Source organism: Streptomyces tardus (assembly GCF_018101125.2).
GTDB lineage: Bacteria > Actinomycetota > Actinomycetes > Streptomycetales > Streptomycetaceae > Streptomyces > Streptomyces tardus.
The window spans coordinates 3,861,674-3,919,344 of the sequence record NZ_JAELVF020000001.1 but is presented as its reverse complement, the minus strand read 5'-3'; the positions used below and the strand labels follow the sequence as shown (position 1 = coordinate 3,919,344).

At 70.6% G+C, this 57,671-nt stretch carries 46 protein-coding genes and 1 pseudogene (2 of these 47 running past the window's edge); 13 read left to right on the top strand and 34 right to left on the bottom strand.

Annotated features, from left to right (window positions below; genetic code table 11):
* The 4 genes from JGS22_RS16750 to JGS22_RS16735 all read right to left on the bottom strand — a co-directional run.
* A protein-coding gene (locus JGS22_RS16750) for a hypothetical protein (RefSeq protein WP_211042063.1) crosses the window boundary here: on the bottom strand, nucleotides 1-1,734 show its 5' portion. Its footprint begins 27 nt before the window's first position; only the first 1,734 of its 1,761 coding nucleotides appear in the window; the start codon lies at nucleotides 1,732-1,734; the stop codon falls past the left edge of the window.
* 78 nt (nucleotides 1,735-1,812) lie between these two features.
* Nucleotides 1,813-2,232, bottom strand: coding sequence for a DUF6113 family protein (locus JGS22_RS16745; protein WP_211042062.1), 420 nt, complete (start codon nucleotides 2,230-2,232; stop codon nucleotides 1,813-1,815).
* Nucleotides 2,229-3,101: an N-acetyl-1-D-myo-inositol-2-amino-2-deoxy-alpha-D-glucopyranoside deacetylase gene (mshB, locus tag JGS22_RS16740; RefSeq protein ID WP_211042061.1), complete on the bottom strand. Its 873-nt coding sequence runs from the start codon at nucleotides 3,099-3,101 to the stop codon at nucleotides 2,229-2,231. Before mshB ends, JGS22_RS16745 begins: the two co-directional genes overlap by 4 nt.
* Nucleotides 3,102-3,183: 82 nt before the next feature.
* Nucleotides 3,184-3,378 carry a hypothetical protein gene (locus JGS22_RS16735; RefSeq protein WP_211042060.1) on the bottom strand — a complete coding sequence of 65 codons (195 nt, stop codon included), beginning with the start codon at nucleotides 3,376-3,378 and terminating at the stop codon, nucleotides 3,184-3,186.
* A 280-nt stretch (nucleotides 3,379-3,658) separates the two neighbouring features.
* Here JGS22_RS16735 and JGS22_RS16730 point away from each other — a divergent pair, with 280 nt between their 5' ends.
* The gene (locus JGS22_RS16730) at nucleotides 3,659-5,827 is read left to right on the top strand and encodes a S9 family peptidase (protein WP_216815019.1); all 2,169 of its coding nucleotides are present in this window, start codon (nucleotides 3,659-3,661) and stop codon (nucleotides 5,825-5,827) included.
* Nucleotides 5,828-5,891: 64 nt separating this feature from the next.
* Here the strand turns inward: JGS22_RS16730 and JGS22_RS16725 are convergent, their stop codons facing one another.
* From JGS22_RS16725 to JGS22_RS16620, 22 genes and pseudogenes are all read right to left on the bottom strand, one after another.
* A complete protein-coding gene (locus tag JGS22_RS16725) occupies nucleotides 5,892-6,869 on the bottom strand; it encodes an ABC transporter permease (RefSeq protein WP_211039385.1) in 978 nt (325 codons plus the stop codon).
* Between the two features lie 172 nt (nucleotides 6,870-7,041).
* Nucleotides 7,042-8,847: an ABC transporter substrate-binding protein gene (locus tag JGS22_RS16720; protein ID WP_211039386.1), complete on the bottom strand. Its 1,806-nt coding sequence runs from the start codon at nucleotides 8,845-8,847 to the stop codon at nucleotides 7,042-7,044.
* Between the two features lie 62 nt (nucleotides 8,848-8,909).
* Complete coding sequence (locus JGS22_RS16715) at nucleotides 8,910-9,905, bottom strand: ABC transporter permease (RefSeq protein WP_236073178.1); 996 nt, start codon at nucleotides 9,903-9,905, stop codon at nucleotides 8,910-8,912.
* Between the two features lie 444 nt (nucleotides 9,906-10,349).
* On the bottom strand, nucleotides 10,350-11,462 hold the full coding sequence (locus tag JGS22_RS16710) for an ABC transporter ATP-binding protein (protein ID WP_211039387.1): 1,113 nt from the start codon (nucleotides 11,460-11,462) through the stop codon (nucleotides 10,350-10,352).
* 11 nt (nucleotides 11,463-11,473) lie between these two features.
* The gene (locus JGS22_RS16705; RefSeq protein ID WP_211039388.1) at nucleotides 11,474-12,529 is read right to left on the bottom strand and encodes an ABC transporter ATP-binding protein; all 1,056 of its coding nucleotides are present in this window, start codon (nucleotides 12,527-12,529) and stop codon (nucleotides 11,474-11,476) included.
* Between the two features lie 16 nt (nucleotides 12,530-12,545).
* On the bottom strand, nucleotides 12,546-13,523 hold the full coding sequence (locus tag JGS22_RS16700; RefSeq protein WP_211039389.1) for an ABC transporter permease: 978 nt from the start codon (nucleotides 13,521-13,523) through the stop codon (nucleotides 12,546-12,548).
* Between the two features lie 113 nt (nucleotides 13,524-13,636).
* Nucleotides 13,637-15,439 (bottom strand): ABC transporter substrate-binding protein, encoded by a 1,803-nt coding sequence (locus JGS22_RS16695; RefSeq protein ID WP_211039390.1) that lies wholly within the window; start codon nucleotides 15,437-15,439, stop codon nucleotides 13,637-13,639.
* A 98-nt stretch (nucleotides 15,440-15,537) separates the two neighbouring features.
* Nucleotides 15,538-16,575, bottom strand: coding sequence for an ABC transporter permease (locus tag JGS22_RS16690; RefSeq protein WP_211039391.1), 1,038 nt, complete (start codon nucleotides 16,573-16,575; stop codon nucleotides 15,538-15,540).
* A 578-nt stretch (nucleotides 16,576-17,153) separates the two neighbouring features.
* Nucleotides 17,154-19,019: a translational GTPase TypA gene (gene typA, locus JGS22_RS16685; RefSeq protein ID WP_211039392.1), complete on the bottom strand. Its 1,866-nt coding sequence runs from the start codon at nucleotides 19,017-19,019 to the stop codon at nucleotides 17,154-17,156.
* 169 nt (nucleotides 19,020-19,188) lie between these two features.
* Nucleotides 19,189-21,678: an ABC transporter substrate-binding protein gene (locus JGS22_RS16680; protein ID WP_211039393.1), complete on the bottom strand. Its 2,490-nt coding sequence runs from the start codon at nucleotides 21,676-21,678 to the stop codon at nucleotides 19,189-19,191.
* A 206-nt stretch (nucleotides 21,679-21,884) separates the two neighbouring features.
* Entirely contained in the window at nucleotides 21,885-22,733 is an 849-nt protein-coding gene (locus tag JGS22_RS16675; protein WP_211039394.1) for an ABC transporter permease, read from the bottom strand.
* On the bottom strand, nucleotides 22,730-25,558 hold the full coding sequence (locus JGS22_RS16670; RefSeq protein WP_211039395.1) for an alpha/beta fold hydrolase: 2,829 nt from the start codon (nucleotides 25,556-25,558) through the stop codon (nucleotides 22,730-22,732). Before JGS22_RS16670 ends, JGS22_RS16675 begins: the two co-directional genes overlap by 4 nt.
* A gap of 162 nt (nucleotides 25,559-25,720) precedes the next feature.
* A pseudogene (locus tag JGS22_RS16665) lies at nucleotides 25,721-27,625 on the bottom strand (ATP-binding SpoIIE family protein phosphatase); the annotation flags it as partial.
* Between the two features lie 579 nt (nucleotides 27,626-28,204).
* Nucleotides 28,205-30,670, bottom strand: coding sequence for a SpoIIE family protein phosphatase (locus JGS22_RS16660; RefSeq protein ID WP_308405710.1), 2,466 nt, complete (start codon nucleotides 30,668-30,670; stop codon nucleotides 28,205-28,207).
* A gap of 107 nt (nucleotides 30,671-30,777) precedes the next feature.
* A complete protein-coding gene (locus JGS22_RS27420; protein WP_372454267.1) occupies nucleotides 30,778-31,077 on the bottom strand; it encodes a hypothetical protein in 300 nt (99 codons plus the stop codon).
* A 339-nt stretch (nucleotides 31,078-31,416) separates the two neighbouring features.
* Nucleotides 31,417-32,169: a GntR family transcriptional regulator gene (locus JGS22_RS16650; protein ID WP_211039397.1), complete on the bottom strand. Its 753-nt coding sequence runs from the start codon at nucleotides 32,167-32,169 to the stop codon at nucleotides 31,417-31,419.
* A 396-nt stretch (nucleotides 32,170-32,565) separates the two neighbouring features.
* Nucleotides 32,566-34,137, bottom strand: a complete 1,572-nt coding sequence (locus JGS22_RS16645; RefSeq protein ID WP_211039398.1) for a S8 family peptidase — start codon at nucleotides 34,135-34,137, stop codon at nucleotides 32,566-32,568.
* Between the two features lie 227 nt (nucleotides 34,138-34,364).
* Nucleotides 34,365-35,177 carry a hypothetical protein gene (locus tag JGS22_RS16640; RefSeq protein ID WP_211039399.1) on the bottom strand — a complete coding sequence of 271 codons (813 nt, stop codon included), beginning with the start codon at nucleotides 35,175-35,177 and terminating at the stop codon, nucleotides 34,365-34,367.
* Nucleotide 35,178: 1 nt separating this feature from the next.
* Complete coding sequence (locus JGS22_RS26845) at nucleotides 35,179-35,907, bottom strand: DUF6286 domain-containing protein (protein ID WP_211039400.1); 729 nt, start codon at nucleotides 35,905-35,907, stop codon at nucleotides 35,179-35,181.
* Between the two features lie 5 nt (nucleotides 35,908-35,912).
* Nucleotides 35,913-36,464: an Asp23/Gls24 family envelope stress response protein gene (locus tag JGS22_RS16630; protein ID WP_211039401.1), complete on the bottom strand. Its 552-nt coding sequence runs from the start codon at nucleotides 36,462-36,464 to the stop codon at nucleotides 35,913-35,915.
* Nucleotides 36,461-36,646, bottom strand: coding sequence for a hypothetical protein (locus JGS22_RS16625; RefSeq protein ID WP_211039402.1), 186 nt, complete (start codon nucleotides 36,644-36,646; stop codon nucleotides 36,461-36,463). The genes JGS22_RS16630 and JGS22_RS16625 overlap by 4 nt, the downstream gene beginning before the upstream one ends.
* 89 nt (nucleotides 36,647-36,735) lie before the next feature.
* On the bottom strand, nucleotides 36,736-37,248 hold the full coding sequence (locus tag JGS22_RS16620; protein ID WP_211039403.1) for an Asp23/Gls24 family envelope stress response protein: 513 nt from the start codon (nucleotides 37,246-37,248) through the stop codon (nucleotides 36,736-36,738).
* Nucleotides 37,249-37,573: 325 nt separating this feature from the next.
* Here JGS22_RS16620 and JGS22_RS16615 point away from each other — a divergent pair, with 325 nt between their 5' ends.
* The 5 genes from JGS22_RS16615 (at nucleotide 37,574) to JGS22_RS16595 (ending at nucleotide 41,518) form a co-directional block, all read left to right on the top strand.
* Nucleotides 37,574-38,158 (top strand): RNA polymerase sigma factor, encoded by a 585-nt coding sequence (locus JGS22_RS16615; RefSeq protein WP_308405824.1) that lies wholly within the window; start codon nucleotides 37,574-37,576, stop codon nucleotides 38,156-38,158.
* Nucleotides 38,155-39,120, top strand: coding sequence for a hypothetical protein (locus JGS22_RS16610; protein WP_211039404.1), 966 nt, complete (start codon nucleotides 38,155-38,157; stop codon nucleotides 39,118-39,120). Before JGS22_RS16615 ends, JGS22_RS16610 begins: the two co-directional genes overlap by 4 nt.
* Complete coding sequence (locus JGS22_RS16605) at nucleotides 39,117-39,485, top strand: Asp23/Gls24 family envelope stress response protein (protein ID WP_308405709.1); 369 nt, start codon at nucleotides 39,117-39,119, stop codon at nucleotides 39,483-39,485. Before JGS22_RS16610 ends, JGS22_RS16605 begins: the two co-directional genes overlap by 4 nt.
* A 180-nt stretch (nucleotides 39,486-39,665) precedes the next feature.
* The gene (locus JGS22_RS16600) at nucleotides 39,666-40,391 is read left to right on the top strand and encodes an MOSC domain-containing protein (RefSeq protein ID WP_211039405.1); all 726 of its coding nucleotides are present in this window, start codon (nucleotides 39,666-39,668) and stop codon (nucleotides 40,389-40,391) included.
* A 365-nt stretch (nucleotides 40,392-40,756) separates the two neighbouring features.
* Complete coding sequence (locus tag JGS22_RS16595) at nucleotides 40,757-41,518, top strand: rRNA methyltransferase (RefSeq protein ID WP_308405708.1); 762 nt, start codon at nucleotides 40,757-40,759, stop codon at nucleotides 41,516-41,518.
* Between the two features lie 195 nt (nucleotides 41,519-41,713).
* Here JGS22_RS16595 and JGS22_RS16590 read toward each other — a convergent pair whose 3' ends face one another.
* Both JGS22_RS16590 and JGS22_RS16585 read right to left on the bottom strand, forming a co-directional pair.
* Nucleotides 41,714-42,541, bottom strand: coding sequence for an RNA methyltransferase (locus JGS22_RS16590; protein WP_211039407.1), 828 nt, complete (start codon nucleotides 42,539-42,541; stop codon nucleotides 41,714-41,716).
* A 34-nt stretch (nucleotides 42,542-42,575) separates the two neighbouring features.
* Nucleotides 42,576-43,145: a TetR/AcrR family transcriptional regulator C-terminal domain-containing protein gene (locus tag JGS22_RS16585; RefSeq protein ID WP_211039408.1), complete on the bottom strand. Its 570-nt coding sequence runs from the start codon at nucleotides 43,143-43,145 to the stop codon at nucleotides 42,576-42,578.
* A gap of 517 nt (nucleotides 43,146-43,662) precedes the next feature.
* Here JGS22_RS16585 and JGS22_RS16580 point away from each other — a divergent pair.
* Together JGS22_RS16580 and JGS22_RS16575 are read left to right on the top strand one after the other, a co-directional pair.
* The gene (locus tag JGS22_RS16580) at nucleotides 43,663-43,884 is read left to right on the top strand and encodes a hypothetical protein (protein WP_211039409.1); all 222 of its coding nucleotides are present in this window, start codon (nucleotides 43,663-43,665) and stop codon (nucleotides 43,882-43,884) included.
* Between the two features lie 86 nt (nucleotides 43,885-43,970).
* Complete coding sequence (locus tag JGS22_RS16575) at nucleotides 43,971-44,945, top strand: sporulation protein (RefSeq protein ID WP_211039410.1); 975 nt, start codon at nucleotides 43,971-43,973, stop codon at nucleotides 44,943-44,945.
* Between the two features lie 354 nt (nucleotides 44,946-45,299).
* Here the strand turns inward: JGS22_RS16575 and JGS22_RS16570 are convergent, their stop codons facing one another.
* The 5 genes from JGS22_RS16570 to JGS22_RS16550 form a co-directional block, all read right to left on the bottom strand.
* A complete protein-coding gene (locus JGS22_RS16570; RefSeq protein ID WP_211039411.1) occupies nucleotides 45,300-46,232 on the bottom strand; it encodes a M56 family metallopeptidase in 933 nt (310 codons plus the stop codon).
* Nucleotides 46,233-46,235: 3 nt separating this feature from the next.
* Nucleotides 46,236-46,631 (bottom strand): BlaI/MecI/CopY family transcriptional regulator, encoded by a 396-nt coding sequence (locus JGS22_RS16565; RefSeq protein WP_308405707.1) that lies wholly within the window; start codon nucleotides 46,629-46,631, stop codon nucleotides 46,236-46,238.
* Between the two features lie 280 nt (nucleotides 46,632-46,911).
* Nucleotides 46,912-50,295 carry a DEAD/DEAH box helicase gene (locus JGS22_RS27145; protein ID WP_308405706.1) on the bottom strand — a complete coding sequence of 1,128 codons (3,384 nt, stop codon included), beginning with the start codon at nucleotides 50,293-50,295 and terminating at the stop codon, nucleotides 46,912-46,914.
* A 528-nt stretch (nucleotides 50,296-50,823) separates the two neighbouring features.
* Nucleotides 50,824-51,564: a hypothetical protein gene (locus JGS22_RS16555; RefSeq protein ID WP_124274499.1), complete on the bottom strand. Its 741-nt coding sequence runs from the start codon at nucleotides 51,562-51,564 to the stop codon at nucleotides 50,824-50,826.
* A complete protein-coding gene (locus JGS22_RS16550; RefSeq protein WP_236073176.1) occupies nucleotides 51,561-52,547 on the bottom strand; it encodes a DUF302 domain-containing protein in 987 nt (328 codons plus the stop codon). The genes JGS22_RS16555 and JGS22_RS16550 overlap by 4 nt, the downstream gene beginning before the upstream one ends.
* Nucleotides 52,548-52,820: 273 nt before the next feature.
* Between JGS22_RS16550 and JGS22_RS16545 the strand changes: the two genes are divergently transcribed.
* The 5 genes from JGS22_RS16545 (at nucleotide 52,821) to JGS22_RS16525 (ending at nucleotide 56,498) form a co-directional block, all read left to right on the top strand.
* Nucleotides 52,821-53,423, top strand: coding sequence for a cupredoxin domain-containing protein (locus tag JGS22_RS16545; protein WP_164493626.1), 603 nt, complete (start codon nucleotides 52,821-52,823; stop codon nucleotides 53,421-53,423).
* Nucleotides 53,424-53,478: 55 nt separating this feature from the next.
* Nucleotides 53,479-54,410 (top strand): IS5 family transposase gene (locus JGS22_RS16540; RefSeq protein WP_443742854.1). Its coding sequence is split into 2 segments (ribosomal slippage): nucleotides 53,479-53,914 and nucleotides 53,914-54,410, totalling 933 coding nucleotides; the frame shifts between segments, so codons are not numbered across the junction.
* A 31-nt stretch (nucleotides 54,411-54,441) separates the two neighbouring features.
* Entirely contained in the window at nucleotides 54,442-55,524 is a 1,083-nt protein-coding gene (locus JGS22_RS16535; protein WP_277426260.1) for a multicopper oxidase family protein, read from the top strand.
* Nucleotides 55,521-56,096: a hypothetical protein gene (locus tag JGS22_RS16530; RefSeq protein WP_124274496.1), complete on the top strand. Its 576-nt coding sequence runs from the start codon at nucleotides 55,521-55,523 to the stop codon at nucleotides 56,094-56,096. The genes JGS22_RS16535 and JGS22_RS16530 overlap by 4 nt, the downstream gene beginning before the upstream one ends.
* A gap of 57 nt (nucleotides 56,097-56,153) precedes the next feature.
* A complete protein-coding gene (locus tag JGS22_RS16525; RefSeq protein ID WP_124274495.1) occupies nucleotides 56,154-56,498 on the top strand; it encodes a mycoredoxin in 345 nt (114 codons plus the stop codon).
* Between the two features lie 294 nt (nucleotides 56,499-56,792).
* Here JGS22_RS16525 and JGS22_RS16520 read toward each other — a convergent pair whose 3' ends face one another.
* On the bottom strand, nucleotides 56,793-57,671 hold the 3' portion of the coding sequence (locus JGS22_RS16520; RefSeq protein WP_124274494.1) for a dihydrolipoyl dehydrogenase family protein. It continues 486 nt past the right edge of the window; only the last 879 of its 1,365 coding nucleotides appear in the window; its start codon lies off the right edge, out of view; it ends in the stop codon at nucleotides 56,793-56,795.

Below are 57,671 nucleotides of genomic sequence, written 5' to 3'. Positions count from 1 at the left end.
CTCGGCGACCCGCTTGCCGGGCTCGGCCGGGGCCTTCTGCATCAGGGCCTTGGTGACGGCGGCCCTGGCGTGCTCGGCGGTCATCGGCACCGGTCCGGTGCCGGCATCCACCACGATCCCCTCGAAGGCGCCGCCGTACTTCTGGGCCAACGCCTTGGCGTCCACGTGCGGTTGAAGGCTCGTGCCGCCGGCTCGCAGCGTGAAGAAGTCGCTGATGGACTTCTCGCTGAAGGGCACCTCGACGCCGCCTGCCTTCAGCCACACCCAGCCGGACATCGCGGGCTCGCCGTACTGCTTGACGGCGCGCTGCATCTCCTGCTCGGTGATCTTCGGCTGCTGCTTGCTGACGGGCAGGGTGACGGGCTCGTCCTTCCCGCCCGCCGCACGCTCCTTGTACGCGGCTTCGAGCGCGGCGGCGGACTTCTCGGAGTCGATCGCCATCGCTGCCCGGCCGGGCACCGGTACCGCCTCGCCGTTCTCGAACCTCACCATGCCCTCGGCGGACTTGCCCGAACCGCCGAGCCCTTCGAGGGCCGCGTTCAGCTTGTCCTCGTCGACGGTGTAGGTCGGCTCGACGTCCTGGCTGGTCCCGAGCAGCGAGCCGATGACCGAGATCGGGTTGTAGTCCCGGCCGGTGACGCCCCGCACTGTGGCGTCGGTGTCGATGCCGAGTCCGGCGACGCTCGGCTTGAGGGTCTGCTCCCCGCCCTCGACGGTGATCCTGAGGTCGGCAGTGTCGCGGTCCCCCAGCGCGGAGTTGAGCTTGTCGACCGCCTCCTCGCGGGTGGAGCCGCCGATGTCCACGCCGAGCACCGTGGTGCCGTTGGGCACATCGGAGTGGTTGAGGAGCAGTCCGGCTCCGTAGGCGATGGCGAAGACGGCAGCACCGGCGACGCCCAGCAGCACCAGCACGGAGCGGCCCTTGCGCTTGGCCGGCTTCGGGTCGCTGAAGGCGAACGGCTCGGCCTCGGCCTCGGAGGGCTCGGTCCTCGGGCCGGCCACCGGCTCGGGGCCCTCGGGCCCCGCGGGCGCTCCGGAGGAGGAGAACCCCGCGAACGGGTCGCCCGCCTGCGGCTGTTCACCGGTCCGGTCGTCGTGGGTGGCCACCGGGGGCTTCATCATCTCGGTGATGCCCGGCGGCGGGGTGGGCCCGGGCCGAGTCGGCGGCTCCGCGCCCTGCGCCTGCTGGAACTGCGGCGGCAGCAGCGGCATGTCGCCGCCGGCCGGGCCGCTGGTGGGGCCGGTCGGCGGTGACTGCCGCGAACTTCCCGCGGAGTGCGGCGGGCCACCGTCGAACGCGGACATGCCGTCGAACGCGGAGGGCTCGCCAGCGGGCCCCGCACGTCCGTAGGCGGGTGTGCCCGCGTGCGGGGTGTCCGTACGGAGCGGGACGACCGGCGTGCCGTCGGGAGGAGTCCCGGTGGGGCCCTGGTCGTCGACGGGCGCGCCCATCGGCTGCTTGCGCGGAGCGAACCAGTCGCTGCCGCTTCTGGAGCCCTCCGCGGGGTTCGGCGACTGCGCGGCGGGCTGCTGCCCGGTTCTGGACTGCGCCTGTTCGTCCACGTCCGCGGAGTCGGATGCCTCCGCGGGGTCCACCGTCTTGCGTACCACGACCGGCGGAATCGGCCTGGAGCCCGGGATGTTGATGCGAATCCGGGTCGTCAGCGTCGTCTCGGTCTTGGGTTCGTCCGGCTCGTTTCCCTTCGGAAACGAACTGTCAGTTTCACGGCTCAAGGCAGGTTCTCCCGGTTGGATCTGCCGCACTCGTCGTCTCGCTGGAATTGCCAGTACGGCGCGCCGGCGGGGCCCACCTTACTGGGGGCGTCCGGCGGGGTCTCCAGGAAGGCCGAATCGTGACCGGGTGGAGGGAAGGAGGGTGGCGCAGATCACGACCGCGATGATGCCTCCGTAGAGGAAGAGAGCAGCCGTCAGATCCGTGGCGAGGAAGTCCCCTTCGCCCGTCGTCCAGAACGTCATCGGCAGGACGACCAGCGCCCAGCCGAGTCCGGGGGCGAGCGCACCCGGGCGTCCGCCGGCCAGGTCGGCTCCTGCCACGCACACGCCGACGAGGGCGGCGAGCGCGAGGAGCAGGCCGCCGGGGAACCAGCCCGCGTGCACCAGCAGGCCGGTCGCGCCGACCAGCACCCCCAGCAGCACGAGCAGGACGAGGCCGGCGACGCGCAGGAAGCGGGCACTGGCGGTGGGCACAGTCGCGCCCGGGGCGGAACTCACAGCTCGACTCCCGCGAACAGGTCGGTCAGCGACTCGCGCGCCGGCCGGTCGCCGACCGCGGATCGGTAGCACTCGGTCGTCTGGATCGGCTGCCCCAGCCAGTTGGAGAGCGTGAACCACTCGCCCCTGACCAGGACCTGGGTGACGTGTGCGGCCATCGCCGCCGTCTTGGCGCTCCGCTCGCGCGCGTCGCCCTCGATCCGGACCGCGACCGACTCCTCGTCGACCACGCCCGGTACGTCCTGCTCGGTCACGGCGGCCTCGAACGGATTGTCCGCGAGCGCGACAGACGTCAGCGCGCTGCGGGGTACGCAGTTCCACCAGACCCGGGCGACCCGGTGCGGCTGCCCGAGCTCGGGCCCGAACGTCTCGTCCGCGGCCAACTCGACCGCCCGGGTGGCGACCCGGTGCGCCTGAATGTGGTCCGGGTGGCCGTAGCCGCCCTGCGGGTCGTAGGTGATCAGAACCTGGGGCCGGGTCTCACGGATCGTCTCGGCCAGCAGGGCCGCGGCCTCGTCCAGCGGCGCCTGCCAGAAGGCGTCGGGCCGGTCGTTCTGCGGGGCTCCGCTCATGCCGGAGTCGCGGTAGCGCCCAGGGCCGCCGAGAAAGCGGTGGTCGGTGACGCCCAGCTCCCGCATCGCAGCGGCCAACTCGCCCACGCGGTAGGGGCCGAGCGTGTCCTCGCGGTCGGGTGCGAGCCGGGCGAGGTCGGAGGGGATCACCTCGCCCTCCTCCCCGCGCGTACAGGTGACGAGGGTGACGGCGGCGCCCTCGGCGGCGTACCGGGCCATCGTCACACCGTTGCAGATCGACTCGTCGTCCGGATGTGCGTGGACGAGCAGCAGGCGACGGCGGGGGTGCTCACTCATGGGGCCGAGCCTACGCGGCTCGGCCCTGGGTGTTTTGCTCACCACCGACCGTCCTGACGGCGATCGGTGGCGGTGACGAGCGTCAGAACTTCAGGTTGCTCACCATATTGGCCACACTCGTGGTCAGATCGCTGATGGTCGGGGCGATGGACGAGCTGGCGAGGTAGAAGCCGAAGAGCACACAGACCACGGCGTGCATGGCCTTCAGTCCTGACTTCTTGATCAACAGGAAGACGATGATCGCCAGCAGCACCACCGCCGAAATCGAGAGTGCCACGGCGGCTCACCTCCAAGGACGTACGGTCGCTAAGGGCAGGGCGTATGCCGTCGGGATACCAGGGACTACATACCCACGGTCCGACGGTGCGCAACTGATCATAACTTTCGGTGAGTCAGCACGCGCTGGAGCATTGGAGCAGACGGGGCGCATGTCTCTGTCTTCCGTCGAGCCGGTTCCGGTCAACCGCGCGATACCCCGGGCGGGGGTCTGACGAAACCTCAGCCGAAGTCCGGACGACCACTGCCGGCCGTGAGCGCAGGCCCCGTACGCTCGGCACATGTCGACCGAGCCCGAGAGCTTCCCCCGCCAGCACGCCCGTACGCAGCGCTTCACGCTGGGCGCGCCCCGTTCCTTCACCGTGGCACCCGACGGCGAACGCGTGGTGTTTCTGCGCTCCGCCGCCCCGTCGAGGCCGGCGGGCGCACTGTGGGTGCACGACCTCGCGGCGGACGCGGGGGATGCGGAACGTCTCGCGGCGGACCCCGCCGAACTCCTCGGCGGCGCCGACGAGCAGCTGTCCGCCGAGGAGCGCGCCCGCAGGGAGCGCAGCCGCGAGGGCGGCGCGGGCATCGTCGGCTACGCGACGGACGCGGCCGTGGAGCTCGCCGCCTTCGCGCTCTCCGGCCGGCTCTTCGTGACCGGGCTCGCCGACGGCACCACCCGCGAACTTCCGGTGCCCGCGCCGGTCGTCGATCCGCGCCCCTCCCCCGACGGGCGCTGGATCGCCTACGTCGCCGACCGGACGCTGCGGGTCGCCCGCGCCGACGGTGGCGCCGACACGGCCGTGGCCGTGCCGGAGAACGGCGAAGTCAGCCTGGGCCTCGCGGAGTTCATCGCGGCCGAGGAGATGCAACGGCACCGCGGCCACTGGTGGTCGCCCGACAGCGACCGGCTGCTCGTCGCCAGGGTCGACAACTCACCCGTGCGGCGCTGGTGGATCTCCGACCCCGCGAACCCCCAGTCCCCGCCCTCCGAGATCGCCTACCCGGCCGCCGGCACCCCCAACGCGGACGTGGGCCTGGAGCTGCGGAGCATCGACGGCAGCAGCCGTACGGAGATCCGGTGGGACCGCGAGACCCACCCTTACCTGGTCGCCGCGCACTGGTCGGCCGGCGGGCCGCCGCTGCTGCTGGTGCAGCGGCGCGACCAGCGCGAACAGCGGTATCTCACCGTCGACGTCGAGTCCGGCGAGACGACCACCCTGCACATCGAGCGGGATGATACTTGGCTGGAAATCATCGCCGGCGGCGCGGCCTGGAGCCCGGACGGCCAACTGGTGCGCGTCTCGGACGCGAGCGGTGCCCGTGCCCTGGTCGTCGGCGAACGGACCCTGACCGGGCCGGAGTTGCACCTGCGCGCGGTGCTCGATGTCGGCCCTGACGACGTGCTGGTCAGCGCCGCCCCCGGGCGTGCCGCCACCACCGGCGCCGGCGCGGTCGGCGATGTGGCCGTACACCGGATCCCCTACGCCGCGGGGGCCGCCGCCGAGCGGATCTGCGGCCCCGCACCACTGGTCGCGTCCGCGGTGCGGGGCGGGGACACGACCGTCCTCGTCACCGCCTCGCTGGACCGCTTCGGCGCACGGGCGGAGATCCTGCGCGCGGGCACCACCCGCGAGATCGGCTCGTACGCGGCGACACCGGTCCTCACCCCCGCGCCGCGGCTGCTGCGCGCCGGGGAGACGGACGGCGTCGGCATCCCCACCGCAGTCCTGCTGCCCACCGGTTACTCCTCCGACGACGGGCCGCTGCCCGTGCTGATGGACCCCTACGGCGGGCCGCACGGTCAGCGCGTGGTGGCCGCGCGCAACGCGTACCTCACCTCCCAGTGGTTCGCGGACCAGGGTTTCGCGGTGATCGTCGCGGACGGCCGCGGGGCCCCCGGCGACTGCCCGTCCTGGGAGAAGGCGATCGCGGGGAACCTGGCCGCGCTCAACATCGAGGACCAGATCACCGCACTGCACGCGGTCGCCGCCGAAGTACCGCTGGATCTGCAGAAGGTGGCGATCCGGGGCTGGTCGTACGGGGGTTACCTCTCCGCACTGGCCGTGCTCCGCCGCCCGGACGTCTTCCACGCGGGCGTGGTCGGCGCCCCCGTGACCGACCAGCGGCTCTACGACACCCACTACACCGAGCGCTACCTCGGCGATCCGAACACCTCTCCGCACACCTACGCGGAGAACTCGGTGGTCACCGACGAAGGTCTGCGGAACGCGGCGGACGAGCACCGGCCGATGCTGATCGTGCACGGCCTGGCGGACGACAACGTGGTGGTCGCGCACAGCCTGCGGCTCTCCTCCGCGCTGCTGGCCGCCGGTCGGCCGCACGAAGTGCTGCCGCTCTCCGGGGTCACCCACATGACTCCGCAGGAACAGGTCGCCGAGAACCTGCTCCTGCTCCAGGTCGACTTCCTGCGCCGCTCGTTGGGCCTGACCGCCGCACTCTGACCCCCGCGCCCTGACGCCCGCGCCCCTGCGCCGGCGCGCCCGACCCCGGCGCCGCGCATCCGGTTCAGGTGAGCCGGATGCGCGGGTCGATCAGGGCATACACGGCGTCCACCAGGACGTTGAACAGGATGATCGCCGCCGCGGCGAAGAGCATCACGCCCATCAGCATCGGCAGATCGGTCTGGATCACCGAGTTGACCGCCAGCCTGCCCAGCCCCGGCAGCGCGAAGGTGAACTCGGTGACCATGGCGCCGCCGAAGAGCGAGCCCATGTCGACACCGAGGATCGTCACGATCGGAATCAGCGAACCGCGCCACGCGTGCCGGAAGAGCACCGTGCGCTCCGACATGCCCTTGGCGCGCGCGGTGCGCACATGGTCCTCCTGCATCTGCTCGATCAGCGTCGAGCGGGACATCCTGGTGTACGCGGCGGTGAAGATGATCGACATCACCAGCCACGGCACCAGCAGCCCCCTGAACCAGCCGAGCGGATCCTCCGTCAGCTCCACGTAGCGAGGCGAGGGCAGGATGTCCAGGTGGTAGACGAAGAGTGCGAGGACGAGCGGGCCGACCAGGTAGATCTGCATCGAACTCATCACCAGGGACAGCGAGCTGAGCCCCTTGTCGATCAGCTTGCCCTGGTTGCGTGCGGCGATGACGCCCAGCGTGAGGCCGACCACCAGGAAGATGACGGTGCCGCCGACGGCCAGCGAGGCCGTGGTGGGCATCCGGTCCAGGATCGTCTGGAGCACCGGTGACTCGTCGCGGAAGGAGTACCCGAGGCAGGGCGCCGGACAGTGGCCGGTGGCGAAATCGCGTCCCGTCACGATGCCGGACAGGTACTCCCAGAACTGCGCGGGAACGGGCTTGTCGATTCCGAGGCTGGCTCGGATCATCGCGAGGGACTCCGGGTCGCAGGTCTTGCCGCAGGCGAGTCGCGCCGGGTCCCTGGGGATGCTGTAGAAGAGGAAGAACGTCACGGCGCTGATGATCAGCAGGATGACCACGGCGCCCGCCGCGCGGCGGAGCAGAAATCTGATCATGGTGAGTACGGCTTCCCTGGCGTGATGGCGGTGCCGGCCGAGTGCCGGCAGGCTGCGGCGTACGGGGGCGTGGTCGCCGCGACGTACGAAGGTGTGGTGTTCCGCGGCGGAAGGGCCTGGGCGGAGCCTGTTCGGGTCCGCGGCGCGGGGCCGCGGACCCGGTGGCCCCGTGCTACTTCTTCAGGAAGAGCTTGGTCGGATCGACGCCGCTGTGCTCGTTGTTGAAGACCACACCGCCCACGTTGGACCCCACGATCTGGAGCTGCTTGTAGGCGTAGAGCGGGACGGCGGGCGTGACGTCCTCGAGGATGTACTTGCTCAGCTCGAACCACTCGTCGGCGGCCTTCTCCGGATCCGAGACCTCGGCGATCCGGTCGATCTCGGAGTTGATCTTCTTGTCGTCGACGTGGGCGTAGTTCGCCGCGCCGTCCTCGATCGCCCGACCGTCGTACTGCGGCGGGATCACGGTGCTGGCGCTCGCCCAGTCGTGGCCCCAGTTGCTGCGGTAGATGTCCCAGCCGTTGTCGACCTTGCCGATGCGGTCGTAGTAGTTGTCGGTCGGGATCTCCTTGCGCTGAACGTCGAAGCCGGCCTTCTCCAGCGCACTGGCGACCGCGACCGAGCCCTTCTGGTCCTCGTCCGCGGTGCCATGGGCGTACACCAGCTTGTAGTTCTCGGCGTCGGCCTGCTTGAGCAGCTTGCGCGCGGCCTCGACGTCACCATTGGGCTTGCTCACCTTGTTGAACGGGTCGTACCCGCGGTCCGCTCCGGGGAGCATCGGGTTGAAGTAGTTGCCGGCCAACTCCCCGCCCACGCCCGGCCCGTAGGGAGCCAGCACACCCCGGTTGGGCATCGCGTAGGCGATCGCCCGGCGCACCCGGTGGTCCTTGACCCGATCCATGTTGATCGCCATCTGGGCGACGTAGATCTGGTACCCGTCGACGGTGCGCTCCTTGGCGGCGTCGTCCTTGAGCACCCGCTGGGCGGTGTCGATGTCCACCGACCCGTTCCAGGTGACCGCGTTCGGGTCGGAGTCGGCCAGCAGCTCCCGTGCGCTCTTGGCGTACTCGTGGTTGAAGGTGACGTCGAAGGCGTCGACGTACTGGTGCCGGGAGGAGTCTGTCGCGGGGTCCCACTCCTTGTTCCTGACCAGCTTCATGGACCGGCCGCGCTTGAACTCCTCGATCTTGTACGGCCCCGAGGTCGCAGGCTTGCGGTCGTACTTCTCCTTGGTGTCGCGCTCGGCGGAGACAGCGCCGTAGCCGGTCATGGAGAGCGCGTACGGCAGATCGTTGCGCGGCTGCTCGAACTTGAAGATCACGGTCCTCTCGTCCGGTGTCTCCAGCACGCTGTCCGGCAGGTGGTCACCCTCGTACGGCCCGTCCGGCAGGATCTCGCGCGCCTTGGCGCCGCTCTCGTCCGCCAGCCACTCCTGGACGAACTTCGGCCCCTCGGTGATGAAGGGCGCGTACAGCCGCTCGAAGGTGTGCCGGATGTCCTTGGAGGTGATCGGCGAACCGTCCTCGAAGCGGATGTCGTCCTTCAGCGTGTACTTCCAGGTCCTGCCGTCGTCCTCGGTGGTTCCGGAGTCCGTGGCCAGATCTCCGACGACGCTGTACTCGCCGTCGTTGTCGAGCTTGACGGTCGTCAGTCGGCGATGGATCAGCGAGGCCATGGTGGTCTGCGCGGCGACGTACATCTGCGCCGGGTCGAGGTGCTCGTAGCTGTCGCGTTCCAGCACCGGAATGGTTCCGCCTTTGCGCGCGCCCTCGATCTTCTCCGCCGGGCCGGTGGACTCCTCCTTCCCCTCGAACTCGACCGGCGAGGCGGTCTCCGCCTCCTCCCCGTCGCCGCCGGTTCCACCTCCGCCGCCCGCACTGCAGCCCGTGGCCGTCAGCGCTCCGACGGTCAGTGCGACCAGCGCGGTGCGCAGCCTTCCGGGGGTAGCGCCGCCGCGTCGGTCTCCGGGCCTGCTCATCAGGGTCTTCCTCATCACTGCCACACCTGCCTGTCCTCGCTCGCTCTGCCGCTTCCGGCCGATCACCGCTGGCCCTTGGGGTCGAAGGCGTCCCGCACCGAGTCGCCGAGCAGGTTGAACGCGACGATGAAGAGCACCATCGCCCCCGCGGGAAAGAACATGTAGGTCAGATCGCCCTGGTAGACCTCTGCGCCGCGGGCGAACATCCGTCCCCAGTCGGGGGTCGGCTCCATGATTCCGACGCCGAGGAAGGAGAGGGCGGCAGCGGTGGTCACGAAGTTCGGCAGCATGATTGTGGCCTGCACCAGGATCGGAGTGACGAGGTTGGGCAGCAGCTCCCGGGTGATGATTCGCCAGCGCGAGGCGCCGCTGACCTTCGCGGCCTCGACGAATTCCCGTTCGCGCAGCCCCAGGGTCACTCCGCGCAGAATTCTCGCCAGCGTCATCCACCCGAGGAACCAGAGCACCAGCACCACCGAGACCACTCGGATGTAGGTCGGCGTCTCCTCCGAGGGATCGACGAACAGCGCCGCGACGATCGGCATGAACGCCACAAAGAAGAGCTGGTTCGGAAAGGCCATCAGCAGATCGATCAACCGGTTCAGGAAGTAGTCCGCCTTCCCACCGAGATAACCCGCGGCGATTCCGATGAGAATCGCGGTGACAACGGCGAGCAGCGTGACCGCCACAGCAATCCCCAGCGAGGTCCTGATGCCGAAGAGGAGCTGGGTGAAAACGTCCCGGCCCTGCCCCGGCTCCAGGCCGAACCAGAACTCGCCGTCGATACCGCCGTTGGGCTTGACCGGGTACTCGAACTCGTTGAGCAGACCCTCGCGCTCCTGCCCGTAACGGGTGTACGGATTCTTGCCGTAAAGCCAGGCGATCACCGGCGCGAAGAGCGCGACACCGAAGAAGAACAGCACCACGCAGGCCGATACGACGCCGGAGCGGTCACGTTTGAAGCGCCGCCACATGAGGCTGCCCGGCGAACGCCCCGAGACCTGTTCGGGCTCGGTCGGTTCGGCCGGTTCGACTGGTTTGGCGACGGTCGTGGTCAACGTCCCCCCGGTGCGCACAGAAGTGAGGTTCAGCGCGACCTTGCAACCAGCGGAACGGACGGTCAAGGCTATCCACCGCCGTAGCGCAACGAATCACCGGAATAGCCTGAAATCGGACCAGAACGATACGTCTCTCATCTTGACGCCGACGCGATCTGTGCAACTCGGGGCGCGACCGCCGGCTCAACTCGCCTGCCCCACAGGGGCGTTGGACGTCACGTGCCGGCAATCCGAGCGATCCGACCCCGACACGCGGCCGGGACAGAATCGGTCGACTGCGACCGTGCGGGCGTCGCAGGGGCCGGCCGGGCGGCAGCAGGCCGTGCGGCCGGCCCGGCCGAGGCCTTCATGAACGCTCCCCCTGCCGCCACCACGCAAAGACCGCCGGCCACCGCCCCGTTGGGGTCGGTGGCCGGCGGTCTGCGCGTACGACCGGCGGGCCGATCAGTCGTGCTGGCTCTCCAGCGACTGCAGCGCCGGGTCCATGACGACGTCCTGGGAGGTCGCCTCGGTGGTGCCCTCTTCGGGGAAGTGGCAGGCCGTCAGGTGACCGGCGGCGTTGCCCGAGATCTGCACCAGCGGCGGTTCCTCGCTCGCACAGATGTCCTGGGCCTTCCAGCAGCGGGTGCGGAACCGGCAGCCGGAGGGCGGCGAGATCGGCGAGGGCACGTCGCCGGCGAGGCGGATGCGCTCCTTCTTGCCGTCCTCCCTCGGGCCGGTCGCCTCGGGCACGGCCGAGAGCAGAGCGTGGGTGTACGGGTGGCGGGGACGCAGGTAGATCGAGTCCCGGTCACCGACCTCCACGATCTTGCCCAGGTACATCACCGCGAGACGCTGCGAGAAGTGCCGGACGATGGCGAGGTCGTGGGCGATGAAGACGAAGGCGATGCCCAGCTCGCGCTGCACCTTCTGCATCAGGTTGATGACCTGCGCCTGGATGGAGACGTCCAGTGCCGAGACCGGCTCGTCCGCGACGATCAGCTTCGGCTCCAGCGCCAGCGCCCGGGCCACTCCGATGCGCTGACGCTGTCCGCCCGAGAACTCGTGCGGGAAGCGGTTGTAGTGCTCGGGGTTGAGGCCGACGATCTCCAGCAGCTCCCGCGCCCGCGCCTCGCGGCCACCGGACGGGTTGATGTCGTTGACTTCCATCGGGCTGGTGATGATCCGGCCGACCGTCTGCCGCGGGTTCAGCGCGGAGTACGGGTCCTGGAAGATCATCTGGATCTCGGACCGGATCGGCGCCAGCTGCTTGCGGGTCGCCTTGGTGATGTCGGTCCCCTGGTACTGCAGGGTGCCGCCCGAGGGCTCCAGCAGACGCGTCAGCAGACGTCCGGTGGTGGACTTGCCACAGCCGGACTCACCGACCAGGCCGAAGCTCTCGCCCGGGTAGACGTCCAGGTCGACCTTGTCGACCGCCTGCACTGCACCGACCTTCCGCTTGAACGGAAAGCCCCCGTGGATGGGGAAGTGCATGGTCAGATCCCGTGCCGTCAGCAGGGGTTCACCGGAAGCCGGGACCGCGTCCGTCGGCTTGGTCAGGGTGAGTTCCTCACTCATGTGCGTTCTCCCTAGCCCAGCCGGGGCTTGATGTGCTCGACGAAAAAGGTCTGCTTCTGGTCTGCCGAGAGGTGGCACGCGGCGGCACGGCCCTCGCCGAGGTCGGGGCGCACCTCCCGGCACTTGTTGCCGGCCACCTGGTCCGCGAAGTCGCAGCGGGGGTTGAAGGCGCAACCCGGCGGCGGGTTGAGCAGCGAGGGCGGGGTGCCGCGGATGGCCCGCAGCTCCTCGTTGACGTCACCGCTCAGCCTCGGCATCGAGGACAACAGGCCCCAGGTGTACGGGTGGTCGGGCTCGTACAGCACCTGGGAAACGCTGCCACGCTCGACCGCTCGGCCGCCGTACATCACCATGATGTCGTCGGCCATGTTGGCGATGACACCGAGGTCGTGGGTGATGAAGATGATCGCCGACCCGAACTCCTGCTGGAGCTCCTTGAGCAGGTCGAGGATCTGGGCCTGGACGGTGACGTCCAGCGCGGTCGTCGGCTCGTCCGCGATGATCAGGTCCGGGTCGCAGACCAGGGCCATGGCGATCATCGCGCGCTGGCGCATACCGCCGGAGAACTGGTGCGGGTAGTCGTCCACGCGCCTGTTCGGCTGCGGGATTCCCACCTTCTCCAGCATCTCGATCGCACGCGCGCGGGCGTCCTTCTTGCTGGCCCCGGTGTGCTTGCGGTACGGCTCCATGATCTGGCGGCCGATGGTGTAGAAGGGCGAGAGCGCGGTCAGCGGATCCTGGAAGATCATCGCCATCTTGTTGCCGCGCAGGTGCTCCAGGCGCTTCTCCTTGACGGTGAGCAGATCCTCGCCCTCCATCAGGATCTCGCCCGTCACCTCGGTGGTCTTCGAGTTGTGCAGACCGAGGATGGACAGGTTGGTCACGGACTTGCCGGAACCGGACTCGCCCACGATGCCCAGGGTCTTGCCGCGCTCGAGGTCGAAGGAGAGACCGTCGACGGCCTTGACGATGCCGTCCTCCGTGGAGAACTGCACGCGCAGGTCGTTCACCGAGAGGAACTTGCCGTCGTACTCGGCCGGGGCGGAGGAGTCCGCAGTCTTGGTCATTGTCACTGGTGCTCTCCTAGGACAGTCGCACGCGCGGGTCGATGAAGGCGTACGCGGCGTCCACGAGGATGTTGAACAGGAGGATGAACGTCGCGCCCACGAGCATGACACCCATGGTCAGCGGCAGGTCGACGTTGACCACGGAGTCGACGGCCAGTCGGCCGATGCCCGCGAGACCGAAGGTCATCTCGGTCACCACCGCGCCACCGAGCATGCCTCCGAGGTCCATACCGAGGATGGTGACGATCGGGACCATCGCGCCGCGCCAGGCGTAGCGGAAGAAAACGTACTTGCTGCCCATGCCCTTGGCTCTGGCCGTGCGCACGTGGTCTTCCTGTAGCTGCTCGATCATCATGGCGCGCGTCATACGTGTGTACTGCGCGGTGAAGATCAGCGACATGACCACCCAGGGGATCAACAAGCCGGCTGCCCATGCCATGGGGCCGTCGAAGAACTCGTTGTACTGGGGGGCGTCGAGCCAGCCCGTGCTGTACACCACGGCGCCGAGAACGACCGGGCCGATGAAGTAGATCTGCAGGGAGCTCAGGACCAGCGAGGTGGAGCTCGCCGCCTTGTCGACCATCGTGCCCTTCTTGGCGGCGGCCAGCAGGCCGGCGCCGATGCCCAGGGTCAGGAAGATGATCAGACCGCCCACGGTGAGCGAGACGGTGACCGGCAGGCGGTCGATGATGGTGTCCCACACCATCGTGCGATCGTTGAAGGACACCCCGAGGCAGGGTGCGTCGCAGTGGCCGATCGCGAAGTCCCTGCCGGTGAAGATGCCCGAGAGGAACAGCCAGTACTGGTGGGGTATCGACTTGTCGAGACCGAGGTTCTCGCGAATGATCGTCAGCGCGTCGGGGGTGCAGTTCTTTCCGCATGCCAGCAGCGCGGGGTCACCGGGCGCGGCAAAGAAGAGGAAGAACGTGACAGCACTGATCAACAGGAGGATCACCGAGGCGCCTAGCACCCGGCGAACAAGAAAACGAAGCATGGCAGTCCGCTGCTCTCAAGGGCGGCGAGGGGTGGAGGGTGGAGTCGGGGCGAGCCCCGGGAATGTGCGCTTCGCCGCGCGCGCACTCCCGGGGGCTCACTTGCGTCGTGCTGTTAGCTCTTGAGGTAGAGGCGGGTCAGGTCGATGTAGCTCTTGACCTGGCCGTACCGGGCGCCGCCGACGTTGGAGCCGTACACCTGGAGCTGCTTGGTGTAGTACATCGGAGCGGCGGGGTTGATCTCCTCGACGATGTACTCGTGGATCTTCACCCACTCCTTCTGGGCTTCCTCCGGGTCGGTGATCTCCAGAGCCTTGTCGATCTGCTCGTTGACCTTCTTGTCATCGATGTGCGAGTAGTTCGACTTGCCGTCGGCGATGTTGCCGCCGTGGTAGAGCACCGGCACGACGGTGGTGGCGGACGGCCAGTCCTGGCCCCAGCCGGTCATGTAGATGTCGAGCTTGTTGTCGACCTTGCCGACCGTCTCGTACCAGGCGGAACCCGGGATGTCCTTCTTCTCAACCTTGAAGCCGGCCTTCTCCAGCGCCTTCTCGACGATGACCGCCTGCTCGGTGCGGTGCGGCTCGGCGGCGTGACCGTAGACGAGAGTCATGCCCTCCTTGCCGGCCTCCTTGAGCAGCTCCTTGGCCTTCTCGAGGTCGCCGTTCGGCTTCTTGAGCTTGTCGTAGGGGTCGAAGCTCTTGTCGTAGCCGGGCAGGGTCGGGGCCAGGAGGCCGCCGGCCGGCTCGCCGCCGTAGGCGCCGCCGTCGGGGCGCAGGATGGCCTTCTGCGGGAGGGCGTGGGTGATGGCGTCACGGACCCGCTTGTCCTTGATGCGGTCCATGTTCATGTTCAGCTGCCAGACGTAGGGCTGGTAGCCCTGGATCGTCCGCTTGCTGATCTCCGGGTCCTCGACGACCTTCTTGACCTGCGGGGTGTCGACCGATCCGGAGAGCTGGATCGAGTCCTTGGCCTCGCCGCGGTCGGACATGATCCGCTTGGTCTGGTCGGCCCGGCTGTGGTTGTAGGTGATGTTCCACCCGTCCACGAACTGGTGGCGCATCGGGTCGGTGTCCGCGTCCCAGTGCTCGTTCTTCTCGAGCTGCATGCCCTTGCCGCGCTTGAATTCCTTGATCTTGTACGGGCCGAGCGCGACCGGACCGTTGGTGTACTTCTCCTTGGTGTCCTTCGCCTCGGGCACCACGGCGTAGCCCGGCATCGTCAGGGCCTGCGGCAGGTCCGGACGCGCGGTCTTGAACTTGAAGATGATGGTCTTGTCGTCCGGCGTCTCCAGGACGCTGTCCGGCAGGTGCTTGCCCTCGTACGGACCGTCGGGCAGCGCCTTGCGGTACGTGGTGCCCGAGCCGGAGAGCCATTCCTGGATGAAGGTCGGGCCCTCGGTCTGGAACTTGGCGTAGCGCCGCTCGATGGTGTGGCGGAGGTCCTTCGAGGTGATCTCGTCACCGTCGGAGTCCTTGACGCCGTCCTTGAGCGTGAACTTCCAGCTCTTGCCGTCGTCCTCGGTGGTGCCCGAGTCGGTGGCGAGGTCGCCGACGACGGTCAGGCCGCCCTCGTCGTCCTGCTTGTAGGTGGTCAGACCGCGGTGGATCAGCGAGGAGAGCTGACCGGCGTCCGAGACGTAGATCTGGCCCGGGTCGAGGTGGGTGAAGTCCGACTCCTGGTAGACCCGGATGGTGCCGCCCTTCTTGGCACCCTTGATCGGCTCGGCCGGGCCCTTGGAGGCCTCGGCGTCGCCGAACTCGACCGGCTTGGACTGCGCCGCGGCGTCGTCCTGGGTGTTGGAGTTGTCCTTGCCGTCACCGCCGCCGTTGTTGCCGCCGCATGCGGTCAGGACGAGCGACCCGGCCGCGAGGGCGACCACGATGGCGCGAGCTTTGCGCGTAGATGAGAGCCTCATCTTGATGAGCACCTGCCTGTCGTTGTAGTTCGAAACGCTGCCTGACGGCTCCGGAAACCCGGTGCAGGGTGGCAGCCCTGGGGGTCAAGGGAGACGCGTCAGCGTCCGGCCTTGGGGTCAATGGCATCTCGGACGGAATCGCCGAAGAGGTTGAACGCCAGGATGAAGATCACCATCGCCACGCCCGGGAAGAGCATGTACATCGGGTTGTCTTCGTAGATGCGACCTGCGGTCGCGAACATCCGTCCCCAGTCGGGTGTCGGCTCCTGGAAGCCCACACCGACGAAGGAGGCGAACGCGATCGTGAGAATCGCGGAGGGGAGCATGTAGCTCGCCTGGATCAGGATCGTGGACTGCAGGTTCGGCAGCAGCTCCTTGCGCAGGATGCGCGCGCTGGAGGCTCCGGAGACCCGGGCCGCGTCCACGTACTCGCGTTCTCGGAGGGAGAGGGTCTGGCTGCGCACCAGCCTCGCCATGCCCATCCAACCGAGGACCCACAGGATGCCGACGATCGCGAAGAACCGGATGTGGACCGGCGTCTCCTTCTGCGGGTCGACGAAGATGGCGGTGATGACCGGGGTCATCGAGATGAGGAAGAGCTGGCTGGGGAAAGCCATCACGAAGTCGGTGAACCGGCTGAGCCAGTAGTCGACCTTGCCGCCCATGTAGCCGGCGGTCACTCCGATGATGACGCCGGTCAGCGCCGCGAGCACGGCCACGACCAGCGCGGTGTAGAGGGACGTCCGCATGCCGTACAGCAGCTGCGTGAAGATGTCCCGGCCCATGTTCGGTTCGATGCCGAACCAGAAGTCCGCCGAGATTCCGCCGGCGTTGCCGGTCGGGTACCCGTACTCGTCCAGGAGGCTGTAGTCCTCCTGGCTGTAGAGCGTGTACGGGTTCTTGCCGTACAGCTTGGCAATGACAGGCGCCAGCGCAGCGATCACGAAGAAGAAAATCACTACACAGCCGGCGATCACGCCGGTACGGTCGCGCTTGAAGCGCGTCCACATCAGCTGGCCGGGTGAACGACCCACAAGATCGTCCGAGGAAGTCGACTTCCCCTTCTTGGGAGGATCTGACTCCCCGTCAGTGGTGCCGTTCCCGGCTATGAGGTCAGCCTGGGATGGACTGGTCATCGCGTTGTGCCCCCGCGCTCTGTCTTTGGCGGAACCCGGTCATTCGGTGGCACAGGATGTGCCATGGGATGAGCGGACTCTTGCAACGAACACAGCAGGCCGTCAAGAGATTCCGGGTGGCCAGAATCCCAGGTGAAGCTTCTTGCGCAAAGATTATGCAGATCGGTTCACGCACGTGCTTGACATGTGATGAACCAGGGCGGCATTTCAGACATTGCTCTACTTTCCGCCTTGACCAGTCCGCAATAAAACTGACACTGCGCCGATATGCGGACGGTACATTCTGAAGTGCGTACGAACCCGCGGGGGTCGCTGGACGACCCGGGGCGCGGGAAGCAGCGGCACTGACGCGGCTCGAAAAGCGTCCGCGGGACGTGGTCGACGCGCCCGGCCCGCCTCATCTTCCGCTCTCCGCCCGCCGGTTCACAAGCCGGCCGCCCGAGCGGGCAGCACGCCGTCCCGCGCCGCCCCGGCAGACCCCGGCAGGCCACCGACACGCCCCTGCCGGCCGGGCACGAGGAACGGCGCGGCACCCGGAAGCCGGGTACCGCGCCGTCACGCCTCGGAGGGTGTCCGCGTCAGCGCTTGGAGCGGGAGAGCGTACGGGCGCGCTCGCGCTGGTCGAGGACGACCTTGCGGATGCGCACGGTCTCCGGGGTCACCTCGATGCACTCGTCCTCGCGGCAGAACTCCAGGGACTGCTCCAGCGAGAGCTTCCGCGGCGGCACCAGGTTCTCCGTGGTGTCGGCGCTGGCAGCACGCATGTTGGTGAGCTTCTTCTCCTTGGTGATGTTGACGTCCATGTCGTCGGAGCGGGAGTTCTCGCCGACGAGCATGCCCTCGTACACCTCGGTGCCCGGCTCGATGAAGATCGTGCCGCGCTCCTGGAGGTTCATCATCGCGAACGGCGTCGCCATGCCCGCACGGTCGGCGACCAGCGAGCCGCTGTGCCTGGTGCGCAGCTCGCCGAACCACGGCTCGTGGCCCTCGGAGATCGAGTGCGCGATGCCGGTGCCCCGGGTCTCGGTCAGGAACTCGGTGCGGAAACCGATCAGTCCGCGCGAGGGCACGATGAACTCCATGCGCACCCAGCCCGAACCGTGGTTCGTCATGGTCTCCATACGGCCCTTGCGGCTGGCCATCAGCTGGGTGATGGCGCCCAGGTGCTCCTCGGGAGCGTCGATGGTCATCCGCTCGACCGGCTCGTGCAGCTTGCCGTCGATCTCCTGCGTCACGACCTGCGGCTTGCCCACCGTGAGCTCGAAGCCCTCTCGGCGCATCGTCTCGACCAGGATGGCCAGTGCCAGCTCACCGCGGCCCTGAACCTCCCAGGTGTCCGGACGCTCGGTGGACAGCACGCGCAGCGAGACGTTGCCGATGAGCTCCTTGTCCAAGCGGTCCTTCACCAGGCGTGCGGTGACCTTGTGGCCCTTGCCGCCCTTGCCGACCAGCGGCGAGTTGTTGGTACCGATGGTCATGGAGATCGCCGGCTCGTCGACCTTGATGAGCGGCAGCGCGACCGGGTTCTCGGCGTCGGCGAGGGTCTCGCCGATCATGATGTCGGACATGCCCGCGACGGCGCAGATGTCACCGGGCCCGGCTTCCTCGGCGGGCTTGCGGGTGAGCGCGTCGGTCATCAGCAGCTCGGTGACGCGTACGTTCTGGACGCTGCCGTCGCGCTTCATCCAGGCGACGGTCTGCCCCTTCTTGAGGGTGCCGTTCTTGACGCGGCAGAGCGCGATCCGGCCGAGGAAGTTGTCCGCGTCCAGGTTGGTGACGTGCGCCTGGAGCGGTGCGCCCTCCTCGTAGGAGGGCGCGGGGACGGTCTGCAGCAGCGTGGTGAAGAACGGCTCCAGGCTGTCGCTGTCGGCCGGCACGGTGCCGTCCTCGGGCTTGGTCAGCGAAGCGACGCCGTCCCGGGCGCAGGCGTAGACGATCGGGAACTCGATCTGCTCCTCGTCGGCGTCGAGGTCCAGGAAGAGGTCGTAGGTGTCGTCCACGACCTCGGCGATGCGGGAGTCGGAGCGGTCGGTCTTGTTGATGCACAGGATGACCGGCAGCTTCGCCTGGAGCGCCTTGCGGAGCACGAAACGGGTCTGCGGCAACGGGCCCTCGGAGGCGTCGACCAGCAGCACCACCGCGTCGACCATCGACAGCCCCCGCTCGACCTCGCCGCCGAAGTCGGCGTGGCCGGGGGTGTCGATGATGTTGATCGTGACGGGCGGGGTGCCGTCCTTGGGGTGGTACTTGACCGCGGTGTTCTTCGCGAGAATGGTGATGCCCTTCTCGCGCTCGAGGTCGTTGGAGTCCATCACCCGGTCGTCGACCTGCTGGTGCGCGGCGAAAGCGCCGGCCTGCTTGAGCATTGCGTCGACGAGGGTGGTCTTGCCGTGGTCGACGTGAGCGACGATGGCGACGTTTCGGATGTCGTTGCGCGTGGGCATGCTGGCGGACGCTTCTTCCGGTGTCGTGGTCGGCGTCGCGACCTTGACCGGCCGCGCGCCCGCCGCGCTGATCATGTCGCCGCGGCCTGGATACCCACCCATGGTACGGCCCGGGACCTCACCTCTCGTCCCGGGCCGTGTCCGGCGGTCATCCGCCGTGCGGCAGCGGCTACTTCCGGTAGCCGATGTCCTGGTAGCGGGGGGTTTCGAAGCCGAACGCGCCGGCGTTGACCAGTCTGCGGTCGGCCGCGACCAGTTCGGGTCGCTGGTGCAGCGGGATCGAACCGGCCACCGCCCACACCCGGGCGTCGATCTGCTTGAGCACGTCCGCCCGTGCGGAGTCGTCGAGTTCGGTGACGGCCTGTTCGAAGAGGGAGTCGATCTGGTCCGTGCCGACCCGGGTGTAGTTCTGCTCGACCAGCAGCGAACCGTCCGGGGCGGGCACCGGTTTGGCGAACAGCGGGCGGGCGTCGGTCACCGGATAGGCGCTCACGGGCCAGGAGTAGAGCGCGAGGTCGAAGTCGCCCGAGGCGACGTGGTCCTCGAAGTACGCCTCGTCCTGCACCTCGTGGAGTTCGGCGCGGATGCCGACCTCCTCCAGCATGTAGGCGATCCGCTTGGAGGTGGCGCGCAGCTGCTCGGCCCCGGGACCGGCCGGCACCACCATCCGCAGCTGGAGCTTCTTGCCCTGCTTGGCCCGTACGAGCCCGCCCTCGGCGCTGAGCATGCCGCCGACCCAGCGGCCGAGCGCCCGGTCGGCCTGGTCGGCGCGCTTCATGGACGCCTTGGCGCGCTCGTCCAGCCGCTCGGCGGCCTCGTCCTCGTCCTTCTCCGCCCGCTCGGCGAAGCGGGCGTCCAGATGCGCGTTCTGACGCAGCAGCCCCGCGTGCGCGGTTGCCGCGCCGTGTCGAAGCGTGGCGAGCAGTCCGCGCGAGGCGGCCTTGGCGTTGCGCGATGTGTCGCCCTGCGGTTTGGCGTCCTCCTCGGCGGCCTCGTGAGTGCCGAGCGCCGGACCGCCCTGCCAGCCCGCGGCGGCGAGCTGGGCGGCGGCGGCCTCCCTGCCGCCGTCCCCCATGGCGGAGCTGGAGTCGGTGTATCCGTCCTGGTCGTAACCGCGCAGATGGCTGCCGAGGGGCTCGGCGGGCAGTCCGACCGGCTTCAGTACGGATTCGGCGAGCTTCTCCCGGTCGAGCGCCCGACCGATGGCACGGCGCACCCGCTCGTCCTGGAGCGGCCCGGAGGTGCCGTTGAGGGCGAGCTGGGTGTAGCCGGGCCCGAGTGCGCGGCGGACGGTGAGGGCTGCGAGGTTGCGCCGCTCCTCGGCGGCCTTCCGGCGGGCGGCGGCGGCCTTCTCGGCCGCCTTGCGCGCCTTCTCGGCCGCCTTCCGCTCCTTCTTGGTCAGCTTGTCGCTCTTCTCGTCCTTCTCGTCGGCGTCCTTGTCGTTGTCGTCGTCCTCGTCCTTGGTGTCCTTGGTGTCCTTGGTGTCCTCGGCGCTCTTCTCGTCCTTGTCCTCGGCGTCCGCGCTGCCGCTCGGCTTGGCGCTCGGGCTCTGCTTCTCGGACGTCGCGGAGGCGTCGGACTTCGGGGATTCGCTCGCGCTCGGGCTCGTCGAGGCGTCCGGCTTCTCGCTCTTCCCTGTCGCGCCGGACGACGGCGAGGAGGAGGAAGAGGATTCGTCCGACGCGGTCCCGCTCGAGGCTGACGCCTCGTCGGAGGCTGCGGCTGCGGACTCCTCCTCGGGACGGGCGGCCGGGGGCTTGTTCGAGCTGTCCGGCCGCTCGAAGAGCCGCAGGTCCGTCCGGTCGATCTCCGCGAGGTCGAGCCGGCCGGCGGCGAGCGCCTTGGCGCGCTGGGCGCGCGGGACCGGGGTGAGGACGATGGTGTCGAGCCTGGCGCGCTCGCCCCACCAGCGGGGGTTGCGCTCCAGCGTGACGGTCTTGTCCTTGCGCCCGACCTTGCCGCCCTTGAGCCTGAACGGCCCGCCGGAGACCGGGAGCCGGGTGCGTGCGCTGTCGTTGAAGGAGGAGGGGTCGCCCATCACCGAACGCGGGTAGAGCGGGCTGAAGAGCGACTTCCAGTCGCTGTACGGGCGGGCGAACGTGACCTTCACCTGCCGCGCGTTCTCGCCCCGGGTGACCTTGTGGACCCGCTCGTAGCCGGAGTTGCGGGCGCTCCAGAACGCGCTCTCCCGGCCGCTGAGCGCCTTCCACTGGGCCTGGAAGTCGGCTGCGGTGACCGGCTTCCCGTCGCTCCAGCGCGCCTTGCGGCTGAGCGTGTAGACGACCGTCTGCTGCGGTTCGCGGCTGGTGACCTCGGCGGACTCCAGATAGTCGCGGTTGAGCCGCGGCCGGGCCCGGCTGTCGAGCGGGAAGAGCGTGGGCAGTACGGCTTCGGCGATCCGGTCGGTGGTCTCGTCGGCCTCCGCCTGGAAGGCGTTGAGCGTACGGGGCATCGCGTCGACCGCCCAGCGCAGACTGCCGCCCGCGGCCGTACGGTCGCGGGCGTCGGGGGCGATGTCCCGTGCGGCGCCGCTCTTTCCCTCGGCGGGCTCCTCGCCTCCGGTGCAGCCGGCCAGTACGGGAGGCAGCAGTGCGCCCGCGGCGAGTACGGCCACGCAGCGGCGCCGAACGGCGGAGTCGTTGAACGGCGAGGCTGGCATGGCTGTCTACCTCCGAGAAGCCGGCGCCGCCCGTGCCACCTCGGCGGGATCAGGCGGCTCATCACATGAATGGGCTTCCCATGGAAGAGCGGGGCCCGTAGCGCGGCGGGCAGACACGGCGTTCGACGCCGCAGGCCCACCCGGTTGGCGGGGAGCCGTCGGGTGGGCCTGCGGAGGTGGACGGGCGGAGTTCGTCCACCGGGCTGTCAGGACACGATGTCCTTGCGGCGGAAGCCTCGGAAGGCGAGGGCGAAGAGCACCGTCGCGTAGGAGACCGAAACCGCGGAGCCCTTGAGCATGCCGCCCCACTCCAGCTCCGGCTGGAGTGCGTCGATCCAGGCGAAGTGCCAGTGCGCGGGCAGGAATTCGCGCCAGTGCTCCAGCGCGGTGACCGCATCCAGCACGTTGCCGAGGATGACCAGTCCCACCGCGCCTCCGACCGCTCCGAGCGGCGCGTCGGTGACGGTGGAGAGCCAGAACGCGAAGCCTGCGGTGACCAGTTGGGAGACGTAGACGAAGCAGACCGCGATGGTCATCCGCAGCAGCGCCTCCCCCGCCGGCAACGAGCCGCCGGTCGGCAGGCTCAACGGGCCCCAGCCGTACGCGGCCGTGCCGACGCCGAGTGCCACCAGGGGCAGGAGCAGCAACGCCGCGGCGCTGAAGGCCAGCGCGACGACCAGCTTGCTCAGCAGCAGCCGGGTTCGGGGCACGGGGGCCGCCAGGAGGTAGCGCAGCGAGGACCAGCTCGCCTCCGAGGCGACCGTGTCCCCGCAGAACAGCGCGACCGGGACGACCAGCAGAAATCCCGCGGAGACGAAGAGCGAGACGGCGGCGAAGTTCAGCCCCGAGGTGGTCGCGGTGTCCATCAGGCTCACCCTGCGCCCCGGTTCGTCGTCCCCGACGGCGAACGCGACGACCAGGACGAGCGGGAGGACTGCCAGCATCCCGGCCATCACCAGGGTGCGACGGCGGCGCAGTTGCCGCATCGCCTCCACCCTCAGCGGCAGGGTGCGGCTCGCCCGGTAGCCCGGTGCCTGTTCCAGGAGCTCGGTCATGCCGACTGTCCTCCGATCATGGTGAGGAAGGCGTCCTCCAGCCGACGGTGCGGCCCGAAGCGCTCCACCGGGACGTCCAGACGCAGCAGCTCGGGCAGCAGCTCCTGCGGACCGGCCCCCGACAGCCGCACCAGCAGTCCGTCGTCGGTGCGCACCGCGCCCTCGACACCGGGCAGCGCGGCCACCTTGTCGGCCCAGGCGTCGAGTTGCGCGGCGGAGTGGTCGCCGTGGACGCCCACGAGCAGGCTGTCTCCCTCGCCGGTGATCTCCGCGACCGGGCCCGAACGCACGAGCCTGCCGCGGTCCATCACGACCAGGTGGGTGCAGGACTGCTCCACCTCGGCCAGCAGATGGCTGGAGACGATGACCGTACGACCGCCCTCGGCGTACCGGATCATGACCTCGCGCATCTCTCGGATCTGGGGCGGGTCGAGGCCGTTGGTCGGCTCGTCGAGGATGAGCAGCTCCGGCAGGCCCAACATCGCCTGGGCGATGGCCAGACGCTGCCGCATGCCCTGGGAGTAGGTGCGTACGGCGCGGTCCAGGGCTTCGCCGAGGTCGGCGATCTCCAGAGCCTCCTCCAGATGTGCGTCCTCCGCCGGGCGGCCGGTGGCCTGCCAGTACAGCTCCAGGTTGGCGCGCCCGGTCAGGTGCGGGAGGAAGCCCGCGCCCTCGACGAACGCCCCGACCCGCGAGAGGACCGGTGCTCCGGGGCGGACGGCCTGGCCGAAGAGGCGGATCTCGCCCTCGTCCGGTTTGATCAGCCCCATCAGCATCCGCAGCGTGGTGGTCTTGCCCGCGCCGTTGGGCCCCAGCAGCCCGAGCACCTGCCCGCGTTCGACCCGGAAGTCGAGGTCCCGCACGGCATACCGGTCCACCGCGCCCGCGTAGCGCTTGGAGAGCCCGGTGATGTGGAGCGGCACCTGCGCCAGCTCGGGGTCGGGTGCGACGGGCCTGGTGCGGCGCCGTCCGGTGAGCAGCAGGGCCGTCGCCACTGCGAGGCCGATCAGCGGAAGCCCCCAGACCCACCAGGGCAGGCCCATGCCCTCCGAGTCGACGCGGGGCGCGGTGGGCACCCGGAGCGCGGTGTCGTCCAGGGAGACGGTGTAGTCGGCGGCACGTCCGGGCGAGGCGTAGCCCAGGTCGGTGGCGGCGAGCACCAGTTCCAGACGGTGGCCCGACTTGATCTCGCGGTCGATCGCCGGGAGCCGCAGGGTGACGTCACGGCCCTCGGCGGCGTCCTCGACCCGTGCGGGGCTGACGAGTTGGGAGGGCAGCACCCGGCGGCCGTCGGGCCCGACGTCGTAGAGCTTGCCGAAGAGCACCGCGTCGCGGACCGGACGCTCGTCATCGTCGTTCTCGGCGCTCACCCGCAGTTTGACGGTGGGCGAGCCGGTCACCTGCATGCTCCCGGTCAGCGGGGCGGAGGTGAATCTGGCGTGCTGGCCCGGGAAGTCGACGCTGATGCCCGAACCGACCGCCCCGAGCTGGCTGAGTCCGCTGCCGACGCCGGGCACCGCCGAGATGGAGGGCGGGCCGCCGCCGGGCGGGTTGCGGAAGGTCTGCTCCTCGCCGGTCAGCCGTACGGTGCGTTCGCCGCTGGACAGGCCCGGGTAGGCGGGGCCGGTGGCACCTCGTTGGGTGACGCCGCCGGAGGTGGAGTCCAGGCCGCCGCTGCGGGAGACCCGGAAGGCGGGGCCGGTGTCGGCGCTGTCCTGCTCGGCGAGGTGCTTGTCGAACCAGTCGGTGATCCGCTGCTGCACCCGGTCGGTCTCCATGGCTCCGCCGTCGTGACCGCCCGCGATCCAGTCGACGGAGACGGGCGCGCCGTTGCCCTTGATGGTTTTGGCCATCGTGTCGGCGTGCTCCAGTGGGAAGAGGGAGTCCGTCTTCCCCTGGACGACGAGGGTGGGCACCTTGATGCGGTCGCCGACGGCGGAGGGGCTCCGCTCGCTCAGCAACTCGCGTGCGCTCTCGTCGGGTTGGCCCGACTCGGCCACTCGCTCGTACATCCGGCACAGCTGCTCGACGAACCGTCCGCAGCCCTCCTGGCCCTGGCCGGGTGGCGGGGTGACGGCCGGGCCGTCGCCGGGCTCCTGCGCACCGCCTTCGGGGGCGCCCCCGCCGGGCTCCTCCTCGGAGCCCTGGCCGCCGCCGTTCTCCTCGGCCCCTTCGGCTCCCTCGTCCTCGTTGCCCTGCGCCATCACCGAGCCGGTGGTGAAGAAGATGCCTGCCCACAGCTTCTTGTAGACGCCGCCGGGAAAGAGGGCGTCGGCGAGGTCCCAGTAGGTGATCACCGGGGCGATCGCGTCGACCCGCTTGTCGTGCCCGGCGGCGAGCAGGGCCGCGGCGCCGCCGTAGGAGGCTCCGGCGACGCCGACCCTGGGGTCGCCGTCGGCGTCCTGGCGCACCTCGGGGCGTTCGGCCAGCCAGTCGATCAGCGCCGAGACGTCCTTGCCCTCGCGTGCCGGGTCGTTCAGCCCGATTCTGCCGGTGGATTCGCCGAACCCCCGCGCGGACCAGGTGAGCACCGCGTACCCGGAACGGGCGAGCTTCTCGGCCTGTTCACGGGTGTCGTCCTTGCTGCCGCCGAAGCCGTGGCCGAGGAGCACGGCGGGCTTCGGGTCGTCGGCGGTGGTCGCGCCGGTGGTGAAGAACGAGGTGTCGATCTTCGCTCCCGGCATCGACATGGTGCGGTCGGCGCGGGTCACCGGGGTGTCGGAGTCGGCGGCGACGGCCGTCACCGCGCCGGCGCCGGCCAGCAGCGCCAACGCGGCACCGCCGGCGATCAGGCGGCCCCGCCTGCCCGTGAGTCGAAGTCCCATGCCAGGAAGCGTAAGCGGACGGCCGATCAGACCGCGTACGGGTCCCCCTCCGGCGGAATCCGGCCCTCCGCCCGCCCCGGCCCGGACGCTTCTCCCGGCTGCGAAGCCGTCGCCCGCGGCAGAACAGCGCCTCGGCGGCTGCCGACGCCGGCACCCGCCGCGCTACAGGGAGGGAAACGCGTCGAGCAGCGCGTCGACAGAGGCCGAGGACAGGCCGGAGCTGCCCGAGGGCATCCCCAGCTCGAACCAGACCGCCTTGCCGTCCGGCGTGCGCCGGCTGCCCCAGCGCTGCGAGAGCAACTCGACCAGCTGCAGCCCGCGCCCACCCTCGTCGGTGTCCATGGCACGGCGGCGGCGCGGCTGCACCTGCCCGGTGTCCCACACCTCGCAGACCAGGGTGTGGTCCAGCAGCAGCCGGAGTCGGATGGTGCCCGAGCCGTGCCGCAGAGCGTTGGTGACGAGCTCGCTGACCAGCAGCTCGGTGGTGTCCGCCAGGGCGAGCAGATCCCACTCCGCCAGCTCCCGGCGGGCCAACTCCCGTGCGCGGGCGACCGACTGGGGCTCGGCGGACAGGCGCCAGTCGCCGACGCTGGAGCCGGGCAGACCGTGCACCCGGGCCAGCAGCAGCGCCATGTCGTCCTCACCGTCCAGCATGTCTATCCGGGCGAACACCCGGTCGCAGACATCCTCCAGCGGTCGGTCGCACTCGGCGACCGCGGCGCGGAACGCGTTCAGCCCGGCGTCGAGGGACTGGTGACGCGACTCCACCAGCCCGTCGGTGTACAGCGCCAGCAGCGCACCGTCGGGCAGTTGCATGTCGATCTGCTCGAACGGCTCGCCGCCCACCCCGAGCGGAACGCCTTTCGGCACGTCCAGCAGCTCGGCGCGATCCTGCGCCGAAACGGGCCTGCCCGGGCCGCCCGGGTCCGCCTCCACCAGCACCGGCGGCAGATGGCCCGCGTTGGCGATGGTGCAGCGGCGGGAGACCGGGTCGTAGACGGCGTACACGCAGGTGGCGAGGTAGACCTCGGCGAGAGTGTCCTCGGAGGGCGCGCCGCCGCGCCGGTTGTAGCGCGAGTCGCCGAGCCCGCGGGCGATCTCGTCCAACCGCTCCAGCACCTCGGCCGGTTCGAGGTCGAGGAGAGCCAGGGTGCGTACCGCGGTGCGCAGTTCGCCCATGGCGACGGCGGCACGCAGACCGCGGCCCATCACGTCACCGATGACCAGCGCCGTCCGGTGCCCCGGCAGCTCGATGACGTCGAACCAGTCGCCGCCGACCTCGGTGGCCGCGGTGCCGGGGTGGTAGCGGCAGGCGATGTCCAGGCCCGCTGCGGCGGGGTTGCCCGGGGGCAGCAGACTGCGCTGGAGGATGAGAGCGCGTTCGTGCTCGCGGCGGTAGAGGCGCGCGTTGTCTATGCACACGGCGGCTCTGGCGGCCAGCTCGGCGGCGAGCGCCGCGTCCCGCTCGCCGAAGCGCTCGCTGCCCTTGACCCGGGAGAACTGCACCAGGCCGAGCATCCGCTCGCCGGCGATCATGGGCACGGCGAGGCTGGAGTGGACCAGCACGCCGAAGGCGGAGACCGCCTCCCCCTCGCTGTTGACCGGTTGGATGGCGCGGACCCTCGCGGTGCGCAGCGCCAGCGCGTGCGGCGACTCGAAGGCGTACCGGTGCGTCGAGCCCAGCGGCACGGTGTCGGGATCGGAGCCGTCACCGACGGCGCTGGCGAAGGCGACCCGGCGCAGCGGCGCGCTGCCCTCTCCGCTCCCCGGCTGCGGGTCGTCGCCGGCGAGGACTTCTTCGTACAGGTCGACGGCTGCGAGATCGCAGAACTGCGGTACGGCGACGTCCAACAGCTCGCGCGCGGTCTTCTCGAGGTCGAGGGAGTTGCCCATGCGCGCTCCGGCGGCGTTCAGCAACGCGAGAGCCCGCCGTACGTCGTCCGGCTTGCCCGCCTCTGCTGGAATGTCGCTCAACGCAGCCCCTTCCCCGTCGTCCCGGCTCACGAGCCTTTTGCGCGCAGTCTCGCAGGAGTCCTGACGCGGCAACACCCGTATCCGCCAATGCCGTACGACAGTTGCTCAGTTGTACTACGGACAGCTGCCGGTCACTCGCGCCCGGTCACGAACGCCTGCGATCGGTCGCCGCCCTCCTCTTCTCTCATAACCAGCGACACCGGGCCCGAACCCCCGCCCGCCGCTTTGTCGACCGAAGCCGGTGTGTCGCCCCTCGTGTGCACGCGTCGCTGGTCACGCGCTCGGACCCGCTCCGGCCCGCCGCCGTGCACGGTTGCGCACAGCGCGCGGGGACGCCCCAACAGCGGGCGGGACACGCCGAATTGATCATGCAGGCACGGGTTGCGCGGCGCAAGGTGCGCGGCGCTCGACGGACAGTTCCGGACACGGGCGGAGGCACAACGGGCAGTCGGCGCAGGCCGATCCGGACGGGCGCCGGGCCCGCCCGACCGTCACCGGCACACGCCGTCCCGCCCGCCGCTGGGGGACCCGGCGCGGCCCGGCTCGGACTCCGGTGCGTCTCGACTCGACGGGCGGCCGGTCCGACCCGAGGACGCGGACCGCCGCCGGAAGGGAGGCGCCTCAGGTCGGGCGGGAACGCCGGCCCGGCCGAGGCGAATCAGGGGACCCGCCTCAGGCGGGGCAGTGGGGCAGGGAGAGTTCGAACCAGACCGTCTTGCCCGCCGGGCCGCGCCGGGTCCCCCAGCGGCGGGCGGACTGTGCCACGAGCTGAATGCCCCGGCCGCCCTCGTCGTCGGGGTCGGGGGTGCGTTCGCGCGGCGGGTCGGGCAGGGGGTCGGAGACCTCGACGAGCAGCGAACCGGCCCGCACCATCCGTACGCCGATGGGGCCGTGCGCATACCGCAGCGCGTTCGTGAACAACTCGCTGACCAGCAGCACCGCTTCGTCCGTCAGCTCCTCAAGGCCCCAGCGCTGGAGGGTTGTACGGACCTCGTGCCGGGCCCGGCGCACCGCGAGCGTCTCGGCGGGGAAGGTCCAGCTGGCGGAGGAGTCGTCGGGCAGCCCGCCGAGCTGGGCCATGAGCAGCGCCGCGTCGTCCGCCTGCGCGGGGACGGCGTCGCTGTGCGGCGTGATCATTTCGATGGCGTCGTCGCAGGCGTCCTCGATGTCGAACGGCCGGCCTCCCGCGGTCTGCCGAGTGAGCCGGCCGCTCAGCCGCGCCAGACCATCGGTGATGTCCTCGCCCCGCGTCTCGACGAGGCCGTCGGTGTAGAGCACCAGCACCGCGCCCTCCTCGATCCGGACGTCCACCGACTCGAAGTGGACGCCCTCCACTCCCAGCGGCGCCCCGGACGGCAGTTCCAGCAGTTCGGCCGCGCGCTCACCACCCGCGGAGGGGGCACCGACCAACAGCGGCGGCACATGGCCCGCCTTGGCCAGGCTGACGGTACGGGTGGACGGGTCGTAGACGGCGTACACGCAGGTCGCCATCAGGGGCTCCTCCGGCCCCTGCGCGAGGTCGTCGGCCAAGTCGTTGATCTGGCGCAGCAGTTCGTGCGGCGGAAGATCGAGCGGGGCGAGGGTGCGTACGGCGGTGCGCAGCCGTCCCATGGTGGCCGCCGCCCTGAGCCCGTGCCCCATGACGTCACCCACCACCAGCGCCACCCGGCCACCGGCCAGCGGGATGACGTCGAACCAGTCGCCGCCCACCTCGGTGCCGCTGCTGCCCGGAACGTAGCGGACCGCGACCCGTACCCCGGGCGGCGAGGGCACCCGCTGGGGCAGCAGGCTGCGTTGCAGCATCAGCGCGCCCTCGCGTTCACGTGCGTAGAGCCGGGCGTTGTCCAGCGAGACGCCGGCGCGGCCGGCCAACTCCATGGTGAGCGCGACGTCGTCGTCGTCGAAACCCTCCCGCTCGCCGGCTCTGCTGATCACCAGCAGGCCGAGCACGATGCCGCGGGCGCTGAGCGGAACGCAGAGCAGCGAGTGGATGTCCAGGTCCAGCGCGGCCTGCACCTTGGGGTCGCCGCGGTAGGTGGCGGCCAGCAACTCCCGCTGTGAGCCCGCCAGATGGGGTCTGCCGCTGCGCAGGACCGTCGCGAAGAAGGAGTCGGGCGCCAGCGCCACGTCCTGGCCGGCTCGCAGCATCCGGCCCACCGCCGGACCGGTGCGGCCCGCGGCCACACCGAGTTGGAGCAGCGGGACACCGGACTGGGGCGGGGCGGCGGGGAGTTCGTCGCCCTGGAAGACCTCGCTGCGCAGCATCACCCCCGCGTAGTCGGCGAAGCCAGGCACCAGCGCGCGGGCCAGCGCCCTGGAGAGCTTGCGGACGTCCAGCAGGTCGCCCAGTGCGACGCTGACGTCGTCGAGCAGCATCAGCCGCTGGCGGGCGCGTTCCACGTTCTGTACGGCGTCGCGGCGCTCGGTGATGTCCATGATGGTGCAGCTGACCCCGACGACCTTGCCGGAGCGGTCGGTCAGCCGGCCGTAGGAGACCGACCGGGCCCCCCTGCCGTCCGGGGAGGGCATCACCATGTCGATGACGGTGCGCCCGGTCTCCAGCACCACGGACTGCACGTCGGAGATCTCCCGCGACATGAAGGAAGGGAGCACCTCCTCGACCGTGCGGCCGATCAGCTCGTCGTTGGTGGCGTTGTGCAGGGCCAGCAGCGCCTTGTTGACCCGTACGAAGCGCCGCCGCTCGTCGAAGAGGGCGATGGCGAGCGGGGAGGAGTCGAAGAGCGCGTCGAGGGCCGCGAGATCGTGCTCGATGGCCCGGAGCCGGTTGATCTCGACCACGTTGGCCAGGATGAACGGCTCCCCGTCCGCGTCCTCCAGCAGCGCCGCCTGGGACTGCGTGTCCACGAGGCGCCCGTCCCGGTGGACCGCGGTGAGGAAACCGCGCCACACCCGGCCCCGCCGCAGCTCGCCGTAGATGCCGAGGGCGGGATCGGCCTCCCGGTCGGCGGAGGCCAGGAACTCGACGAACCGGTGACCGGTGGCCTCCTCGGCGCTCCAGCCGAGCATGTCCTCGATGGTGGGGCTCCACAGCAACACCCGGCCGCCGGTGTCGAGGATGATCACGCCGATGGGGAGCGTGTCGAGCAGCGAATCGGCTGCGCTCGGTCCCTCGCTCACTCCGCCCACGTCCCTGCTCGGGTGGCGCCGCCGGGGCACTGTCGAGCTCGACCCACAGCAGCAAGACAAACTGTACTAACAGCACACATACCCGATTGTGCACGCGCTCAGGCTCGGTCACCGCCTGGATAGTCCAAACGCTCGACCACATAGCGACGCACCCGGGTGGCGCCCACCGTACGAGCCTCGCCCCGCTCGCGACCAGCCTCCGTACCGGAGCCCGCGGCGACCGGCTCGACCTCCCCGGCGGGCAGCACCCGGCCCTGCTCGCCGCGCTCGCTCTGGGCGGTCAACCGCTCGGCGAGCGCCTGTGCCTCCAGCAGCGTTGCGAACCGGCCGATCCGGTAGCGACCGCCCTCGTCCTGCCTGATCACCATCCACGGCAACGGGTCCACACGCTCGTTCACCGGAAACCACCGCCCACACCCCGGCCGACCACGACCACCACTGCACTCGACGTCAGAATCCGCATATGCCAGAGCGTACGCGTGCGACTCACCGAGCGCAGTCGACTTGGCACAAGGAGAGACCACCGCCACTCGCGGAGGGGTTCGATCAACCGGCCGGGGCGGGTGGGGAGTTGACGCGGCGTCGCGAGGCCGGGGTTCGGGGACCGGGGCCGAGGAGCGAGGGCCGAAGGGTGTGGTCGGAGCGCGGCAGCTCGGACGTACGGCGGGCGGGGCGCGCCTCGGGACAGAACGTACGGGCGGGCGGGACGTGTCGCGGGCGGGGCGGCGCAGCGCGGGTCAGCGGACCGGCAGGTGGTAGAGCACCCTGGCCCGGTCGGCGGGCAGCACCACGTCGGCAGTCTCCACCGGGCGGCCCCCGACGTGGAACGTACGGGTGATCACCAGTACGTGGTGGCCGGGCACCCCGCCGAGCGCGGTCATCTCGTCCGCACTGCCGGGGCGGGAGCTCAGCTCCTCGACCACGTTGTCCACAATCTGCCCGATGGCGGCCATTCGCTCCACCACTCCCTGACCGCCGAGCGGGCCCTCCTCGGGCAGGAGCACGGGCGTACGGGCGGTGATCGCCAGCGGCTCCCAGGAAGTGGAGACCATTACCGGCTCGCCCTCGTCGCGGAAGAGGTACTCGGTGCGCATGACGCGGTCGCCGGCGGTCAGCAGCAGTCGCTCGGCCACTCCCGGCGGGACGTCCTGCTGACTGCTGCGCGCCTCCCAGGTGCCCTTGACCCGGTCGTCGGCCTGCTCCTGGCGAAAGGAGCTGGCGAGCCCGGGAGCGCGATAGCCGCTGCGGATCACCCGGCGCTGCACCGGATGCTCGCGCACATAGGTGCCCGAGCCGGAACGGCCCTCCACCAGCCCTTCGGCCATCAGCACCTTGCGGGCCTCCAGGGCGACGGTGTCCGAGACTCCGTACTCGCTCCTGATGCGCGCCTGCGAGGGCAGACGCGCGTGCGGACCGAGGGTGCCGTCGATGATCTTCTGGCGCAGATCGCCGGCGACACGCAGATACGCGGGCTGGTCACCGAAGGACATGGTTCCTCCCTGAGGGCCGAGAGGTTGACAGTGGGCAACAGCTTGACAAGCGGTTGCCGTCGGCCGGCGGGAAAGGCCATGCGTTCACTCGATGTGATGAGTCACCACTGGTCACGGCGACGCTCACTCCACCACAGCCGCCTGGGTCCGGCTGCCGGGAGCGGCGACAGCCCTCCCGGTCGGGCCGGGAGGGCTGTCGCGGTGCGCGGTGCCGTGCCGCGGAGTGCACGGGTGTCGGTTCGGCACGGGCGTTCGGTTCGGCACGGGTGTCGGTTTGCTCGGACGCCGGTTGCGGCATCGACGGACACTGTCCGCCCATGCCGCAACCGAGTGCCCGCACCGCGCCTCAACGGCGGGTGCCGCGCGGGCAGTTCACTCCCTCGCGGAGCGGCCGGCTCAGAACTCCAGTGCCCAGGAGTCGAGGTAGCCGGTGTCGAGGTAGGCGTTGTCGGTGATCCGCAGCTTCCACTGGCCGTTGGCGGCGACCGTGGAGGCGTCCACCGTGTAACTCTGCTTCAGGTCACGGGTGTTGCCGCCCTGCCCGTAGTCCTTCACGCGGTACGCGGTGCCGTTCGGTGCGACCAGATCGATCCGCAGGTCGCCGATCCAACTGTGCTTGATGTCGACGTCCACGGTCAGCCCGGAGGGCGCGTTGCCCGCGACGCCCGTGACGTTCAGCGGGGACTCGACCGTGCGCAGGTCGCGGATCTGGAGGTCGTCGGTGTTCTCGAAGCGGGTTCCGGGCTCTCCCGGCTCGCTGCCGCCGCCCCCGCCGACCTGGAGGAGCTTGTTGGGCGAACCGCTGCCGGGGTTGCCCACCCTGCCGTCGACCGCGGCCGAGTCCAGTGCGGAGGCGACCGCCGCCGGGCTCGCGGAGCCGTCCTCGCCGAGTACGAGAGCGGCGGCTCCCGCGACGTGCGGCGCGGCCATCGAGGTCCCGGAGATGGTGTTGGTCGCGCTGTCACCGGTGTGCCAGGCAGAGGTGATCTCCGACCCCGGCGCGAAGATGTCCACGATCGCGCCGTAGTTGGAGAACGACGACCTGGCGTCGGTACGGGTGGTGGAGCCGACGGTCAGGGCCTCGCCGACCCTGGCCGGCGAGTAGTTCGAGGCGTTCTGGTTGTCGTTGCCCGCCGCTACGGCGTAGGTGACGCCCGAGGAGATGGAGTTGCGCACGGCGTCGTCCAGGGCGGCGTTGGCGCCACCGCCCAGGCTCATGTTGGCGACCGCCGGCTTCTGGGCGTTGTCGGTCACCCAGTCGACACCGGCGACGACGCCGGCGATGGTGCCGGATCCGGAGTCGTTGAGCACCTTCACCGAGACCAGGTCCACCTTCTTGGCCACGCCGTGGGCGGTGCCGCCGACCGTGCCCGCGACATGGGTGCCGTGGCCGTTGCCGTCGTTGCCGGTCCCGCCGAAGGCGTCGAAGCCGAAGTCGGCGCGTCCGCCGAAGTCGGAGTGGGAGTGGCGTATTCCGGTGTCGACGATGTACGCGGTGACGCCCTCACCCGCGGAGTCCGGATAGGTGTAGCTGTTGTCCAGCGGAAGGTCGGGCTGGTCGATGCGGTCCAGACCCCAGGACGGCGGGTTGCTCTGGGTGGCGTCGATGGAGACCCGCTGGTCCTGCACGACCGACTCCACCGCCTGGTCGGCGGCGAACTTCCTGGCCTGCTTCTCGGTGAGTTGGACCGCGTAGCCGTTGAGGGCGGCCCGGTAGGTGAGCTTGATCTTCGCGCCGTACTTCTCGGCCAGCTCACGGCCCTTGGCCGATGCCGCGGCAGGGCCGGACCCGTCGAGGGTGACGAGATAGCTGTCCTTGATCGTCCCGGGAGCACCCGCGCCCAGGATGGTGCCCTGCGGGCCGTCCGCAGCGACCGCGGGCAGTGCGCCGGCGCCGAGGGCGAGGGTGGCCGCCGCGGCCACCACCGCGACCGACAACCGACGTCTGGAAGAACGCAACACTGTCATCAGAGATTCCTTCTCGTGATGGTGCGCCAATGTGAGGGCCGCCAGACGCGAACATGACATTCGCATCGGCTGCACGAAAGGTTTACCGAGGTACAGGAATCCCACAAGAGATGTGCACGGACTTCATACAGCTGTCACGTGGATGTCATGCCAAGCAGCCCCAACTCCCTTGATGTCACGGCAAATTGGTAAATCGAGTCGGAAAGGACCGTGAGTTCGGACGACATTCAGCCGCCTGTTGTGGACCAACTCCGGGCGCGTCGCGGGCCGTTCGGCAGCGGCACGCGCGCCGCGCTCTCGGCGACCCGGTTCGGCCGGTGCGCGACCACCCGCAACCGCACCGTCGCGCGCAGTCCCGCACGGCCCGAGGACGTACGGGCACGCACCACGACCTGCTCCTCCAACTCCCGCAGGACAGCCGCGGGTTGGGCGCCGGGATCGAGGGTGACGCACAGTCGCAGCCACGGTCGGCCCGGACGGCCGTGCACGGTGACCCGAGCGCGGCGCACCCCCGCCACCTCGCGGATGTCCGCGGAGACGGCCGAGGCGAGCGCCGTGCCGCGCAGCCGCGCGTCCCCACCGGGCACACCGGGCACACCGGGCACGCCGGGCACGCCGGGCACGCCGAGGAATCGACGCACCCGCGGGCCCGCCAGCCGGTACAGCCACACCGAGGCGGCCAACAGCACCAGCGCGGGCACTGCTGCGGCGAGCACCTGCCAGAGCGGTTCACCGGCCGACGGCTCGGCCCACTGCCGCAGCGTGTGCCACCAGTCGGAGCCGGGCAGCGCACCGCTGCCGGAGGCACCCGGCCACCAACTCGGGAGGCTGCGCGGCGGGCCGCCCGCCGCCTGGGCGGCGGTGAGCGCGTACCAGGCCAGCGCGGGCAGCAGCAGCGCCCCCAGCGCCAGCGCCAGCCGATTGGTGAGGCGCAGAGCGCGCTCGGGGCGGCGGTTCACCGCGCGGCCCACCGCGGGGCCCACCTCGGGCACCGACCCGGGGGCGCCGGAGCGCGGAGCGGAAGCAGTTGCCGACGTCACGTCAGTTCCCCCTGGACAGAAGGTCGTTGGCGTCCGGGCCGGCCTCGCGCCGCTCGTGCGGAGGAGCCGTCGGACTGCCGAAAGCATCGGACGTGCCGGTGGCGGACGCGTCGGTGGCGGACGCGTTCGACGACGGCAGGGAGGCGGGTGCTCGGTGCGGCGGGACCCAGTGGTCGGCGGGTGTCAGGACGACCTTCAGCCGCGGCCGGCGGACGACGCCCAGCACCTCGACGGTGGCCGCCAGCGCCTCGTTCAACTGCCGCTCCACGCGGTCCAGTTCGCCGAAGGCAGCAGTGGCCCGCACCCGGTGGCCCCGGCGTCGCACCCGTACGGTCGCGGTGCGGACTCCCGGCACGGCGAGTGCGGAGTCGCGCAGCAGCAGCGCCGCGCCGCGCCGGTCCAACTCCGCGTACACGCCCGGCCGGCCCGTCTTCATCACCCACCAGCGGCGGGTCGGGGTGACGCTCAGCAGCAGAAGCCAGGCCGCGGCCAGGGCCGCGCAGACCGCGCCCCCCACCAGCAGTACCGCGGTGTCGCCGAGCACCGGCAGCCGGTCGGTGGCCGTCCGCCACAGCTCCCGCCCGCGGTCGGCGAGTCGGTCGCCGACTCCGGGCCCGCCGGTGTCGAGCACCGCGAGCAGGACGAACGACAGCACCGCGGCGGCGGCGAGCACCACACCGAAGGAGAGCAACGCGACCGGACGCCGCCGGGTGGTCCAGGCACGTCCCACCGGGCTCACCGTTCCCCCGCCGGCGTCGCGTCCCGCGGGGAACCCGCCCCGCCCGCCGCCGAGTCGGCGCGGGCCCCGGCGGGATCACCGTCGGCCGACGCCTCGCGCGCCCAGGGCAGGGCACCGCCCGCCGGCGGATCGCCTGGCGCAGTGGCGCCCTCGACCCGATCCGGGCTCAGGCCGGGCGGGGAAACCGGGCCGGGCGGACCCGCGGTCCGCTCCAGCCGGTCGACCAGCACGCTCACCCGGCGGACCGGGGTCCCGGTCAGCTCCGCGCAGCGCTCCGCCACCGTTTCCCGCACGCCGGCGCAGAGCGCGGGGATGTCCGAGGGGTAGGGCAGCGCGATCGCCAGACGAACCTGCGCGGCGCCGCGCCGCACCCGTACGTCCGCGCGCGGACGTGTGGCGACCGGGGCGGGAACGCTCTGCTCGATGGCGTCAGCCGCCGCCTGGACCGCGATCCGGTTCCGGGTGCGGTCGCTGATCACCAGCGCACCGCGCTCCCCGGCCGGCGGGAGCGCGAACGCCCGCCGTGCCGAGTCCCGGCCGGAACTCACTGATCCCTCCGGCCGGGTCCGCGCAGCAGATCGAGTGGCGAGGCACCGTCGTCCAACGCCCGGCCGACGAGCCAGCCGAGCGCACCCAACGCGCCGACCAGCAGAAAGGCAACGAAGCCGCCGAACCAGCCGGCGAAGCCCAGCGCCATTCCCGTCATCAGCCCTGTGGAGGCCTTGTTCACGCGTCTCTCCTCGGTCCCGTCGCCCGGTCGGCCCGCTCGGCCCCGCCGGACTGGTCTGCCTGCTCCGACTGCTCAGTCACCGCTGCCGCTCACTCGACGCGGGACTCGACGGTCTCGTCCTCCTCGTCGGGCAGGTGGACGTCACCGACGCTGATGTTGACCTCGACGACCTCCAGGCCCGTCATCCGCTCGACGGCGACGATGACGTTCTCCCGCACGTCGTGGGCGACATCGGGGATCGGTACGCCGTACTCGACGACGATCTCCAGATCCAGCGCGGTCTGACGCTCACCCACCTCGACCTTCACGCCGCGCGCGACGTTCGGACGGCCGCCGGGGACCCGGTCGCGCACCGCGCCGAGCGTACGGGCGAAGCCGCCGCCGAGCGCATACACGCCGGGCACCTCGCGGGCGGCCATGCCCGCGATCTTCTCCACCACGCCGTCGGCGATCATGGTCTTGCCGCGCTCGCCGACCTGGCCGTCGGGGTTGCCGGTGCTCAGCGTGGTGTGCTTCTGCATCGAACGGCTCTCGGTCCGGACTGTGGGCTGCGCCTTCTCGGTCACGGCCTCGGGAACGGTGGTCGAAGTGTTGGCGGCCATGGGTTCTCTCCTCGTCGTGGTCCATGCGGGTGTTGCGGGCTGTCAGATCGTTGGACCCGGCCCAACACCGTTCCTCACGCGGTGAGTCGGAGTTTTTTCGGGAGTTGTCGGCAGGGCCCGGCAAGCACGTTTTCGACGGCTTCTCGCGCGGCCCCGCACCGGATCGGGATCGGGCGCGTGACGATGTGTTCCGCGCCGTGTCCAAAAGGACGTGGCCGAGGAGAGGTACCGACGGACGAGGAGCCCCTGTGCGCCAGAGGGAGCTGAGAGCTCGGTGACACCGAGTGAGAACCCGTGGGCAGCAGCCGCGGAGGAGGACGGCGGGGTGGAGAACACCGGTGAGGACACGACGCCGGGCAGGGTCGACAGCGCCCGCAGCGACACCCTGCTGGCCGTACGCGCCGGCGAGGGCGACGAGAAGGCGTTCGAGACGCTGGTGCGGCGCCACACGCCGGTGCTGCTCACCCTCGGGGTGCGCATGCTCGGCAACCAGGCCGACGCCGAGGACGCCGTGCAGGACGCGTTCGTCAGCGCGTGGCGGCGGCTTCCGGACTTCCGCGGTGACGCGTCGTTCCTCACCTGGATGTACCGGATCATGACCAACCGCTGTCTGAACGTGCTGCGTTCCAGACGCCCCACCGAGCCCATCGGGCCCGGCGAGGAACCGAGCGCACCGGAGCACCAGTCCTCGCCCGTCAAGGCGGCCGAGGGCGCGGCGGCGGTGCAGGACCTCACCGGCGCGCTGGCGACGCTCAGCCCGGGACAGCGCGCCTGCTGGGTCCTGCGCGAGCTGCACGGGCTGAGCTACCGCGAGATCAGCGAGGTGTTGGACATCAGTGAACAGGCCGTCCGAGGACGGATCTTCCGCGTACGGCGTTTTCTGACGGAGGCGATGAGCGCATGGCGATGAGCGCGACCCCCGACCCGCACGAGAACGAACCGCCTCCGGTCGGCGCCGCCGGCGCGGAGAGCGCGGACGACACCTCCGAGGGCAACGACTTCCCCGCCCGCAACGACAGCCCCACGGGCAACACCGGCCCCTCGGGCGGGACTGGCACGGCCCCGCCCGAGGCGGCGACGCACGGTCGCGGCGCGAGCCCGCACGGCAGCTCGACGGCCGACCGTGCGAGCACCGCCTCGGCGCAGCCGGCCGGAGGGCCCCCCGACCCGGACGCACCCCGCACACACTCTGGGGACGACCCGTCCGAGGACGACGACGGGGCGGACGAACTCCCCTGCGGCCGCCGCCTGGACGCGCTGTGGGAGATGTGGGCCGACGACCCGGCCGCTTTCGATCACGATCCGCACGTGGCCGAATGCCCGCACTGCTCGGCAGCACTCGCCGAACTCCGGCTGCTCGACGGCTTCGTGCGCGAGGAGATCGAACGCGACGAGCAGGTCGCCGCGCAGACCTCGACCGCCCACGCGGGCAGGGTCGCCGACAGGGTGATGGACATCGTCCGCACCGAACTCCGGCCCGGCGCCTCGGTGCCCCTCGGCGCGCCCGACGAGGACCAGTGGATCACCGAGACCGCCGCTGCCCGTACCTTCCGCGAGGCCGCCGAGCGCGAGCCGGGCGTGGAGGCGGGCAGCTGCCGCATCGCGCCGGCCGGGGGCGGCGACCGCCGCTTCGTACGGCCCGGCGCGCGGCTGCCCAGGGGCCCGGTCCGGGTACGCATCGGCATCATCGCCCCACTGCGGACGGCCACCCCGGTGCCGGCCATCGCCGACTCCGTGCGGAAGCGGGTCGCGACCGCGGCCGACCGCGAACTGGGCATGGAGGTCGCGGCGGTGGACGTGGTCGTCGTCGACCTCGCGGTGGATCCGGACGCACCGGACACGTACGGGGACTCGGAGGAAGGCAGCCAGTGACGAACCCGAACCAGCGAAACCGTGAACTGCGCCAGGCTCTCGCCGAGGCGGCGGCCGACGCGGCCGGGGAGGTGGCCGGCGTCGCCCGGCTGCGCCCGGATCTCGCCGCGACCCTTCGCGGCGCGGGAGGCTTCCGCGAGCTCGCGCGCACCCCACGCGCCCTGCCCGCCGTACGGCTCACAGCGGCCTCCGGCGGGCGCGACCGCTGGCAGGCGGGCATCGAGCTGCGGATCGCGCTGCACCGCGGCCACCGGGCGGTGGATGTCTGTCGCGCGGTGCACACGGCGGTGACCGAGGCGGCCGGAGAGGTGCTGCCGGAAGGGTCGCGCAGCACTGTGACGGTGATCGTCACCGGCATCGTGTGAACCGTCTCCGGCCCGGACGCCGCGCCCGCCTCCCCGGAAGGGGCCAAGTGGCTTGCGAGGCGGTGGCGTTCACTCCCGGGTGACCGGAACCGGCCGTCCGGTGTTGCGGATGTCCGATACTGCGGGCGTCCGCTGTGCTGTACGGGTGTGCAGGGTGCCCCGCCGTCGGAAGGTGAGCAGATGAACGAGTCCCGACAGTCCCCCGACCCCGCCCCGCTGGGAGTCCTCTCGCGGCTGTGGCGCTACCCGGTGAAGTCGATGGCCGCCGAGGCGGTGGAGCGCGCCGAGGTGTCCTGGCACGGAGTCGCGGGCGACCGCCGCTGGGCGTTTCTGCGCAGGGACAGCGAGACCAACGGCTTCCCGTACCTGACCATCCGCGACGAACCCCGCATGTGCCTCTATCGCGCCGAGTTGACCGAGCCGGCGCGTCCGGACGCCTCCTCGGTACGGGTCAGCACGCCGGAGGGCACGCGGTACGCCGTCGACGACCCGGAGCTGGCCCGCCGCCTCGGCGACGGCGTACGGCTCACCCGGCTGCGGCGCGGGATGCACGACGCGATGCCGCTCTCGCTCATCTCCACCGCCACCGTCGCCGAGCTCTGCCGCCGCGCGGACGTCCCGTACGAGCCGCAGCGCTTCCGTCCCAATCTGCTGGTGGAGACCACCGAGGACCGCCCGTTCGCGGAGGACGAGTGGGTCGGCCGCACGCTCGCGCTCGGCAGCGCCGTGCTGCGGGTGGATCTGCACGATCCGCGCTGCGTCATGATCAACACCGATCCGCGGACGAGCGAGACCACCCCGGCCGTGTTGCGCGCCCTGACCGACCGCAGGGCGCAGGCCGGGGTGTACGCCTCGGTCGTCACCCCCGGATCGGTTGCCACCGGCGAGAAGCTCTTCCTCAACTGACCCCCGGCGCCCGCACGTCGGCACCGCCACCTCGCTTCCGGTGCCGGTGGCGGAGGGGCGGGCGCGGGCGGCCGTCGGGTGCGGGCGTCGGGCTGACCGGCGGCGTCGGACTTCGGCGGCGGCCTTCAGCCCGGCGGCCTCGAGCCGTAGGAGCCGTACCGCCCTGGAGCGCACCAACGGGCCCAGCACCGCGTTCAGCGGGGTCTGTCGTTCGGTTCTTGCTGGATCAGGGAGCGGCGTCCGGTGCGTAGAGCTTCACGGCGGACGAGGGAGCCTTGCGGAGCGAGGTCCTAGACTCTGCGCGGGGCCGAACGACCGCTTCGGACCGCTGGGAGTGGACAGGATTGGGTGCGTACCGCCACGCAGTGGAGCGTGCCGACAGTTCCGACCTCGCCTGCGGCGTCGTACTCCACTCGGCTCCGGGGTACCCGGCCTTCCCCGTACGGCTGGCGACCGAGATCTTTCTGCGGGCCCGCGCCCGGCTCCCGCAGGAGCACCCGATGACGCTGTGGGACCCGTGCTGCGGCAGCGGCTATCTGTTGACGGTCCTCGGGCTGCTGCACCGGGACGCACTGCGGCAGCTGGTCGCCACCGACGCGGACCCCGACCCGTTGGAGCTGGCGGCGAAGAACCTCGCCCTGCTGACTCCCGAGGGGCTGAGCGCACGCGAGGACGAACGGCGCGAGCAGAGCGTGCGCTTCGGCAAGCCCGCCTACCTGGACGCCGCCGACGCCGCGGTCCGGCTGCGCGAACGGCTGGACTGCGGCGGCGGCGCCCTCCCGTACGCGCTGCGCACCGCCGACGTCTTCGCCCCGGCCTCCCTGGCCGCGGCGCTCGCCGCACCGGACGGCGCCGAAGGCGGGCCCGCGATCGTCCCCGACCTGGTGCTGACCGACCTGCCGTACGGCGAGCGGACGCACTGGGAGGGCGAGGTGCCGGACGGCGCGCCGGTGTCGGCGATGCTGCGGTCGCTCGCCTCGGTGCTGCCGGGGCACGCGGTGATCGCGGTCACCGACCGGAGCCGCAGGATCCCGATCGCGCCGGTGCCCGCGCTGGAGCGGCTGAAGATCGGTACCCGCTCCGCCGTGCTGGTCCGCGCCGGCGACGTCCTCGACGCCCGCCCCTGAGGCCCCGTCTCCCGAGCATCCGCCCCTCAGGCGCACGCCTCCAACCGCCTCTGATTCGCGGGGAGTTGACCACCGGGACGTCCCGTACGGATCCGCCTGCCGGCTCGGCCCGTCGGGTCGGCGCGCCCGCTCGGGCCGTCGGGTCGGTGCGCCCGCTCGGGCCGTCGGGTCGGTGCGCCGGCTCGGGCCGTCGGGTCAGCGGCCGGCGGTTCTCCGCTGCCGCATGGCCTCGTAGAGGATCGCGGTCGCGGCGTTCGCGGCGTTCAGGGAGCTGGCCGCGCCGGCCATCGGGATGCTGACGGTGCGGTCGCACAGCTCGCGCCAGGCGCTGCTGAGCCCCGCGGTCTCGTTGCCGACCAGCAGCAGCACCGGCTGGGTGAGGTCGAAGTCGAAGACCTCGCAGTTGCCGACCTCGTCTGTTCCCACCAGCACGATCGGGACTCCGTCGGCCCGCCGGGACTCCACCCACTCCATCACCTCGGCCGGCGACGGCACCCGCACCGCGGGCAGCGAGAAGAGCGAACCGGTGCTGGAACGCACGGACTTGGGGTCGTACACATCGGCCGCGTGGCCGGTCACGACCAGACCGTGGGCACCCAGCGCGTCCGCCGAACGCAGCATGCTCCCGATGTTGCCCGGGCTCGTCGGCCGGTCGAAGAGCACTCCCAGGAAGTCCTCCGGCGCTTCGATCCGCCCGAGGTCGTCCGCGGGCATCGCGACCACCGCGACGACCTCGGGGGCCGCCTCGTTCTTCTCCCCCAGCTCCCTCAGCAGCTCGGGCGCCATCGCGATCTGCTCCGCCCGCACCGTGCGCAGCAGCTCCCGGGCCCACTTCGACAACTCCCGCTCACCGTCGTAGAGCAGAGCACGCACGTCCCACCCGCGCTCGACCGCGATCGAGATCGGGCGGACGCCCAGCACCAGGAACTCACCGGCACGGGTGCGCTTCCTGCGGTTGCCGAGCAGCGCCTGCCACTGCTGGAACCGCGCGTTGCGCGAACTGATCCTCTGCACCCCGGCCACTTGCTCTCCCCGCACTCGCCGACTCACCGAAACCCTAGCCGCCCGCCGGTGGCCCGCCGTCGCTGCCGGTCGCCGGCCGTCGGCCGATGCCCGGGGCGGGCCACGCCCGCGGCCGGACGGTCTCGGCCGCACTCCGCTCGTGGGCGTCGATCAGGGCGGCGAACCCGTCGAGATGACGGGCCAGGCCGTACTCGAACAAGACGTCGAGATCGGGCGCGGTGTCCTCCGAGAAGGTGGAGAGCAGCGGAAACCTCCCGGTCGCCAACAGCTCCCTGCGACGCGAACGCTGGCTCTCCGACCAGCGGTTGAGCGTCAGCCCGGTGCTCCGCTCGGCCTGCACCTCGTCGGCCTTGGACAGCCCGATGGTGACGACGAGCGCGTACAGGGTCAGCGTCTCCTGAAGCCGTACGTCCATGGGCAGATCGAGCCCGTCCAGCGCGCGGAGGGTCCATTCGGTGTGGGCCATCATGTTCGGGGCCAGCACGGGACGCGTGAACGAGACCACCTGCGCCAGCCACAGATGCCTTCGGCAGAGCCGCCACTGCTCGCGGGCGGCGAGTTCGAGCTTGGCGCGCCAGCCCGGCTGACCGCCCTCGGGCAGCACCAGATCGCCGAAGACCAGGTCGGCCCTCTGTATCAGCAGCTCGTCGCATCGTCAGCGCCTGGAGGCCGTCGGCGTCGGGCGCTTCGACGGCGGCCCGCAGCATCCGTCCCCGCAGCGCATCCTGGTCGGCGCTTCCACGGGTCGTGCCCCGGAGGCCGAGCGCTGCGCCGAGGACGTACGCGGACGCGCCGACTGCGAGCTCACCACGGTGCCGGAACCGACGTTCACCCGGCGTGGGTCGGCCTGCGGGCGCTGACGCTACGCCGACGGCGCGCGGTGGTCCGGCAGGCTGTCGCCGAAGCACTAAGTCCCGGGCCCCTTACGTCATGTGACGTCACGTCAGGCTCTCGGATGACCGGCCGCACAGAGCAGAACCCGCTTCCTCCCGCACAGTTTCAGACAATTCCCGCGAGCAACCCCGGGAAGCGACCGGGGCAGTTGATCGCGACCTATGCTTCTACACGCATGTAGATCACGTGACAGGAACCACCCACCACTCCCCTCACAGGAGGACTTCATGGCCTCGATCGACCTGGCCAAAGTGCTGGACAAGGCATGGGCGGACAAGAGTCTCCCGGAGATTCTCGACGCCCCGGTCGGAGCCCTCAAGGGCGTCTCGGACCGTGACGGCGAATTACTCCAGGAGGCTTTCGGCATCAAGACCGTTCGCGACTTCGCCGAGCTGAAGTACGTCCGCTGGGCGCAGGCCCTGGCGGCACTGGACGCGACGGCCAAGTAGGCACGAACCGGTGGGTTGCCACTCTCTGGGGTGTGGCAACCCACGACTCGAACCACCACTCAACATCTGAAGGAGAGAACGCCACCATGGTGTTCAAGAAGCTGCTCGGGTCGCTCGGCGTGGGCGGCCCCACCCTGGACACGGTCCTGGAAGGCGGCCCGGTCCTGCCCGGCGGAACGCTGCACGGACAGGTCCATCTCGTCGGCGGGAAAGCCGACTACGACATCGAGCAGATCACCCTGGAGCTCGTCGCCCGCGTCGAGGCGGAGCACGACGGCGGCGAGACCGAAGGAACGGTCTCCTTCGAACGCTTCACCGTCGGGGGCGGCTTCCGGCTGGCCGAGGGCGAACGCCGAAGCATCCCCTTCGAGGTGGCGGTGCCCTGGGAGACGCCGGTCACCGAGATCCACGGCCAGCCGCTCGGCGTGGTGCTGGGCGTACGCAGCGAACTCGCCGTCTCGGGCAGCAAGGACAAGGGCGATCTGGACCCGCTGACCGTACGACCGCTGCCCGTGCAGCAGGCCGTCCTGGAGGCGTTCGGCCGGCTCGGCTTCGACTTCAAGTCGGCGGACCTGGAGTACGGGCACATCGGCGGCACCGGGCAGCAACTGCCGTTCTACCAGGAGGTCGAGCTGACGCCGGCCCCGCAGTACGCGCACGCGATGCGCGAGGTCGAGGTCACCTTCCTGGCCAACCCGGGCGGTATGGAGGTGGTGCTCGAGGCGGACAAGCGCGGCGGTCTCTTCTCCGGCGGCCACGACGCCGTCAACCGCTTCACCGTCAGCCACGAAGGCGTCGAGGAGCACGACTGGAACGCCGAAGTCGAAGGCTGGGTGCGCCAGTTGGTCGCGGGCCAGGGCGTGCACACATCCCCCGCTCCCCACGGCCACGAGTACGGCGAACAGCACCACGTCGAAGGCGGGCAGCGCTCCGGTCCGGGCATGGGAACCATGGTCGCGGCCGGTGCGGCAGGTCTGGCCGTCGGCGTGGTCGGCGGTCTGGTCGCCGCCGAGGTCATCGACGAGGTGGGCGACGCCTTCGAGGACGACGACGAGGGCTGAGCACCCCGAAACCCGCCGCCCTCCGGGCACATGAGGGCAGCGCCCGTGGCGCACGCGAACTGCGTGCGCCAGAGCTGCGTGCGACAGTTCGCGACGGAGAAACCGTGGGCCTGTGGCGCTGCACCGCCGCAGGCCCACCGGCACGGCCACAGGCATGCCCGACCGGTACGCCCGCGCCGAGCACCACCCGCGGCCGTGCGGATCGGGGGCCCCGCTCCCCGAGGAAGCACGGTCGCCTCGACCACAACCGACGCGACGACAGGCGGCGGACACAAAACGGGGAAACGGAGTCCCCGGCAGGTGGCGTCAGCCGCAAGCAGAGGCTCCGGTTGGTGACGTCCCCCGGAGGCCGCCTCACCCGTAAGTGGCGGACTCCAGAACGAGAAACAGCGCGATCGCCGCGTTGAGCGCGGAGAGCGTGGACGCGGCCGTACCCGCTGCGGCGACGAGCGCGGCAAGGCCTGCGGTGGTGAGCGCCGGCGGCCAGCCACCGGCCGACGGAACGGGCCCCAGCAGCGCGGCAACCCGACGCGGCACCGGGCCGGCCTCGGCGAAGGCGGCCAGACCGGGTACCTCCGCGCGGCGGGAGATCAGCGCCGCCCTGCCGACCGCACGGGCCGTCGTACGACGGTCCCCGGTCACCCGGGCGGCTTCCTCGTCGGCCCAGCGCTCCGTGCAGTAACCCACCGCCGAACGGAGCGGACGCAGCAGCGGGTTGGCACAACCGGCGAGCTGAACCGTCAGCAGCAACCGGTGGTGCTTCCCGGCCAGATGGGCACGCTCATGGGCGAGCAGCGCACCCCGCTCCGCCTCGTTGAGCCCGTTCAGCATTCCCGTGGAGACCAGCACCCGGCCGGGAGAGCCCGGCAGGGCGTACGCGTACGGCACCTCGTCGGCGAGCACGGCAACCTCCGAGCCGCCCGGATGCGCGGCCAACGCCCGATGGGCACGTACGCGGAAGCCGAAGTGCCGCCCCAGCGTCAGCGCACACGTCGCGAACACGACGGCGAGAGCAACGATCGACAGCTTGCCCGCCACCTCGTCGTACGGCACGGCCTCCCGCACCTCGTCGTCGGACCAACTGGCGGGCAGCGGACTGCCCGGCAGCTGCGCCGTACCGACGACCATCACGAGCCCGAGGCACAACGTGCTGCACGAGGCGAGGGTCGCGCCCACCCAGGTCAGCAGCAACGCGGCGTTGCGCGGATGCAGATGCTGCGCGGCGATCCGTGCGACCGGCAGGGCGGTCAACGGCAGGATCAGAGGCAGGTAGACGAAGACGCCCATCGATCACCGCTCCGGATCGTCGGCTTCACAGAGGAGGGAGCGCAGAAGCTGTTCGTCGTGAGTGGAGAGCGAGGACACGAAGCTGGAGAGCACCGCGCCGCGGTCCTCCTGGTTGTCGAGCAGCTTGCGCATCCGCATCGCCACCAGACCGGCCCCGTCCGCCACCGGCGTCCACTCGAAGGACCGGCCGACCCTGGAACGCGACACCGCCCGCTTCGCGTACAGCCTGGTCAGGATCGTCATGACCGTGGTGTACGCCAGATCGCCGCCGAGCTGCTCCTGCACCCAGCCGGCCGTCACCGGCCCCGGCGCCGAACCGAGCACCGACAACACCTGCGTCTCCAACTCGCCCTGACGCCTGCGCCCGCCCGCTCTCTCGTTCCCCGTGCCGTCCACCACGCCGCGGCCACCTTCCCGTCCCACCGCCCCAACCAACCCGTACGAGCGACAAGCCGCATCGTACTGGCCAAACCCCATGCGCGCCGCCCCTGTTCACCCCTCACCCACCCCCACAGCCACACCACCCACCACCTTGTCCCGGTCGGCATCAGCACCTCCCGGCCTCAAGACGCGACCTCCCGGGCGCAGCCGAGACCGTGACGAGCTCACGAACACTCCAGTCCGACATCTCGGGGTCGGTGACGTGCCGAGTCGGCAGTGGCGACCGGACGGTGGAGGTCTAACCCGTTCGATACTGCGGCAGCTCCCGCGCAAGTGTGGAGAAGAACCGGTGCCGCTTCCAGGCGTCGTGATCGCCGATCACGATGAGACGGCGCTTGGCCCTGCTGACGGCGACGTTCAGCAGGTTGGCGCTCTGGGACGCCCAGTTGCGGCTTGCTGCGGCGTCGCGAGCCGTTCCCAGGATCAGGATCACCACATCCGACTCCTTGCCCTGCGCGGTGTGCACTGTCCCGATGCGGTCCTGGGGGACCGTGCCCCGCAACAGTTTCACCGCCTCCGCCGACACCGCCCGGAAGGGGCTCAGTACGAACAACTCGTCGTCCGGCAGGCCGTTCCGCAGCAGCCGTGCCACCGCCTCTTTCAGCGCTCGCCCCTCCTCGGGAACCCAGTGCCCTCGTGCCTCGCTGCCTGCGACGTGCCACCACACACTTCGACTCGCCGCCGTGAAGTCCGCGCGCCCCTGCTCGCCGACCCCGTCGACCATCATTCCGCCGTACGCGATCTCGTTGCTGACCGCGAACATCGGGTCGTCGCAACGCCTGTGGACGCGGAGCGGAGCTCCGACCCACAGCTCGTCCTCTTCGCTGGAGGTGTCCGGAAGCCACGTGCCCCAGGTGTTCGTGCGGTCAACCAGCTGCTGGACGGAAGTGCCCTTCGGCACCCAGGTCTCCGCCACCTCGTAGTGTGCGCGCAACCGCTGCTGGGCCGTGAACGGGAGCACCACGACAGGCTCCAGCTGCTTGGGGTCGCCGACCACCACGGCTTTCCGGGTGCGCCACAGGGCGCCCACCGCCATCTGAGGCGCCGCTTGTCCGGCCTCGTCGATGAACAACCACCCGAGCGCACCGGCACCCAGACCGGCGAACATCCGGTCGTAGGAAGCGAAGGTGGTGGACACCACGGGCACGGTGAGGAAGAGCCACTGCCACGCCGCGCGGGCGCCTTCCGCCGAAAGCCCCGCCGGAGCTGTTCCCTTGACCACCTGCATGGCTGTGCCCAGGCTCTGCTGCACCTTCTTTCCGCCCGCGAGCAGGAACGCCTCGTGCAGCCGCAGTGCCTCGACGAAGAGACGGGCACGAGCACGGGTGAACTCAGCGTCCGACCACGGGGCGGACCGCTCCCGACGCTCCTCCGCCGCCCTGTCCGCGTGGGCGGAGTAGTCCGCGACCGCGGGTACGTGGCTGCCCCAGCGTGCACGTACAGCCTCAATACGGCGGCGGCGCTCAGCCAGTTGGGCACGCGCGGTTGCGGCCTGCTCGATCACTGCTCCGAGGCGGTCGACCTCCTGCTGCTTCTCCGCGCAGGCGCGACGGGCCTCATCCGACTCCGAGCGGGCCGCGTCAGCCACTCGCAGGAGGCGCTGCTGCTGCGCGTGCCAGTCGCGGTGGGCCCTCCCGAGAGTGAAGATCCCGGTGGCGAGGCCCGGTACGCGCGCAACGTGGTCGTTCAGCTCCACCGAGCATCGGTCGGCATGGCTCGACAGACGCCCTGCCAGGTCCTGCGCGAACTGCAACGCGCTCTGGGCATCGGGCTGTTGCGCCTCCGCTCTCGCCGCGGCTGCTTCTGCCTGCCCGACCTCTCGGGTGAGTGCACTGAGCCCATGCAGCTCGTTGGCCGCCCGGACCCGTTCCGCTCGCAGTCGCTCCACTTCGCGTTCAGCGGCACGGAAGCGGGCCACGGCTTGTTGCCAACCACTCCGGTCCAGCCGCTGGGTCGGATCGGCCAGCACCGCGCGCAGCCCGCGCGGCGCCGGCGGCTCGTTCGGCGGCGCATTCCTGTCCCGGCTCGGATCGGCCCACCAGAAGCGTTCGACGAAGTCAGTGCGGTGCGAGCGCCGCCCCAGCCGTGCTGCGACCGCGCCCCAGACCGGCCGGCCCTCCGAGAGGGACAGTGCCGGTTCGCGCAGATAGCTCGCTTCCTCGTGCCACTCCTCGGGAAGGGCCGACAGTGCGGGAATCTCCTGCGTGATGTTCTCGACGGCGCCGTTGTTGGCGGATGCCACCACCATCTCGTAACCGGTCAAGGCGCTCGCAAGCTGGTGAACTGCATGTCTGCGGCCGTCCACGCTGTACATGTGCGACTTACCGGTGAATGCCTCGTCCGGGGAGCTCAGTCGGGCGAGGTGAGCGGCACGGTCGGTCACCAGCCCCGCCACCACGTCCCGCAGCAGGGTGGTCTTGCCGGTTCCGGGAGGCCCGTTGACCGAGAAGGTTCCGTCGGCCGTCAACAGTTCCTGGCGCATCTGATTCACCGCGAACTGCTGGCTGAGCGCGAGTGGATGGCTGGACGGCCAGGAACCGGCCGGCACCGCGTGAGCCCCGACGCCTGCCAGCACTGTCGCGGGTTCGTTTCGGACGTCCACGCACTTCGCGCGGTCCAGTTCGTCGTCCGGCGTGAGGTACCGCTCCAGCACCACCCCGCCCTGGCCGTCGACGAGCGCCGCGGTGACGCGGTCGAGGTCGTCGGCGACGAAGCTGTTGAGGAGGTCCTGTCGCGGCGTCTCGTCGGCCCTTGCCTCGCCGACCTGGAAACTCTTGATGCGCGCGGTGTCAGGGTCCAGGATCGCGGTGACGCCGAGCTGGTCCGCCAGCCATTTCGTCACGCCCGCAAGGTCCGCCACGGTCAGCGGCTTGGTGCCGAGAGCAGGCGGCGGTCGAACGGCAGATTCGGCGCCCTCCTCACCTGCCTCTGCACCTTCGTCCGCGCCGTCCACACCGCTGCCGTCCGCACCGCTGCCGTCCGCACCCTGCCGCCGTTCCTCGTACGCGCCCACGGCGCCCTGCGCCAAACTCTCGGTCGCCTTGCCTGCCCCGTCCGACGCTGCAGCGCCGAGCGTGCCGGAGAGAAGACGTCCCACGGACTCGCGCGCCAGAGTGGTAAGTCCTGCGGTCGCTCCGTCCAGAACTGCGTCGAGCGCCAGCTTCCCCGCTACCCGCAGCATGCTCTGCTCGCCCGGCTCACAGCGTCCGCCCCGTACCTCGACCTTCCCGTCGCCGAGCGCGAGCAGCACCTCGGAGCAGTCCGCCTCCGCCTGAGGGAAACCGTCCAACCAGGTGGGGACGCCGGGGCCGGGAGAAGCGCTGCGGCCTACTGCCCAGCCGCAGGCCGACACCGTGACCGAATCCTTGATCAGCTTGCCCTCGGCGTTGACGGTGAAAGCCAGCAGAGCACCGTGGCCACCGATCCTCCCGTCGTAGTTCTCACCGCCGGTGTCCTGAAAGACCTCCGCGAGATGATCTCGCACGGCCTCGATGGAGAAGATCCCGCAGTACACGGTGTGCTGCCACACACACTTGCGGCGAGCGGGCTTCAACCGGCTGTCCGCCTCCCACGGGAGGGGCCGGCCCGACTGGACCGCGCGTACTCCGGCACTGTGGTTCACCGCTTCCACGGTGGGTGGACTGAACATCTCCACGGCCCGCCAGTACCGCGTGATCGCGGCATCGCGAGGACGCCGAACGGTCGGACGCGCGGCCATGCACCCACCCCCAGTAATCAGGCGGGCACGATACCCGGAGAGTGCTGAGCGCGCACCGCCGATCGCCACATCTGAAGTTCAGGACCTCGGGGCCGAGCGGGAGCCCGGCCCCAGCACCAGCTCAACCCCCGGCGCGGGAACGGCCAGGGGCCCGACTCCGGAGAGTCGGGCCCCTGGTGACGTGCGCGTTCGCCGGATAGGCGACGTGGCGTTGCGTCAACCCCTAGACGTTGAAGCGGGATTCCACCACAAGCCTGTGACCTGCGGAAATGCGGGCACATCCCAGCACCGTCCCAGCACGGGAGGTGCGACAAAGTACAAGAAGATCCGGGGCGCCAAGCCTACGCGTCAACGATCCGCAACGAAGGGCTTCCAGCCCTGGGGAACCGGTGGACAGTCCGGGCCGGGCGTTTCATCCCCGCGCCGCAATTTTCAGTTGTCTTCTTTACGGAGCCCGCGGGGCGGCAGCAGTTCGCAGGCCACACTCCACAGTGGGGCGATGCGGTTGCCGTAGCGGTGTACCAGCCAGCCCAGCAGGGCGCCGAATCCGGCGTGCGCCAGGTAGACGGTGATCGCGAACTTCGCCCCGAAGTCGGTGCCGAACACGCCCGCTCCGACCGCCTTGGGTACCGGGCTGAGCAGGAAGCCGGTGCCCAGCACCAGCCCGTAGCCGGTGCCCATCAGCGTCCCGGCGACCGCGTCGCCGGACCGGCGGAAGGGGAAGCCACCGAGCAGGACGGCGTAGGTGACGCCGAACATGCCGCCGTTCCAGACGTGGTACGTCCATCCGGCGATGTTCGAGGCGGTGTCAGGGCCCTGCATGATCTGGTCGCGCAGCAGCACGCCCATGAGCATGGGAAGGTCGCCGGGCATCGACTCGAAGATTCGGAATCCCACCTCCCGTACCAGCTCCAGCACCGCTGTGCCCGCGACGCCGGCGGCAGCGCCGAGCAGGACGGCGCGTCCGAGCCGGGGCCCGGAGAGGCGCAGGGCGATCAGCGGGGCGACGGCGACCGCGACGGCTCCGGGAAGGCCGACCTCGCGTACGAGATCGGGCAGGGTGGCGTAGCCGCCTTCGGCGATGGCGAACAGCAGCGAACCGGCGACCGTGGCCCCGGCCAGGGCCAGGCCCGAGGCCAGCAGGTCGGCGACCGCTCGGGCCGGATGCCTCACTTCGCCGCACCCTCGGCGATCTTGCCTGCGGCCATCTTCATCTGCTCGCCGCCGTCGGCTAGCTCGGCGTCCACGGCCTGGAAGAGCGGGGCCGGGTCGTAGTAGCCGATGTGGGCCTTGCCATCGGCGTCGGCCCATACGTACATGCGCAGCGGGATGACCGTACCGATGGCCGGGTTGGCCTCGAAGAACATCTTGCCCTTGGTGGGATTGCCGACGAAGTAGGCATGCGCGCCCTTGAGTTGCAGGCCGGTGGACTTCAGGGCGCCGGCCTGGTTGAGGTCGCCGAGGATCATCATCCCGTTGTCGGCGACGCTCTTCTTCAGTGCCTTCTCGGTGTCGGGGAAGGACTTGGCGGAGGCGACGGAGACGAAGGAGGCGGCGACCTTGCTGCCGGGCTGAGCGGAGCCGCCCGTCGCACCCTGGGCGATCTTGTCGGCGGCCATGGCCATCTGCTTCCCGCCCTCGGCGAGACCGGGGTCCACGGCGGTGAACATGGCGGCCGGGTCGAAGTAGCCGACATGGCTGTTGCCGTCGTCGCCGGCCCATACGTACATGCGCAGCGGGATCTCCGCGCCGATGGCCGGGTTGGCCTCGAAGAACGTCTTGCCCTTGGCCGGATTCCCCACGAAGAACGACTGGGCGCCCTTCAGGTTCAGGCCGGTGGACTTCAGGGCGCCGGCCTGGTTGAGGTCGCCGAGGATCATCATCCCGTTGTCGGCAACGGCCTTCCTCAGCGCGCTGACGGTGTCGCCGAACGGCTTCTGCGAGGCGTAGGAGGTGAACGCGGTCTGCGCGGCCTCGGCCGACGCGGCAGGCTCCTCGGATACCGCCGTCGGGCTCGCCGTCTGTTCGGAACCGGCCGTGTCGGAAGAGTCGTTCGAGCCGCACGCGGTCGCTGTCAGCGCCAAGGCCACCACCCCCACCGCGATCCCGGTGTGGCGGGGGCGGCGGATGCGGAGCGTGCGCGGAGTGAGCGTCATGGAAGCAAGTACCTCGGTTCGGTCGGAAGGCACGGCCCCCTGGCGGGGCCGGCTGTCGTTCACCTGCCGCCCTCGTCGCTGCGGGAGCGGGCGGCACGACGGGAAACCCGACAGGACCGTGATCGCCGTCCGGACTGTCACCTGGCGGACACAATCCACCTCTGGCCTCCCTCGCCCGGGTGAACATGGCGTGTCGCGGAAGGCTGCCTCCCAGGACAGGTCTTTCCGTTGCGGAATGTCCGGCTTCACCACGCAACATCGGGAGCACACGCGGTGGACCATCGCAGCAATCCGACGCGGCGGCGCGTCCTACGAGGGGTGGGCGGTCTCGGCGCGGGCGGTGTCCTGGCCGGGCTCGGCTGGGCCTACGCCGACGGCGAGCCCCTGGTGGCCGACGGAAAGCCCCTGCGGGCACCGGCCGACGAGGGTGCGCCGTTGCGGGACCTGCCGGAGATCCGCAGCCGCGGAGGACGGTTGGAACACACGCTGACCGTGGCGACCACGCGTCCCGTGGTCGGCGGACGTCGCCTGCACCTGGACACCTACAACGGGCAGCTACCGGGAGCGCTCCTGCGCATCCGCCCCGGTGACCGGCTGCAGATCCTGCTGCGCAACCGCATGCTGCCCAGCGGTGTACCGCTCAACGCGCTGCCCCCGCTGTGTGCCGACAAGGCCGCCGACGGCGCGGAACATGCCCACAGTGCGGCAGGTGGGCCACTGCACTGCGCCCCGGAGGCCGGTCACCAGGTGGTCGGCGGCCATACGATCGTCCAGCAGGCCCTCGCCACCAACCTGCACACCCACGGCCTTCAGGTCTCCCCGTCCGGGTCGGCCGACAACGTCTTCGTACGCCTCGATCCCCTCGAAGACCACTAGGCACTGTTTCTCGGATCTCCTGACGTGCGTGGGGTGTTGGGGTCAGGCTGTTTGTATGGGCCGTGGTGATCTGACGAATGCGGAGTGGGACCGGCTGGAGTTGTTCTTGCCTCCTGGTGGGGCCCGCGGGGGCCGGTGGAGTGACCACCGTCGGGTGATCAACGGGGTTCTCTACCGGGTCCGGACGGGCGTGCAGTGGAGGGATCTGCCGGAGCGGTTCGGGCCGTGGGAGACCGTCTACAAACGCCATCGTCGCTGGTCGGCGGATGGAACGTGGACGATGCTGCTGTCGCGAATCCAGGCGGCCGAGGACGCCGCGGGCCAGATCGACTGGGACGTCTCGGTGGACTCGACAGCTGTGCGGGCCCACCAGCACGCCGCCGGCGCGCGGAAGGCGCCGGCGGTCGCGGTTCCTCAAAAGGGGATCGCTGGGGGGACGAATCAGGTCGATCCGGTGTTGAGGAAACTGAGGGTCCGGCTGGAGGAAGTGGTCAGATCGGCGAGTGTCTGGGACGTTCCCGCGGCGGATTCACCACCAAAATCCACCTTGCCGCCGACGGGCGATGTCGGCCCCTCGCCCTCGTCCTGGCACCCGGACACTACGGTGACGGCCCCCAGTTCGAGCGAGTGCTGGAGCAGGTCTCCGTGCCCCGCATCGGAGTCGGCCGCCCCCGGACCCGGCCCGACCATGTCTTGGCGGACAAGGCCTACACCTCTCGGAAGAACCGTCGTTACCTGCGACGACGCGGCATCCGGCACACCATCCCCGAACGCCTTGACCAGCAGAGACACCGCAAGAATCGCGGTTCCCGAGGCGGCCGGCCCACCGGCTTCGACAGCGAGCGATACAAGAAGCGCGACACCGTCGAACGCGCAATCAACCGCCTGAAAAGCTTCCGCGCCGTCGCCACCCGCTACGAGAAACGCGCCTACATCTACCTCGGCACCGTCACACTCGCAGCACTCGTCATCTGGCTCCGAACATGATCCGAGAAACAGTGCCTAGTACGCGTACGACATCCCCTCCGACCATCCGGCGGGCTTGCACTGGTACCACCCGCACCACCACGGCTCCACCACCCACCAGGCGTGGTCCGGGCTGGCCGGGCCGATCGTCGTCGAGGGCGACATCGACCAGGTGCCGGAGATCGCCGGGATGCGGGAGCGAACCATCGTTCTCAGCATGCTCCGCCTCGACGGCAACGGCGAGAACCCCACCGCGGTCGTCCTGCCCACAGGCGGCGACGATCCCTTCACGACCGTCCCTGCCGTCCCCACGCGGATGGTGGCCACCCTCAACGGACAACTGCGCCCCGAAGTAACCCTCCGCCCCGGCGAGACGCAGCGCTGGCGGGTGCTCAACGCCGCCCCGCACCGCTCCATGTGGCTGCACGTCGAGCGACACAGCCTGCATCAGATCGGCCAGGACGGCATTCCCTTCGCCCGCACGCGGACAGTCCGCGCGATCATGATGGCTTCGGCCAACCGCGCCGAGTTCGTCATCCAGGGCGGCGCCCCGGGCCGCTACCGCATCTACGCCGCCGGATGCGACCAGGGCCACCCCGGCGGCGTCCGACCCGACATCGAACTGGGCACCCTCGTCGTCACCGGACGCGAAACCACCGGCCGCATCCCCCGGCAGCTCGTCGAACCGCCCCGCCTGCCCAGACTGCCGGTCGCCCGCCGCCGCACCCTCGTCTTCTCCGGCGACATCTCAGGCAAGCACGGCCTCGGCGTGCGTTTCCTGATCGACGGCAAGCTCTACGACGTCGACCGGATCGACCAGGAAGTCCAGGCCGGGACGGTGGAGGAGTGGCGGATCGTCAACGAGGACGTCTTCCAGCACCCCCTACACATCCACGTCAACCCCTTCCAGGTGATCGACGTCAAGGGCATTCCGCCGCGCGACACCTCCTGGCAGACGGATCCCGGCATCTGGTGGGACACCTTCCGCCTGCCACCGAACGGGGAGTTCACCCTGCGGACCTACTTCCGGCCCGACATCACCGGCAAAACCGTCTTCCACTGCCACATCCTTCCCCACGAGGACAACGGCATGATGGGCAACCTCCTCATCTCGCCCAAAGGCGGCGCCCGATGAGCGCCCTCGCGAGTCGGCTCCGGCTCGGCGTGGCTGCGGCCGCGGCCGCCACGCTGCTGGCCGGCGGCAGCCCAGGAGCCGCCGCCCCCGCCCCCGCTCCCACGCCTTCCGGCAGGGCCGCCCTGCCGGCGGATCCCGGAACACGAGACCACCCGTACCTGTTCACCCAGCAACACCGGGACGGCCTGTGGTGGTGGAACGGCACCTGGCTGCCGCAGTCCGTGCCGCCCGGCGCGCACCTGCAGATCCAGCTTCCCGCGGGCCCTGCGCACTGGGAGCCCGTGACCGGCCGAGCCTGCCGGCCCACCGGTGCGGCCGGTCTGCTCCCGGTCCGCGCACGCGCCACCGCTCTCGGTACGTCAGTCCTGCCCAACGAGGGCCGCATCGACGGGTTCAGCACGCTGAAGGTCTTCGACTATCGCGTCGAGGGGATCGGCGCCGCGGCGATCTGCCTGCGGGCCAATCCCCGGCCCGAGCGCCCTGGGGGCATCGGACTGCCTGATCAGGAACCCCTCGTGTACGTCCTGACCGTCCTGGTCGGGATCCCGCAGGCCAGTCTGCCGCGCCTGTAGCGGGAATGGGCAGAGGTCCTCACCGGGTTCCCCTTGCCCGACCACCAGGAGGCCACCGTGCCCGCACCCGTACGCCCCGACCCAGCGAAGGTCCAGATGTACTGGCGGCCCGGCTGCCCGTACTGCGCGATGCTGCGCAGGCAACTGCGACGCACCGGCCTGTCCTACGAACCGGTCGACATCTGGAAGGACCAGTCCGGCGCGGTTTATGTCCGGTCGGTCAACAACGGCAACGAGACCGTGCCGACGGTCGCCGTCGCCGGGCATCCCCTGACCAATCCGAGCGCACGGCAGGTCCTGGAGGCGGTACAGCGGCACGCACCCCACCTCCTGCCGGAAACCGCGCCGGCCGATGCCGCCCGACGGTGGCGTCCGCGCTGGCCCTGGCGGCGCACGAAGTAGCCGGCGAAAGCGTGCTCGGGCCCGACCCGGCTGCAAGGCTCAATGGGGATTGCCGAGGGAGCGCGCAAGGACGAGCACGGAGGTGAGCAAGCCCTGGCCTGCGTGCGGCGGCTCGCTGCGTACGGTGAGCCACCTCCAAGGGAAACCGCACTCCGCGCACTCGGCCAGCAGCTTCCCGCACACCGATTGTGCGGAGGAGCCCCGTCATGCCTGCCCGCCGTTATCGGGCCGGCGGTTCCAGGGTTCGAAACCGGCTACGGAGCGCGTATGCGTGAGGCATTCCGTCCGCGTGCGTCAGCTGGAGCGCAGTGCCGTGAGCGCGTCTTCCACGGCGCGGTGGAAGGTGGGGTAGGCGTACATCATGTGCCGCAGCCGGTCGACGGGGACCTCCCCTTGGACCGCTACCACGAGGCCGTAGAGGACCTCCCCGCCCATGGGGCCCGCGGAGGTGGCGCCGACCAGCACGCCGCGGTCCACGTCCTCGACGAGTTTGATCAAGCCTTCGTTGCCCGCCTTGTGGATCCAGCCGCGGGCCGATGACGGCACCTGAGCGGTGCCGGTGCGTACCCGCAGGCCCTTCTCACGTGCCTGGGCCTCGGTCAGCCCCACTGAGCCGACCTCGGGGTCGGTGAAGGTGACCCGGGGCAGGGCGCGGTAGTCCGCGCCGGGGCCGGGTTGGCCGAGGATGGCGCGGACCGCGATCTCGGCCTGGTACATCGCGACATGGGTGAAGGCTCCGCGGCCGGTGACGTCTCCGACTCCCCACAGTCCGGGAGCCGCTCGCAGCTGCTCGTCCACGTGCAGGGCGCGGGCGTCCGGGTCGAGGCCAACCGTCCCGAGCCCGAGTCCGGCCAGGCCGGCGCGCCGCCCGGTGGCGACGAGCAGCCGCTCCGCGGTAAGTTCCTCGCCGCCTTCGAGGGTGAGGGTGAAGGTGTCACCGTCGTGCCGTGCACGGTTGGCTTGTGCTCCGGTGCGTACGGTGATGCCCTCGGCGCCCAGCACGTCGGCGAGCAGGGCGCTGGTCTCCGGCTCCTCCGCGGGCAGCAGTCGCTCGGCCGCCTCGATGACGGTGACCGCCGTACCGAAGCGGGCGAAAGCCTGTGCCAGCTCGACGCCCACGGCCCCGCCGCCCAGCACCATGAGCGAGCGCGGGCCGTCCTTGACGGCAATTGC

Coding starts and splice junctions, on each gene's coding strand:
- JGS22_RS16650 (WP_211039397.1), bottom strand. CDS start 32,169: ATGTCCTTCGGTGACCAGCCCGCGTATCTGCGTGTCGCCGGCGATCTG.
- JGS22_RS16610 (WP_211039404.1), top strand. CDS start 38,155: ATGAGCGCGACCCCCGACCCGCACGAGAACGAACCGCCTCCGGTCGGC.
- JGS22_RS16730 (WP_216815019.1), top strand. CDS start 3,659: ATGTCGACCGAGCCCGAGAGCTTCCCCCGCCAGCACGCCCGTACGCAG.
- JGS22_RS16710 (WP_211039387.1), bottom strand. CDS start 11,462: ATGAGTGAGGAACTCACCCTGACCAAGCCGACGGACGCGGTCCCGGCT.
- JGS22_RS16575 (WP_211039410.1), top strand. CDS start 43,971: ATGGTGTTCAAGAAGCTGCTCGGGTCGCTCGGCGTGGGCGGCCCCACC.
- JGS22_RS16720 (WP_211039386.1), bottom strand. CDS start 8,847: ATGAGCAGGCCCGGAGACCGACGCGGCGGCGCTACCCCCGGAAGGCTG.
- JGS22_RS16690 (WP_211039391.1), bottom strand. CDS start 16,575: ATGACCAGTCCATCCCAGGCTGACCTCATAGCCGGGAACGGCACCACT.
- JGS22_RS16695 (WP_211039390.1), bottom strand. CDS start 15,439: ATGAGGCTCTCATCTACGCGCAAAGCTCGCGCCATCGTGGTCGCCCTC.
- JGS22_RS16705 (WP_211039388.1), bottom strand. CDS start 12,529: ATGACCAAGACTGCGGACTCCTCCGCCCCGGCCGAGTACGACGGCAAG.
- JGS22_RS16580 (WP_211039409.1), top strand. CDS start 43,663: ATGGCCTCGATCGACCTGGCCAAAGTGCTGGACAAGGCATGGGCGGAC.
- JGS22_RS16725 (WP_211039385.1), bottom strand. CDS start 6,869: ATGATCAGATTTCTGCTCCGCCGCGCGGCGGGCGCCGTGGTCATCCTG.
- typA (WP_211039392.1), bottom strand. CDS start 19,019: ATGCCCACGCGCAACGACATCCGAAACGTCGCCATCGTCGCTCACGTC.
- JGS22_RS16570 (WP_211039411.1), bottom strand. CDS start 46,232: ATGGGCGTCTTCGTCTACCTGCCTCTGATCCTGCCGTTGACCGCCCTG.
- JGS22_RS16645 (WP_211039398.1), bottom strand. CDS start 34,137: ATGACAGTGTTGCGTTCTTCCAGACGTCGGTTGTCGGTCGCGGTGGTG.
- JGS22_RS16670 (WP_211039395.1), bottom strand. CDS start 25,558: ATGGGACTTCGACTCACGGGCAGGCGGGGCCGCCTGATCGCCGGCGGT.
- JGS22_RS16620 (WP_211039403.1), bottom strand. CDS start 37,248: ATGGCCGCCAACACTTCGACCACCGTTCCCGAGGCCGTGACCGAGAAG.
- JGS22_RS16550 (WP_236073176.1), bottom strand. CDS start 52,547: ATGACGCTCACTCCGCGCACGCTCCGCATCCGCCGCCCCCGCCACACC.
- JGS22_RS16675 (WP_211039394.1), bottom strand. CDS start 22,733: ATGACCGAGCTCCTGGAACAGGCACCGGGCTACCGGGCGAGCCGCACC.
- JGS22_RS16530 (WP_124274496.1), top strand. CDS start 55,521: ATGAGCGCCCTCGCGAGTCGGCTCCGGCTCGGCGTGGCTGCGGCCGCG.
- JGS22_RS16600 (WP_211039405.1), top strand. CDS start 39,666: ATGAACGAGTCCCGACAGTCCCCCGACCCCGCCCCGCTGGGAGTCCTC.
- JGS22_RS16700 (WP_211039389.1), bottom strand. CDS start 13,523: ATGCTTCGTTTTCTTGTTCGCCGGGTGCTAGGCGCCTCGGTGATCCTC.
- JGS22_RS16680 (WP_211039393.1), bottom strand. CDS start 21,678: ATGCCAGCCTCGCCGTTCAACGACTCCGCCGTTCGGCGCCGCTGCGTG.
- mshB (WP_211042061.1), bottom strand. CDS start 3,101: ATGAGTGAGCACCCCCGCCGTCGCCTGCTGCTCGTCCACGCACATCCG.